Consider the following 57,671-nt stretch of genomic DNA (forward strand, 5'->3'; position numbering starts at 1 on the left):
CAAAAAAAGTTTTGGTATTCTCTATTGTACGGATAAAACGTCTAAAAGTATTCAAAAAATTCCAAATCTAATAAAAATAAATGCGTGTCCCTCAAAATTCCTTTTCGTCGATGACCTGAAAATAGTCTTGCATTAAGCTGGTGTTTTTTCTTTTGATTGGTTCTATAGTTACTATCGACGTTAAAATGAATTCCTTTATATAACTTTTAACCTAAATTTCTGTAATTCAAATTAACTATATATGGATAATGTGTTCTTCTTTGTTTGATATATACCCTATTTTGAGGAATTGAACACAAAAAACCCAAATTACGGAGCATTTGGGCGGGAATTTGGAATGGATGCCTGATTTGAGGGGAGTCCGGGGATGGGTCAGAAAAAGCGTTTGAACATTCTTCTTATTTTTTTAAATGGGTTTGATCGTTTTGTTTGCATTTTGAGCGGGCGCGAAATCATCCATTTTTTGAACAGGCTTTTTGCGGCAATTGTATTCTTCATCTTTGCATTTCCTCCTCATCCGTTGATAGTCTTTTTACGGACAGAGCTTTTAAAATGTTTCATTTTCACGCAAAAAACCAGTCCTTTTTCGGACTGGTTTTTCAGCTTACGCCTGTTCTTCAAACAGCTTTGCAATTTCAACGATAACGTTTACGGCTTTGACCATGTTGTCGGCAGAGATGTATTCAAATTTGCCATGGAAGTTTTCCCCGCCGGTAAAGATGTTCGGCGTCGGGAGTCCCATGTAAGAAAGCTGCGAGCCGTCCGTGCCGCCGCGGATTGGAGAGATTTTCGGTTCGATGCCGAGGTTTTCCATTGCTTGTTTGGCAATGTGGACGATTTCGATGACAGGCTCAATTTTTTCTCTCATGTTGTAGTATTGATCGTTCATATCAAGCTGTATGCGGTTTTGTCCGTATTCGTTTTGGAGCTCTTCAACAATGCGCTGCATGGTTTCTTTTCTGTTTTGGAAGATGTCTTTGTCAAAGTCTCTGATAATGTAGTTGAGCCTGGTCTCTTCTACGTCTCCCTGAATGGACAGCAGGTGGTAGAAGCCTTCGTAGCCCTCTGTATATTCAGGTGCCTCATCTGCCGGCAGCATGCTGTTCAGCTTCATTGCGATTTTTGCAGAGTTGATCATTTTGCCTTTTGCCGTGCCGGGATGTACATTGTTGCCTTTAATTGTGATTTTCGCCGCGGCAGCATTGAAGCTTTCATATTCAAGCTCACCGAGCGGGCCGCCATCAACGGTATAGGCAAAGGAGGCATTGAATCGCTCAACATCAAATTTGTGCGGGCCCCTGCCGATTTCTTCATCAGGTGTAAATGCAACTCTAATGGTGCCGTGCTTGATTTCAGGGTGTTTGATGAGATAATCCATGGCAGTCATGATTTCAGCGATACCAGCCTTATTGTCAGCGCCAAGAAGGGTTGTGCCGTCTGTGGTGATCAGAGTGTGTCCTTTGTAGCCCGACAGCTCAGGGAATTGATCAGGCGATAGGATGACCTGAAGCTTTTCATTGAGCGTGATGTCTTTTCCATCGTAGCTTTCAACGATTTGCGGATTGACATTTTTGCCGGTAAAATCTGTGGCGGTATCGACGTGGGCGAGAAAGCCGATTGTCGGCACATCTTTGTCAGTATTGGAAGGAAGAGTCGCCATGACATAGCCGTTTTCATCAATGGCTGCGTCTTCTATGCCGATTGACTTTAATTCCTCAACAAGCATGTTTCCTAACGTCAATTGGCCGGGTGTGGATGGGCAGGTGTCGACTGATTCATCTGACTGCGTGTCGACCTTTACGTATGTAGTAAACCGTTCAATGATGTCTTCTTTCATTTCCAATCATCTCCTTTGTCTTATTCTATCATGCTGTGATGAGAGATTTCTATTTCACAATGCCGTTTCGAATGGCAAAAACGACTGCCTGTGTCCGGTCTTGGGCATTGCATTTTTGCAGAATTCGATGCACGTGGGTTTTGACGGTGCTTTCGCTGATAAAAAGCTTGTCGGCAATATCCTCATTTCTCAAGCCATAGGCCATTTGCTGAAGAACCTCAAGCTCTCTTTTGGTAAATGGCTCTGCCAGCTCTTCAGCATGAGGCTGTTGCTTTGCGCGGAATGTCTCAGTGATGATTTTAGCGGCTGTGACTGTGCGGAAAATCGCTTTGCCTCTGAAGGCAGCCCGAATGGCGTCTATCAGTTCTTCAGGAAGCGTGTCCTTCAGCAGGTAACCGACTGCGCCTGCAGTTTCCCGGGCTTTACAGTTCTTTCCCGGTACATCGATATAATAATAAGAATAAATACAATAAAAATATATGGGCAGTTCTATAAAAAATAAAAGGGCATATTCTCGCTGAAAAATCTACCGAATTAATCGCAAGGGTTTAAGATGAAATATGAAGAAATCATTAATAAACGATTAAACTTCTTGAAAATGGATGTAGAGAGCTTCTGAAAACTTTATAATAATAAGCAATACATTCTTTAGGAGGGTTTACATCATGGCAATACTTGTTACAGGCGGCGCCGGATACATCGGAAGTCACACATGTGTGGAGTTATTGAACAGCGGCTATGAGATTGTCGTACTTGATAATCTGTCCAACAGCTCAGCTGAGGCGCTGAATCGCGTCAAGGAGATTACGGGAAAAGAGTTAACGTTCTATGAAGCGGATCTATTGGATCGGGAAGCGGTAGATTCGGTTTTTGCTGAAAATGAAATTGAAGCTGTGATTCATTTTGCGGGATTAAAAGCAGTCGGTGAATCTGTTGCGATTCCACTCAAATATTATCATAACAACCTCACGGGAACGTTTATATTATGTGAGGTCATGGAGAAATACGGCGTCAAGAAAATCGTGTTCAGTTCATCTGCAACAGTATACGGCGTTCCGGAAACATCACCGATTACGGAGGACTTTCCATTAGGCGCGACAAATCCTTATGGACAGACGAAGCTCATGCTTGAACAAATATTGCGTGACTTGCATACGGCCGACAACGAGTGGAGTGTTGCCCTGCTCCGCTACTTCAATCCGTTCGGCGCACATCCAAGCGGACGAATCGGTGAAGATCCGAATGGCATCCCAAATAACCTCATGCCATATGTGGCGCAGGTAGCCGTCGGCAAGCTGGAGCAATTAAGCGTATTCGGAAATGATTATCCGACAAAAGACGGGACAGGCGTGCGCGATTATATTCACGTCGTCGATCTCGCAGAAGGCCACGTCAAAGCGCTTGAAAAAGTATTGAACTCCACTGGAGCAGATGCATACAACCTCGGAACAGGCACAGGCTACAGTGTGCTTGAAATGGTCAAAGCCTTTGAAAAAGTGTCAGGGAAAGAGGTTCCGTACCGTTTTGCGGACCGCCGTCCTGGAGACATCGCCACCTGCTTCGCAGATCCTGCAAAAGCCAAGCAAGAGCTGGGCTGGGAAGCAAAAAGAGGCCTTGAGGAAATGTGTGCCGATTCTTGGAGATGGCAGTCTTCTAATGTGAATGGGTATAAGAATCAGGAATAAGAATGGAGGCCTTCTCAACAGAGAAGGCCTTTTTTCTAAAAAAGGGTGCCTTCGCAGGCACCCTTTTCAGCTACTATTTGATTTTTACAATAACATCATTACTGAATTTAAGTTTCCAAGTTCCTTTAGAGTAAGCATCCTTGTCCACTTCGAATACTTCAACATTGGTTACTTTAATATTTGGATTTAGATCACTTAAAATTTTTGAATCATCGATTTTAGTTTCTGCCGCATAGTTAGAAGATGCATCTATGTCAGCATCATATGATGTATCAGTGGAATCTACAAGTTTAACAGTAGGAATTGAAAAAGAGCTTATAGGCTTTTTAGACACGTTTTTTACTGTGTATTGTACAGCAACTAAAATACCGCCGTCAGACGCCTTTTTGTTTAGGAACTCGTTACCAACTGAATCTCGTTTTTCTACCTTCGTAACTGTCACTTCAGTTTTCTCAGTCTTAACAGTATCACCGATATTGTATGTTTTTTCAGTTTCTGCTTTGCTGTTGCTTGATGTTTTGGAAGTGGCTTCTGAACCGCCTCCGCCGCCAATGTTAGCAATAATAATGATGACAACAACGGCGAGAATAAACGTAATAATTTTATGTCTCATAAAAAAGTTACGCTGATCCTTACCACAGTTAGGACATTTTTTTACACCTTTTGCAATTTCTTGACCGCAAGCTTTACAAGGGACTAGTTTTCCTGCCATTATATTTCCTCCTATGTCATTAAATACACAAAACATATGTACTATAATGCCTATATTATTTCACTTAGTCAATACAAAATTATGAATTTATTATATTATTTAGCATTCATAGTTATATTTTCTTGTGAAAATACATGCTTATTTTCTTATCGTCTATATCACACATATGTTAATAGCTAATTTGTATTTTCTTGAATTTTCACTTGCAACTAAATCTCCGCAAATACCCCTTGAACCAATTTGCTCAGTCCCTTATAATGCTAATATTGGAAAGTGAAAAAGATATGCTAAAACATTGGTTTTCTAGGGTTCCGCAATGCATATTGGCCTGTGACCGAGAGAAAACACATAACAGCCTGGCTGTTATGACACGGTGGGATAAAAGCCCAGGAGTTTCTGCTCTTTTGCGAGAGCGTACTCCTGGGTTTTTTTGTTGATACGATCTGAAGGAGGAGTTTGTGATGAAAAAGAAAATGCTTGATGTGCTGATGCTTGTGATTGGCGCTTTTTTCTTCGCGCTTGCTGTGAATTTATTCGCGATTCCCAATGACCTTGGGGAAGGCGGCGTTACGGGGATTACGCTGATTTTGTACTATGTGTTTCAATGGTCTCCCGGGGTGACAAACTTTATATTAAACGCTTTTCTGCTATTGATCGGATATAAATTTCTCGACGGGAAAACTACGGTTTATACGATTATCGCCGTGGCAGCAAACTCGCTTTTTCTGCATTTGACACACGGGTGGAGCACACCGTCTGATGAGCTGATCATTAACACGATTTTCGCAGGCGTGTTTGCGGGTGTCGGGATCGGCATGATCATTCGGGTCGGCGGCACAACAGCCGGTTCCGCCATTCTGGCCAGAATCGCCAATAAATATTTAGATTGGAATATCAGTTACGCGCTGCTCTTTTTTGATTTAATTGTCGTCTTCAGCTCTTATTTTATTATTGGTGTGGAAAACATGATGTTTACGATTGTGATGCTGTATATCGGAACGAAAGTGATGGACTTTATTATTGAAGGACTGAATACAAAAAAAGCAATTACTGTCATTTCGGAAAATAAAGGTGAAATTGCCGAGCAGGTCAATACGCTGATGGACCGGGGCGTCACCATTTTATCAGGTAAGGGAAACTATACCGGCCAGTCAAAAGAGATTTTGTACATCGTCATTAACAAACAGGAGCTTTCTATGCTGAAGAAAATCATCAGAAGCTGTGATAAAAAAGCGTTTGTGATTGTCCATGACGTGCGCGATGTGTTTGGTGAAGGGTTTGTGGATATTTCAAAATAAGGGGGTCCCTCTGCGCATCTGCAGAGGGATTTATTTGTTTAGAACGGATATGTGCGGTATTGTTTCTGCATTCGTCTCAGTTCATGCATATCCTCTATTGCCGTTGAAGCAAGGCTGTAAACGAAAGAGGGCCGTCTTATGTGAAAAAGAAGCTGGAGAACATGTGTATTTCGCCTTATACTGAAAATACATATCCTTACATAGGAGAGGAGACCATATGAAGTCGCTGCTGGCTATTTATCCCGGTTCGATTGTGTCTGACAAGCTTTGTACAATGGAAGACTGTCTATGTTTTTTTGATGAAAACAGTCAGAAATATATCTCGATCCCAAAAACGGAGATCAGCCAAAAGGAGACGTTGCTGCTCCAGTCATTTTTAACGCTAGCGGAAGAGGCGGATCACATGTCTCTCAAATCGCCGGAAGAAAACAAGTGGTTTGCGTTTCTATTCTCGAAAGGAGAAGTGCCGCCGAATATCAAGAAGAGGACAAGGTTCATTCATTTTCATTTGATCGGCAAAACTGAACGGGCATCATTTGCGGAAGCGATGCGCCATTTTTGGCCGGTGTCTTTTGTGATCGTTTGGATGCATGAGGACAGAGGCGTGATTGTCGAGCAGGAAAGTGAAGCGGCAGCGGGGAAAGACGAACTGGAGTCGCTCGCCAGGGTTCTTGAAAGTGATTTCTACTTCAGTGTCCGTTTTTACGCCGGAAGGTTTTATGAAACAGATGAGCGCTTACGAAAACATTATGCCCGTGAACAAACGTATTTTCTATTTGCTGAAAAGCGGCTGCCGCAGGTTCAGAGTGTCACGTTTGATATCATGTTCCCTTTTTTATTATTGGAAGAAGAAAAGGGACGGCTGAAATCACTGCTTTGTGAAGAAGCCGAGCTATTATTTGTAAATGAACCTGAGCTGAGAAACACGATCAAGCTGTTTATTGAAAACAACTCAAACGTGACACTAACAGCGAAAAAACTGCATCTGCACCGCAACAGCCTGCAGTACCGGATTGATAAATTTATCGAGCGGTCAGGAATAGATATTAAAACGTATACAGGCGCTCTGCTTGCGTATTTTATCTGCCTGCAAAGCGAAGGTTCAGAATAAACTGGAAATATGCACGAAAACGGCCGTGTGATTTTATGAATGCTGCCCATTTCAGTGTTGGATAAATGCTGATACACTTGATTTAAGAAAGCGTTTACAATACTAAAGGGGGATGTTAGATGGCTGAATTGCGGATGGAGCACATTTATAAATTTTATGATCAGAAGGAAGCGGCGGTAGACGACTTTAATCTTCACATAGCGGATAAGGAATTTATCGTATTTGTCGGCCCGTCCGGCTGCGGTAAATCAACAACACTGCGGATGGTCGCAGGACTTGAGGAAATTTCGAAGGGTGATTTTTATATTGAAGGAAAACGGGTAAATGATGTGGCGCCAAAGGACAGGGATATCGCGATGGTGTTCCAAAACTACGCGCTCTATCCGCATATGACGGTATACGATAATATCGCCTTCGGGCTGAAGCTCCGCAAAATGCCGAAGCCTGAAATTAAAAAAAGAGTGGAGGAAGCCGCTAAAATTCTCGGGCTGGAAGAATATTTGCAACGCAAGCCGAAAGCGCTCTCAGGCGGGCAGAGACAGCGGGTTGCGCTGGGAAGGGCGATCGTGCGGGATGCAAAGGTATTTCTGATGGATGAGCCTTTGTCGAATCTGGATGCAAAGCTTCGGGTGCAAATGAGAGCGGAAATCATTAAACTCCACCAGAGACTGCAAACCACCACGATTTACGTCACGCATGATCAGACAGAAGCATTGACGATGGCGACTCGAATTGTGGTCATGAAGGACGGCAAAATTCAGCAGATCGGGACGCCGAAGGATGTTTACGAATTCCCTGAAAATGTATTCGTGGGCGGTTTTATCGGATCACCAGCCATGAACTTTTTCAAAGGAAAGCTGTCTGACGGCACAATCAAAATCGGTTCCTCCGTGTTGAGCGTGCCGGAGGGGAAAATGAAGGTGCTTCGTGAAAAGGGCTACATTGGCAAAGAAGTCATTTTCGGCATCCGCCCTGAGGATATTCATGATGAACTGATTGTCGTGGAATCGTATAAGAGCTCTTCAATTAAAGCGAAAATCAATGTCGCGGAGCTTCTGGGATCTGAGATTATGATTTATTCGCAAATTGATAACCAAGACTTTATTGCGAGGATCGATGCCCGTCTCGATATTCAGTCAGGTGATGAGCTGACAGTTGCGTTTGATATGAATAAAGGCCATTTCTTTGATAGCGAAACAGAAATCAGAATTCGTTAAGCTGGAGAACCGGACATGGAGAGATGTCCGGTTTTTTGCATGCCCTCTCTCTTTCAAGGTTTACAGCAAAAACCGCGGCGGGTAGTGGTTTGTAGAAAGGAGAGATCGAGATGTGGAATGCGGCGATGTGGGGCGGTATTTCCGGCTCTGCTGTTTTGCTGGGCGCGCTGGCGTCGATGTTTCTTCCGATTCGCAAGCGTATCATCGGTTATATCATGGCTTTTGGCACAGGGGTATTAATCGGCGCTGCCGCCTATGAACTTCTTGAGGACGCGGTGAAGGATGGCGGAATGGTCTCGACAGGCGCCGGATTTATAGCAGGAGCTGTCGTGTTTACCCTTTTTGACTACGCGGTTTCGAAAAGAGGCGCGTCACAAAGAAAAAGGTCGGGACAAGCAGCTGCAGGCGGCGGGGGGATCGCAATTTTTATCGGCACCATCATGGATGCTGTCCCCGAGTCTATTATGATTGGAGCCAGTCTTCTTGAGGAACAATCCGTCAGTTTCCTTTTGGTGGTCGCGATTTTTATCAGCAATATACCTGAAGGGCTGTCCAGCACGGCCGGCATGAAGAACAGCGGATATTCAAAGGCGAAAATCTTGCTGCTTTGGGCGGCGGTACTGATGATTTCTATTTTTGCCTCATGGTCAGGATATTACTTCCTCGATGATGCTCCTGAGGAGATGATGTCGGCAATCGCCGCTTTTGCGGGCGGAGGAATCATCGCAATGATTGCATCCACGATGATGCCCGAGGCATATGAAGACAGCGGTCCGATGACAGGGTTAATGGCTGCTCTTGGTCTTTTAACGTCTTTGATTTTGAATCAGTTTTCCTAATCTGCACCGGACATGGCTACATGTCTGGTTTTTTCACTTGAAAATCCCGCAAATCAACCGATGAAAAGGAGGAAGAAATAGACAGAAAGCAGGAAAACAATGAAACGATTTATCTTAAGCATCTTTCTTTTGGGCAGCTGTTTGTCTCTTGCCGCTTGCGCTGAAAAAGAAGCAAATGCGGAGCAGCAGATGCCAAAAGCGGAACAAAAGAAACCGGAAGAAAAGACAGTACATGTGCAGAAAAAAGAAGATGATACATCCGCATGGATCAAAACAGAGAAACCGGCAAAGCTGCCGATTTTGATGTACCACAGCATCTCTTCGGGCAACAGCCTCCGTGTGCCAAAGAAAGAATTTGAGGCACATATGAAATGGCTGCACGATAACGGCTACCAGACATTAACCCCAAAAGAGGCGTATCTCATGCTGACTCAGGACAAGAAGCCGAGTGAGAAATGTGTGCTGATCACGTTTGATGACGGATACACCGATAATTACAAAGACGCGTATCCGGTATTAAAGAAGTACGGCATGAAGGCGACGATTTTTATGATCGGCAAATCAATTGGACATAAACATCATCTGACAGAGGATCAAATGAAAGAAATGGCGCAGCATGGCATATCGATTGAAAGCCATACGATTGACCACCTTGAGCTGAACGGTTTAACACCAGAACAGCAATATAGCGAAATGGCAGATTCAAAAAAACTGTTTGATAGGATGTTCAATCAGCAAACGGCCATCATCAGCTATCCGGTTGGGCGCTACAACGAAGATACGCTGAAGGCCGCTGAAGAAACCGGTTATCAAATGGGAGTGACGACTGAACCTGGTGCAGCCTCCAGAGATCAGGGGATGTACGCCCTCCATCGCGTACGTGTATCCCCGGGAATGTCAGGGGCGTCATTTGGCGCGTACATCGAGTCGATGAAATAAAAAATGGCGGCGATTAATCGCCGCCGCCCCCTCCGCCGTCACAGCCGGAATCCCCGAAACCTCCGTCACAGCCGCATCCATCATGGCGGGAATCACCATCGGAAAATCCGAAAAAACCGCTGTCCGCCCGCTGGCGTCCTTTGGTTTCTGAATCAGATGATCGAGCCGATTGATAAATGACGATCATTCCGAAGATCAAAGCAATAAGAATAACAATCATATGGCTCCCCCCTTAAACAATGATTTTTCATACGTTTTAAAATCTGAAAAGTTTCACTTGAGGGAGACAGATTCTTTCAGCCGATCTCTCAGCCAGCGCTTGACCATGCCGTGTCCTTTGTTGGAAAGCAATGCGCTGACACGCCAATACATAGGTGGATGAGGAGAAAACTGAAAGTCTATGATTCTGAAAAGCCAGCTGTTATCCCGGATGAGAGAGTTCACCTTAACTTCATCTTCATCTATATCAGAGCTGTAGGTGTTTTGTTTTTGCAGAGCTTCATCCTGACGAACCGCCAGGATCTTTAAGGATTCAGCCATCTGCCTGTATCCGCCCTCCAGCAGTGAAGCGCCAAGGTGATCGGCGCGCACCTCCATCCATTGGGAACAAAATGACTGATAAAGCTGGAATAGAATGATGATTCCCATGATTAGCGCCCAAAGTGCGATTTTGTAAGCGCCGGGATGGGCGATGTAATGCTCAAGTAAAAGAATGATCCCGATGACTGCCCCAAGATAAAGAAAGCGCAACAGCTGCATGGACAGCACATCACGTTTTTTAATATGAACAGCTTCATGGGCAAGAATACCCTCAATGACATGCGGCGGAAGGGTTAATGTAGCGCTTGTCAGAATCACCATTGATCTTCCTACATTCATTCCGACTGCCATGCCGTTATATTCATCACTATCCGTTTCATATATCTCCACATGCGCAATGCCTGCTTTTCTAAACATCTTATCTGCCGCTGCCTGAACGTCTGAATTCAGACAAGGCCTGGCATCCATTGCTGTCCGCAGCACCCGGTCAGATAGATACATATTCAAAGCCCAGTACAACATCACGGCACCAGTCATGACCCAAGGTGAAGCGTGTAAGGCATATAAAGCGAGCACCAATATGGCGTAAGCAGATATCCCTTTTACGCTTGCGGCAAAATAAAGTTTACCTAAAAGCCTTTTCACATTTTTCCGATGATAAAGCGGCAGGACAGCAATAACCGTTTCCTCTTTGTTTTCTGAATCTAGAAATTCCCCGAGGATCGCTTTCCATTTTTCTGGTTCCTTCACGGTCAGATATAGTGTTTCGCCGGGAAGAGAGAGCCTTATGACTTGCTGAAAGCTTGTCGTCATATCGAGCCGGGATGAATACATTGTCAACAGCGGGTGAAGCTTTAATAGATCTGCCGTCGATTCAAGCCGGATGTCTTTCAGGTCTGAAAGCGGGTAGGTGCGGGTTTCATATCGTGAGCTGATATGCCATGTTTCTAAAGATGAAGAATAAAAGACTTTTACACTTAGAAAATGTAATATGCGTTTTACCAGTGCCGCGCCGCCCGAGATGAAACCGAACAGGATCACATATTTTAGAACGCTGGTGTCAGGCCCGTAAATGAAGAAAACAATAGCGCCCGCAAACACAATGACAGTCAGGGCAATATCCGAGAGGAGGCGTGTGTGGTCTCTTGCAAGCTCAATTTCCTGCCAATCGCCTGATGGCTTTTCAACACGGCTGGGGACAGTCAGATCCAATGCGGTCCAGTAGCTGGTGAACATCAATGCCAGAGAGACGATGCCGTCTATGAAAGACTGTTGAGAGAAGATAAAGCTAGCAGCACCGACCCAAAGAACAATATCAATCCAGAGTTCTAATGCCGGAAGAAGCTTTGCTGCAAGGGCTGATATCAGCTGAATGCCCAGCCCGAGAATGATAAAGAAAAAAAGACTGGTTCCCATAGGCATGCTAGAGTCCTTTCTATCATAATCTTTCCAACTACTACTATAGCATGCGGCGGGAATTTGTAAAAACACGGAAATGCAAAAAAGCAAGCTCTTTCGTCATACGAAGAACTTGCTTTCAGCCTATCAATAAAACTGGTGTAACAGCAATAACGTGAGGGACACTGTGATGGCCCCTCCAATTCTAGTGGACACCTGGGCAAAAGGCATCAGCTCAAGCCTTTCTGCGGCGCTTAATATCGCGACGTCACCGGTGCCTCCTTGCCCTGAATGGCACGCATTAATAATAGCTGTTTCAATCGGGTACATGTTCAGCCATTTTCCCGTGAAAAAGCCGACCGTCATCATTGTCACAACGACAGACAGAATCGTAATAATATTACTGAGATTAAAGGCGGCCACAAGCTTGTCCCATGGCGTCATGGACACGCCGATTGCAAAGAGCAGCGGATAGGTGACTGCCGTTGAAAAGAAGCGGGACACGCCAAACGCGCCGTTTTCAATTGAGGCAGGGACCAGTCTGAACAGCTTGATCAAAACAGCTAACAGCAGCATGGCAACAGGAGCAGGAAAACCGAAAAAGTCGTGGGCGAGCATACCGACCAAATACAAGGAGACGGCAAGAATTCCCCCGGACGCAAACAGAGAAAGGTTGAACATGTGCTGGCCGTTTTGCGATTCCTCCAGCGCAGGTGAATCTTCTGAACGGTCAACTTTACCGTTGCCGGTCCATTCCGGTTTTTTCTTGCCGATTCTGTTGAGCAGGCCCGCTAAAATGATTGCACATAGACTGCCGAGCATGATCGATGGAAGAACAAGTGCAAACGCTTCCCCTTGAGACATCGGCATGATATCGGAATAACCGATGGACAGAGGGATGGCGCCTTCTCCGACGCCGCCAGCCATAATAGGAATCACGACGTACAGAAGGGTGTGCTGAAATCCGAGGCCGAGCAATGTACCGACAGCCAGTCCCACAATGGCGGCCGCGACAGAACCGGCGATAAGCGGTATAAAAATTTTCATAAATGCTTTTACAAGTGTTTCTCTTTTCATGCCGAGGATGCTTCCGACAACAATTCCGGCAATAAACAAATAAAGAAAGTTTGAGTTTTCTGTAAACTCTGTGGTGGATTTGACAATATCATTTGGCAGCAGGTGATAGTAGACGACAGCAGATGGAATAAAAGTAGCAAGGATGGCCGGACCGCCGATAGAGCGCACAATCGGTATCGATTTTCCGATTTGGGCAAAGGTAAATCCGAAAAACGCCATGACGGCAATGGATGTCAAGATGTCGCTTTTTACATCGTGATGCAATACAAAAATAGTAATTAATATAAACAGCAGGGCATACACAGGAAGCGGTATAATGCCTATTTTTATATTCATAGCCTTCGCAAACCAATTCTCTTTTCGAACCCCTTCGTGAATTGTATCCGTTTGCATTTGCAATTGAGTTTGAAGCTCTCCCATTAAAAAACCTCCCCCTAATCTTGTTGCCAGTGAAATTGTTCACTATGTTAAGTATACTAAAAAATTGAAATTATTAATATATTAAAAATTTACTATTCAAACTTTTCTTTTTTATGATTCAGATGAAAAGAGACGTTCTGACTAAATTCCGGATGTGCCGGAGTGCCGAGAACCCAGTGCTGATGCCGGTCAAGCATTTTATTCGCAAGGAGCGAAGTGTTGATGTACGATAATAAAGGGTCATTTATCCTAGCGACCGCCATCAATCAGCAACAAAATAGACAATAATCCGTCACATAGCGCAGGACTTTTTAGGTATTTTGGGCTTTATTTTTGAAACAGATCGTTGTAAAGTACTTAATATGAACCATTTAGGGATCGTGCCATTCGTCAGTCTGGCAATCTTGAATCATATTTGACGACTTTTTGATGTATTTGTGAAATGTTGAGCATTATTTTTTTTCGTCTATTTTGTGAAATGCTGATCAAAGTTTTGGTTCTGCTTGTGAAGTAGTGAACAATATAACATTTTCAATCGGAAATGGAGGATAAAGCATGAGTGAATTAGTATTAGCCCGCATTCAATTTGCATCAACAACGTTGTTTCATTTCTTGTTTGTGCCAATGTCAATCGGGCTTGTGTTTATGGTTGCATTGATGGAGACTCTTTATCTTGTGAAGAAAAATGAGCTGTACCTCAAAATGGCGAAGTTTTGGGGACACTTGTTCTTAATAAATTTCGCAGTCGGTGTTGTTACGGGGATTTTGCAAGAATTCCAGTTTGGACTGAACTGGTCTGATTATTCCCGTTTTGTCGGAGATGTATTTGGCGCACCGCTTGCGATTGAAGCATTATTGGCGTTTTTCATGGAATCGATTTTTATCGGATTGTGGATTTTCGGCTGGGACCGCCTCCCTAAAAAAATTCACGCGCTCTGCATTTGGCTCGTGTCATTCGGAACGATTATGTCGTCCTTCTGGATTTTAACAGCGAACTCCTTTATGCAGGAGCCGGTCGGCTTTACGATCAAAAACGGCCGCGCGGAAATGAATGACTTTGGCGCGCTGTTGACAAATCCGCAGCTATGGGTTGAATTCCCGCACGTCATTTTCGGTGCGCTTGCCACCGGGGCCTTCTTTATCGCGGGTGTCAGTGCTTTTAAACTATTAAAGAAAAAAGAAGTGCCATTCTTTAAACAATCTTTCAAACTCGCAATGATTGTGGGTCTTTGTGCAGGCCTTGGCGTCTCCTTAAGCGGACACATGCAGGCTGAACACTTGATGGAATCACAGCCAATGAAAATGGCTGCCAGTGAAGGGCTTTGGGAAGACAGCGGCGACCCTGCTGCTTGGACGGCCTTTGCCACAATTGATACGAAAAATGAAAAGAGCTCAAATGAAATCAAAGTTCCATACGCATTGAGCTACCTGGCTTACCAAAAATTCAGCGGCAGTGTCAAGGGAATGAAAACACTTCAGGCAGAGTACGAAAAAGTGTATGGAAAAGGCGACTATATTCCGCCTGTCAAAACGACGTTCTGGAGCTTCCGTATTATGGTTGGAGCAGGTGTTGTCATGATTCTTGCTGCGTTAGGCGGCCTTTGGCTGAACCGCCGCAAAAAGCTGGAAAACAGCAAATGGTATTTGCGCATCATGATCGCATTGATTTCCTTCCCGTTTATTGCGAACTCCGCTGGCTGGATTATGACAGAAATCGGGCGTCAGCCTTGGACGGTCATGGGTTTGATGACAACGGCTCAATCCGTGTCGCCTAACGTAACGGCGGGCTCCCTGTTATTCTCAATCATCGCATTCGGTGTGATGTATATGATTTTGGGCGCATTGCTCGTCTTCTTGTTCATCCGTGAAATTAAAAAAGGCGCGGAGCATGATGATCATCATGATGTTCCTGTTTCAACAGATCCTTTTAGTCAGGAGGTATACCATGGCATCTCTTCATGATCTTTGGTTTATACTCGTTGCTGTATTGTTTATCGGTTTCTTCTTTTTGGAAGGCTTTGATTTCGGGGTCGGCATGGCGACCCGTTTTCTTGGCCATAATGAATTAGAGCGCAGAGTGCTGATCAACACGATCGGGCCGTTCTGGGACGCGAATGAAGTATGGCTTTTGACTGGTGCGGGTGCTATCTTCGCGGCGTTTCCAAACTGGTATGCAACGATGCTGAGCGGTTATTACATTCCGTTTGTCATTGTGCTGCTTGCATTAATGGGCCGCGGGGTCGCGTTTGAATTCCGCGGCAAGGTTGATCATTTAAAATGGGTAAAGGTTTGGGACTGGGTGGTTTTCTTCGGCAGTCTGATTCCTCCGTTTGTGCTTGGTGTGTTATTTACGACATTATTCCGCGGTATGCCGATTGATGCCGATATGAACATTCACGCGCATTTCTCTGATTATATAAATGTATATTCTGTACTTGGCGGCGTGACCGTAACACTTCTCTGCTTCCTGCATGGATTAATGTTCATCACGCTGCGTACGATTGGTGATTTGCAGCAGCGCGCCCGACAAATGGCGCAAAAGATAATGGGTATTGTTTTTGTGGCAGTGCTTGCTTTCGCGGCTCTTTCTGCTTATGAGACAGACATGTTTACACGCCGCGGCGAGATTACAATACCGCTTGTTGTTTTGATTGTCATCTGCTTTATGCTTGCAGCTTTATTCATCCGTAAGAGTAAAGACGGCTGGACATTTGCGATGACAGGCGCGGGTCTTGCTCTGACCATAGGAATGATTTTCATTTCGCTATTCCCTCGGGTGATGGTCAGCTCGATTCAAAGCGCGTTCGATTTAACAGTAGCTAACGCTTCTTCCGGTGATTATTCGCTTAAAGTCATGTCAATTGCAGCATTAACGCTATTGCCGTTTGTCATCGGCAGTCAGATCTGGAGCTATTATGTCTTCCGGAAGCGCGTCAGTCATAAGGAGCCTATGACTTATTAATGGGAAAAGACCTGTTTCGATATAAAGGAATGAAGCGGATTCTCACCGTGATTACTTGCTTAACGCTGATTCAGACAGCCGCTATTATCATGCAGGCAGAGTGGCTGAGTGAAGCTGTAACCGGACTGTTCAACGGGAAGAGCATTGCCTCCCTGTTTCCGGTGATCGGCTTTTTCCTCATCGCTTTTGTCGCGCGGCACGGGGTGACAGTGGCGCGTCAGAAACTCGTCTATCATTATGCCGCCCAGACGGGAGCTGATTTGAGAAAAAGCTTTCTCGATCAGCTGTTCCGTTTAGGCCCCCGCTTTGCAAAGAAAGAGGGGACGGGACAAATGGTGACGCTGGCGATGGAAGGCATCAGCCAGTTCCGCCGCTATCTTGAACTGTTTTTGCCGAAAATGGTCAGCATGGCGATTGTGCCTGCTGCGGTTGTCATCTACGTGTTTTTTCAGGATCGGACGTCGGCGATTATTTTAGTCGCGGCCCTGCCGATTCTGATTATATTTATGATTCTTCTTGGCCTTGTCGCACAGCGAAAAGCGGATCGCCAGTGGAAATCATATCAGACATTGTCCAACCATTTCGTTGATTCTCTTCGCGGATTGGAGACATTGCGTTTTTTAGGATTGAGCAAATCGCATAGCAAAAACATTTTCCACGTCAGTGAGCGGTATCGCAAAGCGACAATGAGTACACTGCGGGTGGCGTTTTTATCTTCATTTGCTCTCGACTTTTTCACGATGCTGTCTGTAGCGACAGTTGCTGTGTTTTTGGGACTGCGTTTGATTGACGGCGATATTTTGCTTGGCCCTGCATTAACGGCGCTTATCCTGGCACCTGAGTATTTTCTGTCGGTGAGGGAAGTGGGGAACGATTATCACGCAACGCTAAACGGGCAGGAGGCAGGCAAAACCATTCAAGAGATTTTGTCGCAGCCTGGCTTTAAAGAAGAGGCGCCTCTTCAGCTTGGGATGTGGTCCGATCAAGATGAGCTGAAGCTGTCAGGTGTGTCAGTTGGCCGGTCGGTGTCTAATATTGATCTGTCATTCAAAGGCAAGAAAAAAATCGGCATTATCGGTGCAAGCGGTGCCGGAAAATCAACATTAATTGATATCCTCGGCGGGTTTTTGGAGCCGGATAGCGGTGTTATTAATGTGAACGGTTCAAGCCGTTCGCACCTGCAGGACGGGAACTGGCAGAAAAACCTTCTCTATATTCCGCAGCATCCTTATATTTTTGATGATACGCTGGCGAACAATATCCGCTTTTATCACCCAAGCGCTTCTGCTGAAGAAACAGCCCGCGCTGCTGCCTCAGCGGGATTGACGGAGTTTGTAAACACCCTTCATGAAGGGTTGGAGGGACGGATCGGAGAAAGCGGCCGGGCGCTCAGCGGCGGTCAGGCTCAGCGTGTCGCGCTGGCCCGCGCCTTTTTGGGAAACCGGCCGATTCTGCTGCTGGATGAGCCGACCGCCCATCTGGATATCGAAACAGAATATGAAATAAAAGAAACGATGCTGGATTTATTTGATGATAAGCTTGTCTTTCTCGCGACACACCGCCTCCATTGGATGCTTGATATGGATGAAATGATCGTACTGGACGGAGGCAGGGTTGCAGAAATCGGGACTCACGATGAATTGCTGGCGAAAAACGGTGTGTACACCAAACTCGTGAAGGCACAACTGGGGGAAAGAGCATGAAGAAAGAAGAATGGATTCTGCCGTATATCAAGCAAAATGCCCGTCTGTTTGTTCTTGTTGTCTTTTTGGGCGCGGTGACGATTTTTTCCGCTGCTTTTCTCATGTTTACGTCAGGGTTTTTAATTTCAAAAGCGGCGACAAGACCGGAGAACATCCTGCTTATTTATGTCCCGATTGTCGCCGTTCGAACCTTTGGGATTGCCCGGTCTGTGTCACGCTATGTGGAGCGCCTGATCGGCCATCACATCATTTTGAAAATCGTGTCCGACATGCGCGTCCGCCTTTACAACATGCTTGAGCCGGGCGCTTTGATGCTGCGATCCCGTTTTCGCACGGGAGATATGCTCGGCATTTTGTCTGAGGATATTGAGCATTTGCAGGATGCCTTCTTGAAAACCATTTTCCCTGCCATCTCAGCCTTGCTTTTGTATGCTGTTTCAGTGATTGCGCTTGGTTTCTTCTCCTGGCCGTTTGCCATTTTGCTGGCGGTGTATCTGTTTGTTCTGGTTGTGCTGTTTCCGGTCGTGTCTTTGCTTGTGACGCGGGCGAAGAATGCCAAGCTGAAAAGCGGGCGGAATGTGCTGTACAGCCGTCTCACAGATGCCGTGATGGGTGTCAGCGACTGGATGTTCAGCGGACGCCGGCATGCTTTTATTGATTCCTATGAAAAAGAAGAAAATACGTGGTTTGAGCTGGAACGAAAAAAACATCGTTTTACTAGATGGCGGGATTTCGCCGCGCAATGCCTTGTCGCCGGCCTCATTTTGCTGATGCTGTTTTGGACGGCGGGGCAGCATACAAATGGCGAACTCGCCAGAACAATGATTGCAGCCTTTGTGCTTGTTGTGTTTCCGCTGACAGAAGCTTTTCTGCCGCTTTCTGATGCCTTGGGCGAAGTGCCGGGTTATCAGGATTCTATCAAAAGAATGAACAAGGTGGCTCCTCAGCCTGAGTCTTCACAAACAGAGTCTGCGGCTGACAGGCTTAATCTCAAAGATGTCACCTTGGTGTTTCGAGATGTGACGTTTTCTTATGACAACAGCAGCCAAGTATTGAACCATTTTTCCTTTACGCTGCGCCAAGGAGAAAAAATGGCGCTGCTCGGCCGGAGCGGATCAGGAAAATCAACGTCACTCGCATTAATTGAGGGCGCCTTGAAACCTGACTCAGGCTCGGTAACGTTAAACGGAGTGGAAACGGCGTTTTTAAAGGACCAGATTGCTGATGCGGTGGCTGTGTTAAATCAAAAGCCTCACTTGTTTGATACAAGCATTTTGAATAACATCAGGCTTGGAAACGGGAAGGCGAGCGACGAGGATGTGCGCCGCGCCGCAAAGCAGGTGAAGCTGCATGATTACATTGAGTCGCTGCCTGACGGGTATCATACTTCAGTTCAGGAAACCGGAATCCGTTTTTCAGGAGGAGAGCGGCAGCGGATCGCGCTCGCCCGGATTTTGCTGCAGGATACGCCGATCATTATACTTGATGAGCCTACAGTAGGCTTAGACCCTAGCACAGAACGCGAACTGATGGAGACCGTGTTTGAGGTGCTGAAAGGTAAAACGATTCTTTGGATTACACATCACTTGGCGGGAGTGGAAGCAGCCGATAAAATCGTCTTTCTGGAAAACGGAAAAACAGAAATGGAAGGAACGCACGAGGAACTGCTGGCGACGAACGAACGATATCGCCGTCTTTATCACCTCGACGTTCCTGTAAAATAGAAGACAGCCTTTGGGGCTGTCTTTTTTGTTTGAAAAGGAAGAAGTGCAGGAAAAATAAGAAGAGATAATAAGAGGAGGTATGGATATGAATGTTCCGATTTGGACGGAAGAGCATGTGAGGGCTGCGCTCCCTGAAAGAGATGCATCGAGCCATAAAGGTACGTACGGTACGGCTTTGCTGCTGGCGGGAAGCGATGACATGCCGGGCGCTGCGATTTTGGCCGGGCTTGGTGCCATGCGGAGCGGTCTCGGCAAGCTTGTTATCGGCACGTCTGAAAGCGTGATCCCGCTGATCGTTCCGGTTCTGCCGGAGGCCACGTATTGGCGTGACGGCTGGGAAAAAGCGGCGTGCTCACGGCTTGAAGAGACGTACCGGGCGATTGCGATCGGTTCGGGGCTTCCGCAAACAGAGAGAGTGCAGCAGGCCGTTGATCATGTACTTGAGAAGGACTGCCCTGTTATTTTGGATGCCGGAGCGCTGACAAAGCGCACGTATCCGAAACGGGAGGCACCCGTCATCCTCACGCCGCATCCAGGTGAGTTTTCCCGAATGACAGGGGTTCCGGTGAAAGACTTACAAAACAAAAGAGCGGAATATGCCAAGGAGTGGGCGGTTCAACTGCAAACGGTGATCGTGTTAAAAGGAAATCAAACCATCATCGCGTTTCCCGATGGTGACTGCTGGAGCAATCCGACCGGAAATGGGGCACTCGCCAAAGGAGGAACCGGCGACACGCTGACGGGAATGATATTGGGCATGCTTTGCTGCCACAAAGACCCGAAACATGCCGTATTAAATGCCGTATACTTGCACGGTGCATGCGCCGAGCTTTGGACTGACGAACACTCTGCTCATACGCTGCTCGCCCACGAGCTCTCTGACATGTTGCCTCGTGTATGGAAACGATTTGAATGAAAAAAGCTGTCTTCATAGGGAAGACAGCTTTTCTTGATAGCCCGCTCGTTTTTTCAGGCGCGGTTTCATGAGTACATAATATAGAACAGAAGGCACGGCTAAGCCGATAATCCATGCGATATCCCCGCCGCCAAACATTTTTGCCAATGGCCCGATGTAAAAGGATGTATTGATAAACGGAATTTCTAACAAGATGGATAGAATGAAAGCAATCGTTGTGATCCAATTGACTCTTCCATATGGCCCGTTGACATCAAACATCGCTTTGACCTCATAGTTCCCGTGGCGGACGAAGTAGTAATCCACTAAATTGATCGCCGTCCATGGAATTAAGAAATAACTGATAAAAAAGATGAAATTCAAAAACAGCTCCATAAAATTACTTTGCCCCAGAAGGCTTAGGACTGTTCCGACGATTGTGACGCCAAGAATCATGATGATTCTAATTTTCGGTGTGACTTTTAATTTCAGAAACGGCTCAAGCGTAGTCGTCGTGGACATAAAAGCTCCATACAAGTTAAAGACATTAATCGCCATCTGGCCAAATAAAACAATGATCAGCATAATGAACGAGAAGGGGCCGAACAATTGCACAATCTGGGTCCCTGAGTTTGTCGTAAAATCAGGAAGTGCTGTGGTCAGCAGCGCGCCGAGCAGCATCATCCAGATGGAGCTGACAGATGTTCCTGCGTAGCTGTACCAAAACGTTTTGGACGCCGGTGTTTTAATGGGCAGATATCTAGAATAATCGGCGACATAAGGCGCATAGGCAAGCTGCCAAGTCGCTACTGCGCTGACTGCCACCAAGAAAACGGGCAAGTCGACCGTTCCGGGCACCCAGCTGCCTGCCGGAATCGGTAATTGGAAAATGAGTATCGTTGCAGCAAAAAATACGGCAAAAGAGGTCCAAGAAAGGATTTTTTGCATTTTATGAATCAAATCATGACCGAAAATGGTGAGTAAAAAACATGCGGCGCTTAAGCCTATAATGCTCCATGATCCCGGGATGGGAACAAAGCTGCTTAAGGTCCCGGCCGCCAGAATCGTACTGCTTGCGAAGAAACCAAGGTAGATAAACATGACTAAGAAGAGGGGAAGAATCGCTCCGATTACGCCGAATTGGGCACGGCTTTGAATCATTTGCGGGATGCCGAGCTGAGGTCCTTGCGCGGAATGAGAAGCCATAAATATGGCACCAATTAAGGTTCCGCAAATAATAGCGGCAACACTCCAAAACAGATTAAGTCCCATTGCAACGGGAAGGGTACCGGTTACTAACGTGGTGATATGCATATTGGCCCCGAACCATACGGGAAATAAATCTTTCGCTTTACCATGTCTTTCTTCATTTGGAATATATTCAATCGTTCGCCTTTCTACTTTCAATGCATCGTCCTCCATATATAATGAAATTTTGATATAGACATAAAAACATAGCTTAACAGACTGTACTTTGCTTTACAAATTTTGATGCTCACAAAAACCAATGAGAAGCCAGTGAAGTCAATAGATCAAAAGAATTATAAAAAAAATTGAACGCTTTGGAATCCGGTGTCGTCTCATAAGGCAAGATAACAAAAAAAGGGGGGATCGCGTGCATTGGATACAAATGAAGAAAAGCAATTGATTCAGCAGGCGAAAGAGGGAAGCGACGAGGCGTTTACAGCTCTTTTTCAGCATTATTATTCTTTTCTATACAAATACTTGTTAAAGCTTTCCCTTCACCCTGACATCAGCGAGGATCTGGTTCAGGAAACCTTTCTGAAAGGGTACGTCCATCTAGGGAGTTTTCAAGGCCGATCCAAATTCTCTACTTGGCTGATCTCTATTGCGTCAAGACTCTACCTTGATCACCAGAAAAAGAGAAAGAGAGAATGGAAACGAAATCAGGCTGTTACAGAGGAAACGATACGCAAGATCAAATGGGACGTGTCAATGAAAGGCTCCGAGTGGAGCGAGACGCTTGATCTCTTTTCTCAGCTTGACCCGAAGCTGCGCACGCCCGTTTTATTAAGGCACTATTACGGCTATACCTATGCGGATATCGGGGTGATGCTGCATATCAAAGAAGGCACGGTAAAGTCCAGAGTCCATAAAGGGCTCCAACAAATCAGAAAGGAGTGGACTGATGAATAAAGAAAAGGGATCTGTTCATTTAAAATCGGAATTGCAGAAAATTGACCAATGCGCCAACCCGAATATACCGAGTCAAAAAGAATTGCTTGATCAGCTGTCACAAATGAAAGCCGAACGAAGAAAAAGCGTGCTGAAAGAAGTTATCTTATTTGTGTTCTCTGCACTGATGGTGGTAAGCGCGGCGATTCTGGCATTTACTCAAGTTCCCGCTGCTTTTGTCGTGCTTCAGGTCTGTGCGCTGGCTGTCCTGCCGATTTTGATTGCAGCTGAGAAAAAACGATACCTTGGCGAACGTGAGGTGAAACACTGATGTCCCAAACAGAATTGACGATTTTTGTGTTTGCTTATCTGATTGTATTGGCACAGGGCATCTTTTTATTCATTGATGCGAAAAAACGGGATCGTCTGGCATGGGTGTGGGGAATTGTCGGACTGATTCAAGCGCCGATGCCTCTGATTTGCTATTACTTTTTTGTGATAAGGCCGGACCGAAAAAATAGGAGGATCAGCTAATGAATATTTCTTGGGAAATGATTGTACCGCTGATTGTATTACAGGCCGTGCTGGCAATGTTTGCCCTGATCAGCTGTGTGAAAGAAGAGCGGACAAACGGGCCGAAATGGATGTGGGCAGCAGTGATTATATGCATCAATATTATTGGGCCGATTTTATTTTTTACCGTCGGCAGAAAGCAAAGGTGAGCGAGCATGCTATCTATTGAGTCATTATGCAAATCATATCGGCATCATCAAGCTGTACGGGATGTCAGTTTTCAAGTCAAGGAGAACGAGTGTGTCGCTCTATTAGGACCGAATGGGGCTGGTAAGACCACAACGCTTCAAATGCTGTCCGGACTGCTGTCACCTACCTCCGGAACGATCAAGCTGTACGGGGAGCAAAAGGCAGATCGCAGTATGATTGGCTATCTTCCGCAGTACCCGGCTTTTTATTCCTGGATGACGGCTAATGAATTTTTAACCTTTGCCGGGAGACTGTCTGGCCTTTCAAAGAAAAAAAGCCTTGAGAAAATAGGCGAAATGCTGGAGTTTGTCGGTTTGCAGGACGCGGCAAACAAAAAAATCGGCGGTTATTCTGGCGGCATGAAACAAAGGCTCGGCCTGGCTCAGGCTCTGCTTCATAAACCGAAGCTTTTGATTTTGGATGAACCGGTATCTGCCCTGGACCCTTCTGGGCGTATCGAGGTGCTGGATATGATGCGGGAGCTGAAAAAACATATGGCTGTTTTGTTTTCTACTCACGTTTTGCACGATGCGGAGCAGGTGTGTGATCAAGTCGTGATCATGCAAAATGGTGAGATTTCATGGAAAGGCGCTTTACAGCAGCTTAAAGAACAGCATCAAACGAATGTTTTCACTCTTACTGTAAAAGAGAAACTGAAGGGGTGGCTTGAAGAGAGGCCTTATATATCCGATGTTGTCTATAAGAATCCGTCTCAAGCTGTTTTTGAGCTAAGCGATACAGGCTCTGGCAGGACATTGCTGAGTGATTGTATCCAAATGGGATTGACAATCACCTGTTTTGAACAAAAAACCGAGTCTCTCGAAGACGTCTATCTTAAGGTGGTGCACGCATGAATGTCATGATGACGCTATTACAAAAGGAATGGCTGGAAGGCTGGAGAAGCGGCAAGCTGATCTGGCTGCCCATCGCGATGATGATCGTGGGGCTGACGCAGCCGCTGACCATTTATTACATGCCGGAAATCATTGCGCATGGGGGGAGCCTTCCAGACGGTATGAAAATCAGTTTTACCATGCCTTCCGGATCTGAGGTGATGGTGAGCACGCTTTCCCAATTCAACACGCTTGGCATGGCGCTGATCATCTTCAGTGTCATGGGCAGTGTGGCGAATGAAAGAAATCAAGGTGTAACAGCGCTGATCATGTCACGGCCTGTGACGGCAGCCCAGTATATATTGAACAAATGGATCACCCAAAGCATGATCGGAATCGCCTCGTTTGCAGCTGGGTACGGACTTGCTTATTATTACGTCCGGATCTTGTTTGAGCACGCATCGTTCAGCCGCTTTGCAGCAAGCCTCGGCCTCTACTCTCTTTGGATGATGTTTATTGTTACTGCAGGGCTAGCCGGAAGCGTGATGTTTCGGTCTCTCGGAGCAGCCGCGGCAGCCGGAATTGGGCTGACTGCTGCCGTTTCCTTTGCTGTCTCACTTTTTCCTGATGGTGCGAAATGGCTGCCGGCTGAGCTTTGCAAGCAGGCGGAGCATATTCTGCTTCATGGAGAGCGGGCGGACTTTTTCGGGTGGTCGCTCACATTCTCCATTCTGTGCATCATGCTTCTGGCCATTTTTTCTGTGTGGCGCTTCCGGCAGTATGAAAGCTATTAACCGATCATTTTTCGCTTTGTGGCCAGCATCATCAACAAAGCGGAAAATGCCATCAATCCCGCTCCATAAAATACCTCTGCCAAACCGAAAACCTGTGCGATTTTTCCGGCGAGAAGGGGGCCGATAAAGATGCCCAGCGCATAAAACGATTGATAAAATCCCATGGCTGACATTTTTAAACGAGCTGAGCTGATATCGACGACCCGGCTTAACAATAGGGGAAACACAAAGCCAAGCGCCAGACCGATGAAAGCATGGGTCATGCAAACCGTGGACAATGAAACTGAAAAAGGGACGAACATCAAACAGACTCCAATGACAGCAAAACAGATCAGCATGGTGCCATAGGCGATTCTTCCGGTAAAACGCAAAAACAAAAAGCTCAGGGTAGCCGCTGCATGAGGGAGAAAAAAGGCGCTCATCACCCAAAGCAGTTCGATGTCCCCCATTCCGAGCTGATTTGTATAAAGCGGCGTAAAACCAAACACCGTCATAAATAGCACGGCATGAGCTGTCATAGATAGAATCGTGAAAAGCTTCAGCTTCGGCAGCCGCAATGTTTCTTTGATGTATTGCGTTATACGGAGAGCCTTACGTTGCCCAGGAGAAACGGACGGATCTTTAATAAAGCAGCATATCACAAGGCCGATGCACGAGGCAGCCAGTGCCATCCAAAACGGAACCTGCCTGCCTAAATGCGCTGCTGCAAGCCCGCAGAACACAATGCTGACAAACTGAGGCATGACGGTGAAAAACTGCATAATGCCCATTGCTTTTGACGCACTGCCATCTTTGAAATAATGAGCGTATAGAATCGTTGCCATCACCCACATGGATGCTGTTAACCCCGCGAGAAGCCGGGCGGTCAGGACGAAGAAAAAAGAATCAAACGCAAGAAAAAGCACGCTGCTGAGAATGGAACATCCAAAGCCGGCAATTAACAATGGCTTACGCAGAGAAAAAAGAATTTCTGACAGAACCCCAAGCGGGAACCGCAGCAGGATTTGGGTCACCCCGTAGCTTCCAAGAATCATGCCGATCGCTCCGTATGAAAAGTGCAGATCTTCCAAATACAGGCTGAAAACAGGAACGTAAATATAGCCCGAAAACCAAAAACAAAATACCATGCATAAGAAAACGGCGTGATCTAAAGTGCCGATTGTTTTTTGCTGAGGAATCAGCGGCTGCTGAATTTCCATGCTCTCACCACCTCTTTCCTTCCAGTACAACACAATTTGTGGAAACGTTTCAATAGAGAATTGAAAAAACAGGACTTCAAAAAAGTCCTGTTTTTGGTGTTAATACGGATCAGACGGATGGCTTTCCTGTTCGGCCTGCTCGACGGCTTGAGCCGTTTCTGTCGTGCCAACAGGTCCGTTGCTGTTACTTTCTGAAGCCTTTTTCAGCCCTTCTGCCACGCGTTTTCCGTAGTCCGGATCGGCTTTTGTGAAATTCTCAATCATTTGCTCCTGAATTTCTTTTCTGCAGGTTGAAAGCGTATTGACCAGATTTGTGATGAGTTCAGTACGCTCAAACTCAGTAAATCTCCGGTACGTTTCACCGGCTTGTCCGAAATTGTTCGTTCTGTCAATCGCTTCCCGCTTCAGGTCGCCTTCGACATGTGGGGTATGGTCTTTTGCCTGCTGGTTTGCTTCCTTTAGTCCGCCCATAATAGACGGTTCATAGTTGACGTGCGGATTTTGACCTTCGCCGATATCCACGCGGTATTGCATTTGACCCCCCTGCTGGTTGGTCGCGACGTGTTTTTTCGGTGAGTTGATTGGCAACTGCAGGTAGTTTGCGCCAACTCTGTACCGCTGCGTATCGGAATAGGCAAACGTCCGGCCTTGAAGCAATTTGTCATCAGAAAAATCAAGTCCGTCGACAAGGACCCCTGTACCGAATGAAGCCTGTTCTACTTCAGAATGGTAATTCTCAGGGTTTTTGTTTAACACTAATTTGCCGATCGGCTTCCACGGGAAATCATCCTTATACCACAGCTTAGTCGGATCAAGCGGATCAAAGTCGAGCTCCGGATGCTCGTCATCACTCATGATTTGGGCATAAACCTCCCACTCCGGATAATCGCCGTTTTCAATCGCTTCATACAAATCCTGTGTCGCGTGGTTGAAGTTTTTCCCCTGAATCTCTTCCGCTTCCTTCTGTGTCAGGTTGCGGATGCCCTGTTTCGGTTCAAAATGGTATTTTACAAGAACGGCCTTGCCTTCCTCATTCACCCATTTGTAGGCGTGAACGCCTGAACCCTGCATTTGCCGGTAGTTGGCAGGAATGCCCCAAGGTGAAAACAAGAATGTGATCATATGTGTCGCTTCAGGAGATTGAGAAATGAAGTCGAAAATACGTTCACCATCTTGGATATTGGTCACCGGGTCAGGCTGAAACGCGTGTACAAGGTCCGGGAACTTCAGCGGATCTCGAATAAAAAAGATTTTCAGGTTGTTCCCGACCAAATCCCAGTTTCCGTCTTCGGTATAAAGCTTAACGGCAAAACCGCGGGGGTCCCGTAAGGTTTCAGGTGAATGTTTTCCGTGATTGACCGTAGAAAAACGGACAAATGCCGGCGTTTTCTTGCCTTTTTCCTGGAAGAGCTTCGCTCGCGTGTACTTTGAAATCGGCTCGTCTCCAAAACTTCCGTAGGCTTCAAAATAACCGTGTGCGCCCGCGCCCCTGGCATGTACAACACGTTCAGGGATGCGTTCCCGGTCAAAGTGGCTGATCTTTTCGAGAAAATCGTAATTCTCCAGCGTTGTCGGGCCTCTGTTCCCGACCGTTCTCACATTCTGGTTGTCAGTGACGGGATGCCCCTGTCTGTTCGTTAAGGTATCCTCTGACTCGTTTTTCCCGGATGTCTTATGAGAAAGCGCATCCTCACTGCCTTCGACATTTGTGCCGTGATACTCTTTTTGATGATCATCTTTCATTGATGGATCCTCCTTTTTGAACAGTAACAATATTCCCTTGATGGAAGAATTTTAAAACTGAAGTTTTTTTTTAGCTGCTTCGGGAATGGTACAATTACCAAAACGAAAAAAGGAGAGTACGACATCCGTGACCAGAAAAAGAAATCCGCTGCCCATCACGTTTTATCAAAAAACGGCCCTAGAACTGGCTCCCTCTCTTCTCGGCTGTCTTTTGGTAAAAGAAACGGATGAAGGGACAGCTTCAGGTTATATCGTGGAAACAGAGGCCTATATGGGAGCCGGGGACAGAGCAGCCCACAGCTTTAACAACCGCCGGACGAAACGGACTGAGATTATGTTTGCTGAAGCTGGCCGTGTGTATACGTATGTGATGCACACCCATACATTGCTGAACGTCGTTGCCGCCGAAGAGGATGTTCCGCAAGCGGTATTAATCAGGGCAATTGAGCCTCAGGAAGGCCAGCTGTTAATGGAGGAAAGAAGGCCAGGCCGGCGTCCGAGGGAATGGACAAATGGTCCCGGAAAGTTGACGAAAGCGCTTGGCGTCACGATGAATGACTACGGACGCTGGATCACGGAACAGCCGCTTTACATTGAAAGTGGGTACACACCGGAAGAAATATCAACCGGCCCGCGGATCGGCATTGACAACAGCGGAGAGGCGCGCGATTATCCGTGGCGTTTCTGGGTGACGGGAAACAGGTACGTATCGCGTTAGCATGTTTAAGCAAAGGGGAATCTGGGGAATAGTTGAGAAAAAAAGAAGGGAGAATCGGAGTCTTGAAAAAAATGGTCAAAACCGTTATCAAATGGGCGCCGGTCATTTACCCGATTGTTCGAAAAATCATGAAGGACCGCAAGGCGTCTAAACAAAAGAACATGTCCGCATCCCGAACAGCCGGCTGATTCCGGCTGTTTTTTTTATGGGTCTGTTTTCCCTCTTGTCCTCCCGATGTTCATTGACTTGCATTTCTCCCCATTATAGAATTTATATACATTTCGCTTTCCCTTCACCACATCCTTTCTGCCTACTTATGTAATTCCTGCATCTATCATGATAGGAGGTTTTTCTCATGCTGCATGGGCGACTTCGTGAAATTCTGCGCTTATTGATGGCGGCAGAAGCTCCGGTGACAAGCTCGGTATTTGCCGCACATTTACATGTGACGACGCGGACGGTCCGCAATGATATAAAGGAACTCCAAGATGTGATAAGCGCCCATGGCGCTTTGGTTCAATCGGTAAGAGGCTCGGGATACAAGCTGCGCATTCATGATGACCAGACCTTTAGAATGCTGCTGCAAGACGAGTTTCATCAGAAAAAAGGACTGCCGGTAATTCCCGAGGAGAGGATTACATATCTCATGAAACGGCTGCTGCTGGCGGATCATTATCTCAAGCTGGATGAGCTGGCTGAAGAACTATTTATCTCAAAATCTACACTTCAAACCGATTTAAAGGAAGTGAAGAAACGGCTGCTCCCTTACCGCGTTGTCATGGAAACACGCCCGAATTACGGCTTCAAGCTGCGCGGAGATGAGGTGCAGATGAGGTATTGTATGGCGGAGTACATTGTCGATGAAAGAGAAACAGAGATCGATTTACTGAATGAAAAGGCTGATATATTGCCGAAGGAACAAATCGATATCATCCATTCTATTATTATGAAAAAGGTCAAAAACGATCGGATTCCTCTGTCTAACCTTGGATTGAATAACCTCATCATTCATATCGCCATCGCCTGTAAGCGGATCAGAACGGAACACTATGTGTCTCTTTTCCCGGAAGATATGGAACACATTCTGCATCAAAAAGAATACCAGACTGCAGAAGCCATTGTGAAAGAACTGGAGTCAGCCCTTGACGTCACGTTTCCGGAAAAAGAAACAGCTTATATCGCCATGCATCTTCTCGGCACGAAACGAATGACACAGCCGCAGTGCGGGGACGGCGAATTTTCAATTGATGAAGAAACAGATCGGCTGACTGCCGCCATGATCGAAGCGGTCGATCGAGAATTAAAGCTCGACATCCTGCATGATCAAGAGCTGAAAATCGGCTTGGCACTGCATGTAAAACCCGCGGTCACCCGCAACCGGTATGGTATGAATCTAAGAAATCCGATGCTGGCAGCGATCAAAGAAAATTATCCTCTCGCCTTTGAGGCCGGAATCATCGCCGGAATCGTCATAAAAGAGAAAACGGGCATTGATATCCATGAAAATGAAGTCGGTTATTTAGCTTTGCACTTCGGCGCCGCAATTGAACGGAAGAAAACAGAAAGCCCGCCGAAGCGCTGCATCATCGTTTGTGCATCAGGTGCGGGAAGCGCCCAGCTTCTGAGGGAAAAACTTCGCTCCCATTTCGGCAAACGGATTGATATTCTCGGCACGGCTGAATATTACAGTCTTGACCAGATGTCTTACGAATCGATTGATTTTGTCGTCAGCACCATTCCGATCAAAAAAGAACTCCCTGTGCCTGTACTGAAGGTAAACACCATCTTAGGCGGAACCGATTTTACAAAAATAGAATCCATCCTCAATGATGAGAAAGAAAAAGCGATCAGCTATCTCAAAGAAGATCTCGTTTTTTTCCAGAAGGATCTGCGTTCAAAAGAAGAAGTGATTCAATTTTTAGGTCAGAAAGCAGTGGAAGGCGGCTATGCGAATAAGGAAATCATAGATTCTATATTTGAAAGAGAAGAGATGTCGCCAACGTGCTTTGGCAACCTCGTGGCCATTCCGCACCCGCTCGTCCCGCAGACGCAAACGACATTTTGGGCCGTCTGCACGCTCAAAAAACCGATAGACTGGGAGAATAAACGGGTTCAATTTGTCTGCCTGCTTTGTGTCGAAAAGGAAAACAAGGCGGATTTGCAAAGCATGTATAAACTGCTCGGCAGCATTTTGGATGACCCGGCCGCGGTAAGCCAGCTTTTAAAAAGCCGCACATACCAAGAGCTCTCCGATGTGTTTGACAAAAAACGATAAACTGACAGCCTGGATATACCTTTTTTCCGTTTCCTGCGGAAAAACCTTGAGTGTTTATGAAAGCGATTTCATAATATGATGTTATCAACAGCAGGACATACAAATTCTATCAAACTCTTAGGGGGTCTCTTACATGAATATATTACTCGTTTGTGCAGCAGGCATGTCAACAAGCTTACTCGTCAGCAAGATGGAAAAAAGCGCGCAGGAACAAGGAAAAGACTATACCATTTGGGCAGTATCAGGTGATTCTGTACAAAATCATATCGATAAAGCGGATGTATTGCTCCTCGGCCCGCAAGTCCGTTACTTGCTTCCTCAGCTGAAAAAACTAGGTGAATCAAAGGGTGTTCCGGTAGACGTCATTAACACAGTCCATTATGGGACGTGCAACGGAGCGGAAGTGCTGAAATCGGCTGAACAGCTTGGAAACGCGTCATAGAGAGGGGCGGGCTATGTGAATAAAGTCAATCAGTTGTTAGAAGAGAAGGTCATGCCTATAGCAGGTAGAATTGCGGGACAGCGTCATTTGCAGGCGCTCCGTGACGGTATCATTTTAACAATGCCGCTTATTATCATCGGCTCCTTTTTCCTCATCATCGGCAACCTCCCGATTCCCGGATATGCCGATTTTATGGCAAAAACGTTTGGAAGCGCTTGGTCAGAGAAGCTCGCTTACCCGGTTGACGCCACCTTTGAAATTATGGGGCTTGTCGCCGCATTCGGCATCGCCTACAGGCTGGCGGAGAAATACGGGGTTGATGCCTTGTCGGCAGGTGCCATCTCTCTTGCGGCTTTCCTCTTAGCGACACCGTATCAAGTGCCGTTTACACCGGATGGCTCGACAAAAGAGATGATGGTCAGCGGCGGTATTCCGCTATCGCTGATGGGAAGTAAAGGCCTGTTTGTCGCCATGATTATCGCAATGGTGTCAACAGAGATTTACCGTCTCATTATTCAACGCAATATGGTTTTTAAGATGCCGGATGGCGTTCCGCCAGCGGTCAGCAAGTCATTTGTCGCTTTAATCCCCGGCTTTGCCGTCATCTTCCTGATTTGGGGAGCCCGACTGATTGTGGAAGCGACGCCTTTTGAAAGCCTTCATAATGTTGTAAGCGTTTTACTGGGAACGCCGCTCTCCATACTTGGCGGAAGCCTCGGGGGAAGCCTTATCGCAGAAGCTGTCAAAATGCTTTTATGGGCCTGCGGTCTTCATGGCGCTAACATTGTCGGCGGCGTCATGGCACCGATTTGGTACGGCGCCATGGATGCCAACCGGATCGCCTTCCAAGCCGGTGAGGAACTGCCTAAGATTTTTACCCAGCAATTTTTTGATATCTGGATTAATATCGGCGGAAGCGGTGCCACTCTTGCACTGGTTGTCACGATGTTCCTTCGCGCCCGAAGCAAACAAATGAAGCAGCTCGGAAAGCTTGCGATCGGCCCGGCGGTCTTCAATATTAACGAACCAATTATTTTTGGAATGCCGATCGTCATGAACCCGATGCTCTTAATTCCGTTTATCGTCACGCCGCTCATCACACTGACACTCACATACATCGGAATGAGCACCGGACTTGTCGCCAAACCGGCGGGTATCGCAGTCCCTTGGACCATGCCGCCGATCTTTTCAGGCTATTTGGCGACAGGAGGCAAAATATCAGGCGCGGTCATGCAAGCCATTAATATCACCGTTTCCTTTGTTGTCTACTACCCGTTCTTCAGAATGTGGGATAAACAGAAGCTGAAAGAAGAAAACGAATTAGAGCTCGTTCAAACGCCTGCTGTTTCAGGCGACAAAGAGGCAGCTTTGTAAAGAAAGGAGTGAATCGCGTGAATGAGAAAATGGAGCAAATTATTTTTCAAATCATACTTCACGGAGGAAACGGAAGGAGCTCCGCAATGGAAGCGATCGCCGCCGCGAAAAAAGGCGACAGTGAAGAGGCGCGGAATAAGCTTCAAGACGCTGCGGATGAATTGTCAAAAGCCCATCATTATCAGACAGAACTGATCCAAAGTGAAGCAGGCGGAGAAAAAACAGAAATGACACTGCTGATGGTCCACGCGCAGGATCATTTAATGAATGCCATGACAGTCAAGGATTTGGCGGCTGAATTCATTGAGCTATATGAAAAAATCACCGTACAAGGGGGAGCAAGCATATGACAAAAGGATTGAAAATTGTAACAATTGGCGGAGGTTCAAGCTACACACCGGAGCTCGTGGAAGGTTTAATCAAACGGTACGAAGAGCTGCCCGTACGTGAATTATGGCTCGTTGATATTCCTGAAGGCGAGGAAAAGCTGAACATTGTCGGCACGCTCGCCAAGCGGATGGTTGAAAAAGCTGGTGTCCCGATTGACATTCACCTCACTTTGGACAGAAGGGAAGCGCTGAAAGATGCAGACTTTGTGACGACTCAATTTCGGGTCGGATTGCTGCAAGCGAGAGCCAAGGATGAGCGCATTCCATTAAATTACGGCGTCATCGGCCAAGAAACAAACGGCCCGGGAGGACTCTTTAAAGGATTGCGCACCATCCCGGTCATCTTAGAGATTGCCAAGGACATCGAGGAGCTTTGTCCGAATGCATGGCTCGTTAATTTTACAAACCCTGCAGGTATGGTGACAGAAGCCTTGCTTCGCTACTCCAACCTGAAGAAAGTTGTTGGTCTCTGCAATGTTCCAATCGGCATGAAAATGGGCGTAGCGAAAGCGCTCGATGTAGATGTTGACCGGGTAGAGGTTCAATTTGCCGGATTGAATCATATGGTGTTCGGAATGGACGTCTTCTTAGACGGCGTCAGTGTGAAGGATCAAGTCATCGAAGCGATGGGGGATCCGAAAAACGCGATGACAATGAAAAACATCTCCGGCGCTGAGTGGGAGCCAGAATTCTTAAAGGCACTCAACATGATCCCTTGCGGCTACCACCGCTACTATTTCAAAACAAAAGAAATGTTCGAGCATGAGCTTGAAGCATCACAAACGGAAGGCACCCGTGCTGAAGTGGTGCAAAAGGTAGAGCAAGAGCTGTTCGAGCTTTATAAAGATCCAAATTTGGCGATCAAGCCGCCGCAGCTTGAGAAACGCGGAGGGGCATACTACAGTGACGCAGCGTGTAATCTCATCAGCTCCATTTACAATGATAAACACGACATTCAGCCGGTGAACACGATCAATAACGGTGCGATTGCAAGCATTCCAGATGATTCCGCTGTTGAAGTGAACTGCGTGATGACGAAAAACGGACCTAAGCCAATCGCCGTAGGCGACCTGCCAGTATCTGTCCGCGGCCTTGTCCAGCAAATCAAATCATTTGAGCGTGTTGCGGCAGAAGCGGCTGTCACAGGCGACTACGAAACAGCGCTGCTCGCCATGACGATTAACCCTCTCGTACCATCCGACACAGTGGCCAAACAGATCTTAGATGAAATGCTGGAGGCGCATAAAACCCATCTGCCGCAGTTCTTTAACAAAATTGAAGCATAAAAAAACGGCCCGTTTCGGGCCGTTTTTTGTTTATTTGCTTTCAGTGAGCGCTGCGACTTCAGTCGTCCATCCAAATTCATCAGGAACTGTACCCTTCTGAATGCCTGTAATCGTGTCATACAGCTTTTTGGAGATTTCTCCTGTTTCTCCGTTATTGATCATCAGTGTTTCGTCATTCCAGATCAGCTCGCCGACTGGAGAAATAACAGCTGCTGTACCCGTTCCGAAGGCTTCTTCAAGAACACCGTCTTTATGGGCTTGGATGACTTCATCAATGGCGATTCTTCGTTCTGATACCGGAAGCCCCCAATGCTTAAGCAAGGTAATGACGGAATTGCGCGTGATGCCTTCCAGAATGCTGCCGTTCAGCATCGGTGTCACAATTTCACCGTTGATTTTAAAGAAAATGTTCATGCTGCCGACTTCTTCGATGTATTTTTTCTCAATGCCGTCCAGCCAGAGAACCTGAGAAAATCCTTTCTCTTCTGCTACCTGCTGCGCTTTTAAGCTTGACGCGTAGTTTCCTGCGGTTTTCGCATCTCCCGTTCCGCCTTTCACCGCACGGACAAATTCACTTTCCACAGCAATTTTGACAGGTTTAATGCCTTCTTTGTAATATGAGCCGACCGGAGAAAGGATGATAAGAAGCTTATACGTATGAGATGCCGCGACACCAAGGAAAGGTTCGGTTGCGATAATGAATGGACGGATGTAAAGGGACGTGCCCTCCGCATTCGGAATCCAGTCTTTATCAATAGCGATCAGCTGTTTTAAACCTTCAAGAACCTGTTCTTCATCAATTTGCGGAATACAGATGCGGTCATTTGATTTATTCAGGCGCTCCATGTTCTTTTCCGGTCTGAAAAGCAGAACATGGTCATCCTCTGTGACATAAGCCTTCAAGCCCTCAAACACCGTTTGGCCATAGTGATAAACCATTGCGGCCGGGTCCATTGAAACGGGTTGATAAGGAATGATTCTCGGATCGTACCAGCCTTTATCAGATGCATAGTCCATTACAAACATGTGGTCTGTAAACACTCTTCCGAAAGAAAGCTGATTTGGATCTGGTTTTGGTTTTTTGGCTGATGTTAATTCAACTCGAATCGTTTGTTTAGTCATGGTCAATCTCCCTGTTGTTAAATTGTTTATATTATCAAACTTATTTGAAAATATTTTATATTCTATTGTATACCTTCACCAAATAATCGCAATAGGTTTGCTCAAATTTGTAAAAAATTTATAAGAAAAAGCAGGAGAATTTAATTCTCCTGCGCATTCATTTGTTCAAATACTCTGTCGTAATCGGCACGGACTGCATTCCGCAGACCTTCGACACGTTCATTTGTAATCTCTTGTTTGCCTTCTTTTAAGCCGTCTAAGAAATATTGAACATATTCTTCAGGTGTAATGCCGCGGTACGTCAGACCTTGCTTATCGCGTGATTTTTGATTTAATCCCGTGTCAACCATAGGGGGCGCCATCTCTATCACTTCAACGCTTGTATCGCGAAGCTGGTGTCTGAGCGTGAGTGAGAAGGAGTGGAGCGCCGCTTTTGTTGCACAGTACACCGGATAAACAGCTAACGGGTTAAACGCGAGCCCGGATGTTACCTGAACAATTGCCGCTTCCTGCTGATTCATCAAGTGGGGCGTAAAAAGAGCTGATAAATGGACGGGCGCTTGGAAATTCAGCTCAATTTCATCCCCGTCCACAAAAAGCTCCTCAGTCCCTTTTTTAAAGTCGATTTCCTTTTGAATGCCCGCATTGTTAACGAGAACGTTCAGTGTTGGGAATTCCTTCTGGACCCATTCAAACAATGACTGACGCTGTGTGCGGTCTGAGACATCGCATTGTTTTGTATGGAGGGCTGGGAGCTGTTTTTTTGCTTCTGCAAGACGCGTTTCGCTGCGTCCGCAAATGATCACTTCATTCTCGAGCTCAAGCAGCCGTTTGGCCAGTTCAAGCCCGATGCCTGCTGAACCGCCTGTGATCAAAACCGTATTGCCTGTCATCTTCATTGATGTAACACCTCTTATCAAGCTGGCTGTGATTTCTTTACTATTTCAAATCTTAGCAGGAAATATACAGCCGCGTCCTAATAGATGCTCACGATGAAGTAACCTTTCCGGTTTTATAGAATTCATCAATTGCCTTATCCACATACACCCAGCCTTTCCAGCCGATGTGGATGGTATCTTTCATAAAATAAGGGTCATATTCATGACCTGAAAAATCAGCGACTTGGAAGCCCTTCGCTTTAATCTGTTTATTGACCTTTTCATAATAGTCAGTGCGACCTTTTTTCGGGAAGCCTGTGTAGTCATACCATTTTCCGTTAACAGGGATGGTGACAAACATAGGCTCTGCGCCCGCGTCTTTCAGGATATGAAGCATCAGCTCAAAATCACCGTATTCCGGTGACTTCGCATACGATCTGCCTTTGTTCTTCCCTTTCAGCTTAGGAACTTTCGGCTTCAGCTTCTTATAAACAGGATTGTCGATGTGAAAATCGTTAGACCCGGAGTGGCGTTTGCCTGATTCATCGGCCAGTTTATTTAATTCCGACCATGACTTATCCTTCACGGATTGTGAGATATAACGCTTTGGTCCTGTGGTTTCCGTCGTTGAATAATAAAGGTCTTTCTTTTCGAGCATCTTGTAATATACTTTTGCCGCCGGCTTCAGCGCGTTCACTTTCCATGTCTGGCCGTTCACCATCGCCTTATAAAGCTCGGAAAGTACAGCATCGTTTTGAACAGCTTTGAAGCGCAGCATACGCTTCATCATTTTCTTTTTCACGTCAGGATCGATCTGCTCGTTAAATGCCAGATCCAGCCCTTGAAGCGCGGAATAGTTCGGCGCAAAATGCTGTTCATCAGACCCGCGCTTAATAAACCACTGCGGAGAAACGATGAAAACAATTTTTTTGCCCTTCAGCTGATCCATATGGGCAGCGAAGTTTAAAGAATGTATCAATGACTGGGACCCGCCTTTGCCGACAAGGTAAGGCGTAAATCCCTCATTGTTTACTTGAAAATAATTAGATGGGTGGAACTCGTCCAGCCGGGAAAGCTCAGAAGACCCGTAAATCGGAAGATACTTCGGATCATTGAGCATCTGATTTTGTAAATAAAGCCCCTGAAACATACTCGGGTTTAAGGTTGTTGCTGACTCTTCAACCCGTTTATCGGTAATAAAACGAGTCAGCCATGAAGATGGAACTGCGATGGCGCCTGCGAATAGAATAAACGCCAAAATAATTGGACCGAAAAAACGCTTTTTCATTATTTCAACTCAGACAGCTGGTTTACAATGTTATTAGGCGTATTCCATACATCCCGGTCGAATTCAGTGATAGGCACCAGAATATCAAAACGGTTTTCAATCGCAAGCAGCAATTCTACTGTTCCAAAAGAATCAAGCAAACCTTCTTCAAAAATTTCAATATCAGGGTTTTCCTTTACGATGTCATCCTGGCAAACCTCTGCTAAAACGTCTAATACCTCTTGTTTAAAATCCATAGTTTTCTAATCTCCTTTAATGATGGTGATGAAATGGTTTTCCTGAGAAAATATAAAACCCAAAGCAAACAAAATGGAACGTGATCACAATGGCGAGAATCGTTGTCCAGCGGTTGGACGGCAGCCATTTATATTTCTTATTCCACTTCTCGAAAAAGTTGTAACACGTCATCAGGACGGCGTGATAGAGGCCGTAGATGATATATTGCGGCGCAAGGCCGTGCCAAACCCCCATCAGCATAAACAGCAGGAAATACCCGATATTTGAGACGGCCATACGGTTTTTGATCCACTTTTTCTTTGTCATCCAAAATACAAATCTCATAAATACATAGTCTCTGAACCAAAATGACAGAGACATGTGCCAGCGGTTCCAGAAATCTTTAATATTTTTGCTGATAAACGGTTTATTAAAGTTTTCCGGCGATTTAATCCCCATAATATAGCTGACCCCGACGGCAAACATCGTGTAGCCGGCAAAATCAAAGAATAAATACATGCTGTAGCCGTACATGTACAGCAGATTCCCGAGGATCTTATTGTGCGTGATCGCGGGAAGGTTCATGATGAAATATGTGTTGATCGCATAGCCGATAATGAACTTGTAAAGGAATCCAATGAAAATCTTGTGAATTCCCGTATACAGCAGATCGGCATATTCCTCTTTTGTCCAGGCCTTCTGCTCATCCTTGACGAATCTGCGGTACCTGTCAATCGGACCGGAAGAAATCGTCGGGAAAAACAGGATGAAATACAGCAGGCGGTGAAGAGGCAGCTGTTCCTTCAGCAGCCCGTCTCTCGCTTCCATAATCAGCTGAACGCCTTTAAAGGTTAAATACGAAATCCCTAAAAAGCTGATCAGGTTATGCGCCGGATGATGCGGCTGCGGATGAGAAAGAAACGGCCATATTTTTGACAAGAATAAAGGCAGAATAGACGCGATAACAGCCGAGCAAAAGACAAAGCCGCTGTTCGCTTTCTGCCGGTACGCCAGGTAGCCGCTGATCAGGAGCACCTGCCATATGGTAAACAGACACAGGGCGATGACGCCGTGTAAGTCATGCGAGAAAATCAGAGCCAAAATAAGAATGGATATAAACATGTTGTATGCCTGGAATCTTTTCCCGTTCAGGCCGAGAATAATGGTCGGCAGAAGAAGAATGCCAAGCAATATAAAGAATAGAAACGAGCTGTAAGGCGTCATACAAGAACCTCTTCGCGGATGCGTTTCCTGTCAATTTTGCCGTTAGCCGTCATTTGAATGTGATCCTGATAAATGAACTTTCTCGGAATCATATAAGCCGGCAGGGAAGCGGCAAGCTCTTTTTTAATCGCACTTGTCAGCTGGAACTCCTTCTGGAATTCATGCTCCTCAGGCACAATTGCAGCTATCAGATATTCAACTGTTCCGTTTGGCTGATACGGAATCACAACAGCTGAGCGCACGTACTGAGACTGTCTCACATGAAACTCAATTTCCTCCAGCTCCATTCGGTACCCGTGAAGTTTAATCTGGAAATCCAAGCGGCCTTGGCAGAAAATCTGACCATCTTGTGTATAACCAGCATCGCCAGTTCGGTATGCCCATTGGCCTTCATAAGAGAAGAACGCTTTATCGGTCAGCTCAGGCTCACCGAGATAGCCGCGGCTTACACTCGGACCTGCAATGACGATTTCGCCTTTTTCTCCATCCGGGAGCTGATTTCCCTGTTCATCCATAATCAAAATGTTCATATCCGGTTTGGCGAAGCCGACTGGCAGAGATTCGTGCCGGCTGATGATGTCACTTGTAATTTCAACGGACGTAACAGCGACTGTCGCCTCAGTCGGACCGTACGTATTAAAGATTCTTGCTTTCGGGAAACGCTCAAGCAGCGCTTCGGCTACAGAAACCGGGAGAACCTCTCCGCAAAACATAAATGTGTCCGCCTCAGGAAGCAGATCTTGTGAAAATCCAGGGTCCATCAGGCACATTTGCACAAAGGATGGCGTCGAAGTCCATATATTCAGCCCGGACTTTTTAAGCTCTTCGAATAAGATCTTCGGCTTATTCACGGCGTCCTTTGTCACACAGTGTAAAGTACCGCCTGACTGAAGGCACGGATAAAGATCCATGACGGATAAATCAAATGAAAACGGCGCTTGGTTTAAAAACGTTTTGCCTCCGTTGATCGGGAAGTCCGCGCAAATCCAGTCTGTGAAGCTTTGAAGGTTCGCGGCTGAAATCTGCACGCCTTTCGGATTGCCCGTGCTTCCGGAAGTGTAAATAATATAATACGTTTCGTGTCCCGTCACCCATTGATCACGGCTGACAGTGCCTTCGTGTTCCAGCAGTTCTTCCGCTGAAACTGTCTGAATCAGCCCGCTGTCAATATCAACAGGAAGACCAGATACATGAATCAGCAATTCGGCGCCCGAGCTTTCAATAATTTTCGCAATCCGCTCGGAAGGAATGGACAAGTCAACCGGGATATAAGGGTGTCCCGCCTTGACGCTTCCTAAAAAGGAGACAATCATGTGCGGCTCCATATGTCCGTACACCAGAACAGGAGAACCCTTTTCTCCGGAAACACGTTTTTTGATTGCGGCAGCCGCGCGGTCAGACAGTGCCCAAAGTTCCTGATATGTGAGCGACTGGCCTTGAGAGCGGAAGGCTTCGGTTTGCGGATAAGTTTCCGCATGTGTTTGAATAGCATCTAAAAGTTTCATTGTTATTCTCTCTCCAATTAGAAATCGTTATAAATATAAGAACCGGTATTCGCGGTGTGAAAACCATACATAAAAAACAAAACAAGCAGTATCAACAAATAAAAGCCTGTATGACAAGTCCACTTGACAGCGGGTTTTTCATACAGCTGTTTCATCAATTGCAGCATATCTAAATTCCCTTCCCGTTTTTTCGATAATTACATGAGTATATGACGAGCGGATGCGCAAAAAGTTTCATATTTTCCCTAATCTCCCTCAAATTTATATATCGGCTTCTGCCTTCAGAAGTGAATTTTTATCTCAGAGAGAGAGTATGAATGAAGCTTCTCTGACTGATTCATTATAAAGGAAAGATCAAATGTAATGAAGAGAACTTTTTAACTTTTAAAAAGCGAAAATGTATTTAAAAAAATTTTTCCGCTCCTGTTTGTAAAGGCACAGGCAGAACCCTAATGAAATCAGGGCAGAAAGGGTATAATAAGAAGGAAAACGCCCGCTCAAGGTATCTTGTGAAATGGTGGAGAAGTCATTATGATAGATAAGGAAGCAAAACGCAAGTTTCATCAAGTGGCCGGCTGAAATAAAGTAAGCCTTTTAATAGAAAGGAAGAGGAAGATGAACCAAACAAATAAGGGTGAGGGTCAGACAGCGCCGGAAAAAGAAAGTATGGGGCAGATTCTTTGGCAATTAACGCGCCCGCATACATTAACGGCGTCGTTTGTTCCCGTGCTTCTAGGAACAGTTTTGGCGATGTTTTATGTGAAGGTTGATTTGCTGCTGTTTCTGGCTATGCTGTTTTCTTGCTTATGGATCCAGATCGCGACGAACTTATTCAATGAATACTACGATTTTAAACGCGGGTTAGATACAGCTGAATCTGTCGGAATCGGCGGCGCAATTGTCAGACATGGTATGAAGCCCAAAACGATACTGCAATTAGCTCTCGCTTCATACGGCATTGCCATTTTGCTCGGTGTGTATATTTGCATGAGCAGCAGCTGGTGGCTGGCTGTCATCGGCCTCGTGGGAATGGCGATCGGTTACCTGTATACAGGCGGGCCTCTGCCAATTGCATATACACCGTTCGGTGAGTTATTCTCAGGCATTTGCATGGGTTCGGTATTTGTGCTGATTTCATTTTTTATTCAGACAGATAAGATCAATATGCAAAGCATTTTGATTTCGATTCCGATTGCGATTCTTGTCGGCGCGATTAACCTGTCGAACAACATTCGCGATATCGAAGAGGATAAAAAAGGCGGACGCAAAACATTGGCAATCCTGATGGGGCATAAAGGAGCTGTCACTCTGTTGGCTGCATCTTTTGCTGTGGCGTATATTTGGGTTGTCGGCTTGGTCATTACAGGAGCTGCAAGCCCATGGCTGTTTGTCGTCTTTTTGAGCGTACCTAAACCAGTTCAGGCGGTGAAAGGCTTCGTCAAAAAAGAATTGCCAATGAATATGATTGTGGCGATGAAATCTACAGCGCAAACCAATACATTTTTCGGATTCCTGCTGTCAATTGGATTATTGATCAGTTATTTCCGGTAAGAAAGAAGACCGCTTTTTCATGCGGTCTTTTTTTGTTACATTCGACAGGATTTTGTAAAAAAATTCATAGAACCTAGCAGCAGGCAGGCACGTCTAGTACATGGACAGCGGATAAAGATCCGTTAAAGGAGATGACGAAAATGGATTTATCTGTAACACATATGGACGATTTAAAAACTGTCATGGAAGACTGGAAAAACGAACTGTTGGTTTATAAATTCGCACTTGATGCACTTGATACAAAGTTTTCGATTATCAGTCAGGAATACAATTTAATTCATGGCCACAATCCGATTGAGCATACAAAATCGCGTGTGAAAAGCTTTGAAAGCATCGTAAATAAACTCATGAGAAAGGGCTGCGAGATTACGACACAGGAAATGAAGGAACATATCAACGATATTGCCGGTGTGCGTATCATTTGTTCCTTTATTTCTGATATTTATAATGTCGTGAACGTCCTGAAGCAGCATGAGGATTTGCGGATCGTGAAGGTAAAGGATTATATTCAGTATCCGAAACCGAACGGCTACCGAAGCCTGCATTTGATTATTGAAATGCCTGTGAACTTAACGAACAGAGTGGAATACGTCAAAGCAGAAATTCAAATCCGCACCATCGCCATGGATTTCTGGGCGAGCTTGGAGCATAAAATCTACTATAAATTGAACAACGACGTTCCTAAACATTTAACCGATGAACTGAAGGAAGCGGCGGAGATCGCCCATTATTTAGATGAGAAAATGCTGGGGATTAAGAAAGAAGTGGATTAAAAAAAGACGGCAGCGATGTGCCGTCTTTTTTTATTTCATATCTTCATAAATGTCAGAGGCTTTAGCCTTCATTTGTTTCTTATTGGCTTTCGGTTTTTTCTCTTTTTTCACAGCTTCATAGACAGAGGCTGTCACAAGGTCGCCGGCCTGCTGAAGGCGTTCTTTGCTGATATGCTCGATCGAGTCTTCAGGGGTATGATACCAAGGCTCAACCTCTTCGGTTTCCGGATCTCCCCAAATAAAGTTAGCGGAATCTATACCGGCTTCATGGAACGGCACGTGATCGGATGAGCCTCCTTGTGTCAGAGACAGGCTGTCGAATCCAATTTTTTCAGCGGCCGTGTGGCTGGATTCCCAAACATAGTTAGATTGTCCATCCAATGTGTTGACATACAGCTCAGACGCATTCTCCCAGCTTGTACCCACCATGTCTAAGTTGAAGTTCACTTCGCTTCGTTTCAACTCTTTTTCTGATAGATGATCTACATAATGAGAGGAGCCGAGCAGGCCGAGCTCTTCAGCGCCAAAAGCGATAAAGCGGATTTCCTTGTCAGAAGGAATGCTTTTCAAGACGCGTGCCATTTCCAGCATGACAGAGGTTCCTGATCCATTATCATTTGCGCCGGGTGAGAAAGGAACACTGTCATAATGTGCTGTGACATACACAATATCAGGATTTTTGATGTTCTTTGGTTTTTTGACACCGATGATGTTCTGGGAGGTTTGATTTGAGAGCGCGTTTATTTGTAAGGTTGCTTCTTTTTGCTGGATAAGGGTTTCACCGTCTTCTTTCTTAATTCCGACGACAGGGATGCTGACTGTATTTCCTGATAGATTTGGGGTGACAGGCACAAGGCTTTCTTTGTTGTTATAAATGATGACAGCCTTCGCCCCGGCGTCTTCGGCGTTCTTGGCTTTCTCGTAAAATGTCAGGTCTCCTCTTGAAATCAAGGCGATTTTGCCCTTGGCATCAGCGGTGAAGTCCTTTGGATAGCCTAAGCCTGCATTGTAAAGCGGAGCCGTCAGCCCTTTTTCCTCAGTCGGTGCTGAGCCGGATGCCGCCCGGAGAAGAATGTCGCGTCCTTCTGAAGACAGCGTTCCCTCAAGCTGGTCAGGAATGCCGAATCGTTGAACTTTCACATCAAGCTTTAATTTTCTCAAGGTTGAGGCGATCCATAAGGCACTCTTTTTTTCAGCGGCAGTTCCGGCTATTCTGGGGCCAATTGTTTCACTAAGCTGAGAAATGGTGGAATACGCACGCTTTGCTTTGAATGGAAGCTCCCGCTGGCTTTCTGATACTTGGACAGCGTGCGCAGCAGGGGTGACACTCTGTGCCGGCAAGAGAACCGTGCCGGCCGTTAAAACGGCCATCGTCATTACAGTTAAAAGCTTTTTCATAAACATGAACCTCCCCTAATGTTTGGATGGGGAATATTTCGGGATGCTAAAGGGTTTTCCTGCAACCTGAAGCGCATTTTTGAAAGACAGTGCTTTATACCTGCAAAAAAACGCTTATGAAAGCCGATTTCATAAGCGTCAGGACATCAAATTATTGGATTTTTAAAAACTTGCGTTTGCCGACCTGGATGATCATATTCTCTTTTATCTCTGCATCGGCGTGAATGTCTGTTATTTTCTCTCCGTTAATCCGGACACCTCCGTTTTGAATCATGCGGCGCGCTTCGCTTTTCGAAGAGAGAAGATCTAGAGTGACGAGCAGATCGATCATCGCTATTGTTTTCTCGCCTTTCCAGTTCACAGCCGGAATATCCTCAGGCAGGCTGTTTTCCTGAAAGACTGTTTTGAAAGATTGTTCGGCTGCTTCAGCGGCTTCCAATCCGTGGTACATTCGGACAAGCGTTTTGGCTAAAAGCATTTTGGCATCCCTTGGATGAACGGCGCCGGTTTCTAAGTCCTTTACGAGCTGTTTTTTTTCTTCAAGCTCAAGGTCCGTTGCCAAATGGATGTATTTTTTCATCAGGCTGTCGGGCAGTGACATCGTTTTCCCGTACATGTCGTTTGGATGGTCGTCAATGCCGATGTAGTTGTTTTTTGATTTCGACATTTTCTCAACACCGTCCAAGCCTTCCAAAAGCGGCATCAGGATGACGACTTGTTTTTCTTTGTTGTATCGTTCTTGGAAATGCCGTCCCATCAGCACATTGAAATGCTGGTCTGTTCCGCCTAATTCAATATCGCTTTCCAGAATGACGGAATCGTATCCCTGCATCAACGGGTAAAAGAACTCATGCAGGGAGATCGGTTTTTGCATGGCGATGCGTTCTTCAAAGTCATCGCGTTCCATTAGGCGTGCTACTGTTATTTTGCCTGCCAAGTCAATGACATCCTCCAGGTGCAATGTTTTCAGCCATTTCGAGTTGTAGTGCAGCTCGACTTTTTCTGGATCAAGCACTTTCCCGAATTGCTGGAAGTATGTTTTGGCGTTGTGCTTGACTTCTTCATCGGTCAGCTGTTTTCTGGCCGCGGACTTGCCTGTCGGATCACCGATTTTTCCTGTGAAATCTCCAATCAAGAGCTGCACAATGTGGCCGTTTTCTTGAAATTGGCGAAGCTTGTTTAAAACGACCGTATGTCCCAGATGAACATCCGGTGCAGAAGGGTCTAATCCGAGTTTGATTTTTAGTGGTGTGCCTGTCGCAATCGATTTGACAAGCTTAGCCTTTAATTCCTCCGGCGGTATGACATCTTGGGCGCCTGTCATATATAAATCAAGCTGTCTTTCGACTTCTTTTTGCTGTGCTGCTGTGAGCTGATCAAATGTTCTCATCGTTCTTCCTCCTTTTTTAGAAACACAAAAAGAGCCGCATCCCGATAAGGGACGTGGCTCAATGCACGCGGTACCACCCTGGTTGAAGACATCGTCTTCCGCTCATTCGAATAACGGTTTTCCGTCCTTTGCTACTAACGTTCACAAAGAAAGCTCGGGGAGGTAATTCGCGTGTGCCTGTGTGCCGGCTCGCACCTTCCGCCGGCTCTCTGAAACAGGGAGACAAACCGCTACTGGATTCCCGTCAAAGCTTATGATGTATGAAGATTGTCCGCTACTTTTCTAAGCAGTCCTGTCAGGGTTTTCTGCTCCTCTTTTGTCATGCCCGTAATCAATTCCGTTTCCCCTTTGTGAAACTCGGGGTAGAGTTCTTCGATCGCTTGTTTGCCGGTTTCAGTAATTGTGACAAAAACAAGTCGACGATCTCTGGTATCGATGCTTTTGGAGCAAAAGCCCTTTTTTTCGAGCGTTTTGATCACGTTGCTTGCTGTAGCTGTTGAAATGCCTGACAGCTCAGCGATTTTTCTCGTTTCGAGTTTGCCCCATACCCATAGATCGTAAAGAATGGAGAAAGCGGTCCAAGATAATTTGTAAGAAGAAAGAACCTCAGTCTCCATTTTGACACGGAGCCTTTGCGCAGACCGATACAGATTTGTCGCGATCGAAATGGCTTCCAAGTTGAGTGACTCAACGGGCATTTGTCTAAGCTTGCTGAGTGTGTCATGCTCTTCTTTGCGAAGCTGCTGCTGTGTATTGAAACGTTCCATTTATCAGGCCTGCCTTAAATTATCAGAATCATTAGCTATGAAATGAATTGTAGCAGAGACGATGGTGAACTTCAAGCCTATATTTTTCAGTTGAATAAAAAAAGCCAAAAGAACACCACAATAAAGAAAAATCCGCTAACGAGGGGTGCAGTTGTGCAAAAATATGTTCAAGGTGTGTATAGACACGATCCGTTTCATCTGTTTTCGACAGAGCATGCAGTGACATTAGGCTTGATCGGCGTGCTTGCCATCCTATTGTTTCTGTTCCGCCGGTCAGTGAAGCAGCCTGCATTCAGTCAATTTCTGCGCTATTTATTTGTGTTTCTTTTGCTTGCTTCACAAATTGGTTACCAAATATGGATGATCGCCACGGGCAGGTGGTCGGTGCGAACTTCTCTGCCTCTTCAGTTGAGTGACCTGTCTGTGTATTTATCAGCGATTATGCTGGTGACAAAGAGCAGAAAGCTGTTTGTGTTTTTGTATTTTGTCGGTATAGGAAGCTCGCTTCAGGCGCTTCTGACCCCAGATCTTGGTATGTTTTCATTTCCGCATGTACGATATATTCTCTTTTTTATTTCGCACGGGTCCGTATTTCTATCCTGTTTGCTTATGGCAGTAATTGGCGCGTACAGACTCAGACAGCGCTCTTTATGGGTGACTGTTTTGATTGTCAATCTGTACGGAGGGATCATTTATCTGGTTGACCGCTGGCTGAATGCGAATTATATGTATTTAACGAAAAAGCCGGGCGGCTCTTCACTTTTGGATGTTCTCGGGCCTTGGCCATGGTATATCGCCTCAGCTGAAGCGATTGCAATCGCGAGCTTTTTCATCCTTTATTGGCTTTATCGCATGTTCAAAAAATAATAGCCTTTTTGTTGTCTAGCACATTCTATTAGAAAAAATATTGGAGAATGGTGTTTAATTTTCTGAAAAAGGGAATGTAACTTGTACAACACAAAGGGAGATGAATACCATTGAAGAAAGATGAATTTATGCATATCGTATCATGCGCAGATGATAATTATGCTCGTCATTTAGGTGGGATGTTCGTTTCTTTATTGACAAACATGGACCAGAATAGAAAAGTGAAGCTATATGTGATTGATGGAGGAATTGAGCCTGATAACAAAAAAAGGCTGGAAGAAACAACATTGAAGTTCGGCGTGCCGATTGAGTTCTTAGAAGTGGATGCCAACCAGTATGAACATGCGGTGGAAAGCAGCCACATTACAAAAGCGGCGTATTACCGCATTTCGATTCCTGACTTAATTAAGGATGAGAGCATCAAACGTATGATATATGTCGACTGTGATGCACTTGTCCTTGAGGATATTTCGAAACTATGGGACTTGGACATCTCTCCATACACCGTTGCTGCTGTGGAAGATGCGGGGCAGCATGAACGTTTGAAAGAAATGAATATCACGGACACAGGAAAGTATTTTAACTCAGGTATTATGATTATTGATATGGAACCTTGGAGAAAGCAAAACATCACAGAAAAAGTTCTCAACTTTATCAATGAAAACGGTTCTGAAGATTTTCTTGTGTTACATGACCAAGATGCGCTGAACGCGATCTTATATGATAAGTGGTATGAGCTTCATCCGCGCTGGAACGCTCAAACATACATCATGTTAAAACTGAAAACACCACCGACACTGTTAGGACGGAAGCAATATAATGAAACGAGAGAAGACCCGGCAATCGTCCACTTCTGCGGCGGAGAAAAGCCTTGGAACTCCAATACAAAGCATCCGTACCGCGATGAGTATTTCCATTACATGTCCTATACGAAGTGGAATACGATCGGGAGCCCGGCCATCAACCAATAATCTATATATGAAAAAAACGCTTTTGAGATGATCAAAAGCGTTTTTTTTGTTTGTCAGCGCGCCACTGACCGATGATAAAACCGCTCAATATGCATGGCGATGTAGCACAATTCTTTTTCAGGAAACTCAAAGCCATATTCCTTTTTTACAAAAGTGCCGATGCTTTTGGCGCATAGGAAAGCATCCTTGAATCTTTCTTTAATGATGGTAATCATTTCTGAATCCAGCTCGTAAATGGTTTCGCCTGCTTTGATATGCTGAATGGCAAAGCGCAAATGGGTTACGAGCCTTTCATAAGAAATGGTATCCTCCACAATGTTGATCGACAGCTGGGTTTCAATAATGTTGATAATGTCACGGATCATCGTTGTTATATCAAGTGTCTGTGTCATGTCGCCGGCGTTGTTTCTGGCTGTGTGAATGTGCATGGCGATATTGCCGATTTCATCCTCAGGAATCTCAATGCCCAGCTTCTCTTTAATCAGCGCTCTAGCCCACATGCCGATTTGGAATTCCTTCGGATAAAGAACTTTGATCTCATTCAGCAGCGGATTTTTGATGACCATTCCGTTGCTCAGGCGTTCAATCGCAAATGAGAGGTGGTCTGAAAACGCGACGTGAATCCGTTCATTGATTTTGATGTTCAGTTCTTGTTCAGCATGGGAAATAATTTGCTCGGAGATTTGAATATGGTCTTCCGGCAACGTTTCTAAAATCTCTTCGAATTGTTTATAGTCAGGTGTATCTTTTCTGACGAATGTTTTTTCTATTTTAGACGGATCGACAATATCATTTTTCCTTTTATCGAACGCAATTCCTGCACCCAAGAGAATCTTCTCTTCATTTTGATCCTTTACGACGATTGCATTATGATTTAAGATTCTTTTAATTTTCATAGCTTTTTTCCTTTCATCCCCCGTTTTATGAATGAAATCGAATAAATCCAGTTATTCTGTCTCTTCTTTAAACCCGAGAAACAATGTAGCTATAAAAGCAGAGACGGCCGCGATCAAAAAACCGATCATATAATGAACAAAATTCGCAACGCCAAATGGCAGCACGATTGAAATCATCGGGATGCCGGTCAGTCCGTAGGAATTCGAGACGACGTGTGCCCCAACTACATACGCTCCGCCGAGAGCACCGCCAATAGCGGCTCCGATAAAGGGGCGGATCAGCTTCACATTTACCCCGAACACAATCGGCTCCACAATGCCTAAAAACGCGGTAAGGGAAGCGGGGAGCGCGATTTTCTTCAGGCTGGACTGCTTCGTTTTGAAGAAAACCGCCAGTCCCGCTCCGCCTTGCGCCACATTCGCCATTGACCATATCGGCACCAAAAAGTTTACACCCACATGAGGGTCGGCAAGCAAAGTCGCTTCAATCGCATAAAAGCTATGATGCAAGCCTGATAGAACGATAGTGGAATAGATGCCCCCGAAAAGTGCTCCGGCAGCAATGCCTGCGTGGTGATAAATGTATTCAATCGATTGCGATATGACCTGGCCGATAATAACTGCGGCGGGGTTCATCACAATCAGCGCGAGACACCCTGTCACCATCACAGTGATAAAGGGAATGATCACGACATCAAGTGACTTGGGCACAATCGTTTTTAAAAGCTTCTCAATTTTGCTCATGATATAAACGGAGAGAAGAATCGGTATAATGGCGCCCTGATAGCCCATCAATGGAATATGCAGCCCCCATATGTCCAAGGAAGCGGGGGTTTTGCTGCCAAGCATGGATGGATCAAGCAAATCAGGATGAGTCAGAAGCCCTCCTATCAATGCCCCTAAAAATGGGTTGCTGCCAAATTGTCTGGCGGCACTAAAGCCAACCAAAATCGGCAGCAGAATAAATGCGGTGCTGGATACGAGATCCAGCATTTTGATCCACGGGCTGTCGGCAGAGAACCAGTGAAAGACCTGAATCATGCCGATCAGCCCCATGAGCAACCCGTTTGCTGTTATCGCCGGGATAATCGGCATGAAAATATCGGACAGCGTTTTAGCAAATGTTGTGACGGGGTTCAGTTTGCGGCTGGCATGTTTCTCTTGAACAGCCTCTTCAGAAGGCGATGCCTCCCACACACAAACGACTTCTTTATAAATTTTGTTGACGACACCCGCCCCAAAAATAATTTGGAACAGGCCATATCTGAAAAAGGTGCCCTGCACACCTTGCAGATTTTCAATAGCACGTATGTCGATTTTCGTTTCATCCTTTACTTCAAAACGAAGACGAGTTGTACAGTGGCTGATGCTGTTAATGTTGTTTTTTCCTCCTGCGAGGAGCAATAATTCTTTCGCAATCTCTTTTTGCAAACAATAAAAACCTCCTCTGCTGAAGAAAAGTCGGCTTGTTCATCGTATCAAATGAAAAGTTGACAATCAAAATGAAAAAAGTGAGAAAAACTATAAATCATGCAGAGCAATAAAAAATGCCCTCGTCGGGTGACGGGGCATTACGAAACATATAAAGCAGAAATGTCCATGGCGCCGTTACGAGCCCAACACGAAAAGAAGAGTTAAAATACCTTTCTTTTTCTAGGCACTAATACTCCCTTTGCATCGTTGGGTCTTGCCTGCTTGCCAGTCACAATCCCGCATTATGCAGTTGATATCTGTAATAACGTTCATTTTATGCTGTTCACAGCAGGATAGCAATAGTATGAAAAGCCTGTGAAACAAATGGGAAAAAGGTTGCGTACACCACTTAACAGATGAAAAAAACCTTTAAGACGAGCATTACGCCTTAAAGGTTTTTCAATTATTTCTTCGGCTTAACGGCGTTCAGCCGTTTTTGCAGCTTTGTTTTTTCATGGGATGCTTTTAATTGATTTACTGCGGACTGAGCGGCTGTTTTTGATTTTTTTGTCTTGTCTTTTTCCGCTTTTTTCACTTTGGCTTTGGCCGTTTCGACTTTTTTGGCTTCAGCTGCCGCCACTTTTTTCTTCACTTTATCTAACCGTTTTTGCAATGACGTTTTGTCTTTTCCGGACTGAAGTTCATTGACAGCCTTTTGGGCTCTCGCCGCATTTGCGTCAGTTGATTTCTTTTCTGCTGCGGCGACTGATTGCTGCGCCGTTTTTACATTGATGCTTTTCACTTTGTTGAGACGCTTCTGCAGGGACGTTTTTTCTGAGCTTGCCGGAAGCTTGCTGACTGCCGATTGAGCGCTTTCGATATCTGTTTTCTTTTTGCTTTTTTCCGCTTTGGCGACTTTGTCCTTCGCTTGCTTTGATGCGATATAGCGCTTGACCTGATCTAAGCGTTTTTGCAGGTTCTTTTTATCCGTACCGTTCGGCAGTTTGTTGATTGCGGCTTGTGCTGTATCAACGGTTTGCTTGGTTTTATACTTTTCTGCCTTTGCCACTTTGTCCTTCGCGTCTTTTACATTTCTGTATGCCTGAACCTTATCCAGTCTTTTTTGCAAAGCTTTTTTTGCGTTGGAGTCTGGCAGCTGGCTGACGAGCTTTCTCGCTTTGTCAATATCGGCTTGTGCCTTTGTCTGTTCAGCTTTTTTGACCGCTTGCTCAGCCGCCGCGTACGCTTTATCTGCCTGCTGGGCTTTATACTGGATCAGGCCATAGCCGAATTGCTGATCGCGCCCCGTCATTCCGAGATCAACGATGTTTTTCTGCATGAGGGCGCGAAGCTGCACGTTCGTGTTACCAGGATCACGCTGTTTTAATAAAGCAAACATGGCAGCGGCGTGCGGTGTCGCTTGGGATGTGCCGCTTCCCGTCGCGTAATATTGATGTAAATACGTGCTCGTGATGTCTGTTCCCGGTGCTGAAAATTCAACTTCATTTCCTGTTGTCGAAAAGGCTGCGAGCTGATTGCGTTGATCTGTCGCTGACACTGCAACGACACTGCTGTATGCCGCAGGGTAATTTACTGGCTTTCCGTTTCCGTCATTTCCGCTTGCGGCAACGAGCAGTACGCCTTTTTCATATGCTTTGTCCATGGCGTCATGAAGAATCTGGCTGTCTGAAGACGTGCCAAGGCTCATATTGACGATATCCATCCCATTCGCTATCGACCAGTCGATCCCTTTGAGAAGGCCTTGAAGATCTCCCGAGCCGTTCTGATCAAGCGCTTTAACCGCATATATTTGTGCTTCCGGTGCGACGCCGTCAATTCCGTAGCCGTTATGCTTAGCGCCGATAATCCCGGCGACATGCGTTCCGTGGCCGTTATCGTCTTTGTAAGAAGAGGTGTAACTGACAGCTGAGTACCCGCCGGAAATCGACAGGTCGTCGTGGGGGGAGATCCCGCTGTCGATGACAGCGATTTTGACGTTTTTTCCTGTCAGCCCTTCCTTCCAAGCTTGTTTGACCTGAATCGGTTCAAGGTTCCATTGTTCGAAGTTGTCAGAGGTGTCGGCGTCCTCTGACAGTATTTTGAGGTCTGTATTGTCCGCTGCGGTGAACGTGACATTGTTTTCGACATACAAAATATCAGGGTCCTGTTTGAATTCTTTTACTGTCTTTTGATCTGCTTTGACCGCTACCGCCGGAAGATGCTTATACTGCTGCTCAACCTCAGCATCACTGTCTAGTACAGTTTCCTTGCCGTCTTTGTTTTTATAGACCACAATGATTTCATTCCCGCTGCTGTTTTCTGCATGTGCAAGGGGCCCTAGGGCGAGAAAACTGAAAAACAGAGTGGCTGATACAACAAGTTTGCAAAACGTGTTTTTCATAGTTCTTCTCCTTTTTCTATGATGTTTGATATATATATCGGAGGATAATGTGATTTTGATAGTAAGAAGGAAAAATTTTTTCATTGATAGGATGGCTCAGAAGAATTCAGATTTTTTCCGCAGGAAGAGGAAATTTTCCGCATGAATTTGTAAGCGTTTTCAAAATAAGATAAAGAAAACATTGCAAAGGTTGTTCACAAAGCAATGAGAAAAGGGGGCTTTTCAGATGAGCGCGTTCACTCGGGTGATGGAAGAAAAAATCATGCCTGTCGCTGGGAAAATTGCCGGTCAGCGGCATCTCAGCGCATTGCGTGACGGAATTGTTTTGACCATGCCGCTGATTATTATCGGTTCAGTCTTTTTGATTTTAACCAGCCTGCCGATTCCCGGTTATGCTGATTTTATGGCAAGTGTGTTTGGAGAACAGTGGGCGGATAAGCTCGGCTATCCTGTCAATGCTTCATTCGATATTATGGCAATGATTGCGGCTTTCGGGATCGCCTATCGTCTGGCGGAAAGCTACGGTGTTGATGCGCTGTCGGCCGGAGCGATTTCAATTGCAGCCTTCTTATTGGCAACGCCGTTTGAGGTGCCTTTTACGCCGGATGGCTCAACAGAATCAATCATGGTCGGAGGCGGAATTCCCATCACATTGCTCGGCAGCAAGGGACTGTTTGTCGCCATGATCATCGCCTTGTTTTCAACTGAAGTCTATCGGTACATCATTCAAAAAAATATTGTGTTTAACATGCCTGACGGCGTGCCGCCGGCAGTAAGCAAATCATTTGTCGCGCTGATTCCCGGCTTTATCATCGTATTTCTTATATGGCTGGCGCGTCTTTTGGTTGAAATGACACCTTTTGAAAGCCTGCACAATGTTGTCGGAGACCTGCTCGGCACACCGCTTTCCATCCTTGGCGGCAGCCTCGGCGGGAGTCTGATCGCCGAATTCGTGCAAATGCTGCTTTGGTCGTGCGGCATTCACGGCGCTTCGATCATCGGCGGTATTATGGCGCCGATTTGGTATGGCGCCATGGATGCAAACCGTCTCGCGTTTCAAGCGGGCGAGGCGCTGCCGAGCATTTTTACGACTCAGTTTTTTCAAATTTGGATTAATGTCGGCGGAAGCGGGGCAACGCTGGCACTTGTACTCACTATGCTTGTGCGGTCCCGGAGCAAACAGATGAAGCAGCTCGGCCGCTTAGGCATCGGGCCCGCGCTCTTTAACATCAACGAGCCGATCATTTTCGGCATGCCGATTGTGATGAACCCGCTCCTTATCGTTCCGTTCATTATAGCCCCGCTCCTCACCATTACCGCCACTTATATTGGCATGAGCACCGGACTGGTGGCAAGGCCCGCCGGGATTGCCGTGCCATGGACCATGCCGCCGATCATTTCAGGGTACCTGGCGACAGGCGGAAAAGTATCGGGCGCCGTCATGCAGCTGGTGAACCTGCTCATTACATGTGCTATCTACTATCCGTTTTTCAGAATTTGGGATCATCAAAAATGGAAGGAAGAGAGTGCGGTTGAATCCGGGGATAAAAATATGTCTTGATGTAATGTTATAGATCATCAGCTGCTAAAGGGCTGATGATCTTCTTTCAACTATAGGTGAATGTTAGAATATGTAAAGGAGGTGCGCATGCTAGAATACATATGGTTAGATGACGAATCACCAATCTTGAAACAACTACCAGTTGAATATACATCAGCTGCTATTTTATTTTCTCCTTTTATTCAAATGCCTGAAGGGTGGGAAAAAGCTAAGAGAAAAAATGAGTATGAGCAAATTTATCCAAATGATCAAGAAGTAAGGGAAAAAGGAAAAGCAGTTACATGGAAAGAAATCATGTCTTCATGCGGATTCCAAACACATGCAGAGCTGGGGCTGGCTTTGAAGACATCGATATTTGCTTTAAGGGATGAGTACGCGAGAGAGGATTTAGCTGAACGTTTACATACGAACTTAAAAGGAGATCTCTTTTATCCTAGTGAGGACCATATTTCAAATTTTCATATTCCCGGTTTGGTAAAAGTGCTTCGTTACAACGGGTCCAATCGGTTTTATTACTCAGAACCAATTGTGGAAAACAGCGGCTTTTTGGACACAACTGAGGCTAACTTGCGGATGGTTCTTGATGAAGCCGCCGCAGAGCTCATGTTGACTGATGAGAAAATGGATTTTGTGTTTATGAGTGTATACGACTCATTCATAAATGTTTTTCTTGCGAAAGATGAAAAGATTCATGACATGGTTCAGGGTATGGGCTGGGAAGCCATGTTTTGCGATGAATCAACGTATATCAGTTGGTATAGATAAACAAAGAACGTACATGAAAAATGTACGTTCTTTGATTTTTACCGCTGAAAGAACTCAATCCACTCGCCGTCAGGGCCTTCGATATAAAAATAACGATACCCGTTTGGAAGTGTTGTAATCTCTTCGTCGATAAATTTCGCATTCATTCTTTCCGCTTTTGTATATTCGGCCGCGATGTCATCAGTCAGCAGGGCAATGTGATGCACTTTACCTTCGGCGGGAAGCTCGCTGCTGTAGCCTTGAATCAGTTCGATTTCTGTTTCCGGACCATCTTCAAAGCCAAGAAAAGCAAGCTCGATAATACCGTTCGTATGAGTGATGCGGTCTTTCAATTTCATGCCGAGAACCTCTTCATAAAATGAAATAGACGCGTTAATATCTCTTACCATAATGCCTGTATGGTCAATTCGTTTTGCCATGCTGTTCCTCCTAGAAACTCTTTTTGTCTATCGTAGAAAAACCTTTCCTTTCTGTCAATGCAGACATCTTGGCGTTTTGTGGTACGATAAGAAAAAGCAAACAGAAAGAGGACGAACATATATGAAGCTACTCACCCTAAAGAAAGCACACGCTGCAAAAATCAAAAAAGGCTATCCGCTGATCGAAAAGGAAGCCCTCACCGGCAGTGCGGGGCACGTCAAAGAAGGCGACCTCATTGATGTCGTGTCTGAAAGCGGCGAGTTTCTCGCAAGGGGCTATTACGGCCTGCAAAACAAAGGGGTCGGCTGGACGCTCACACGCAATAAAAATGAACATATCGACCAAACATTTTTCCTCAGCAAATTAACAAAAGCGGTACAAGCGCGTGCAAGTCTTTTCGCGGCGCCTGATACAACGGCTTTCCGACTCTTCAACGGGGAGGGCGACGGCATCGGCGGCGTCACTGTTGATTATTATGACGGGTACCTGCTGCTCCAATGGTACAGCAAAGGCATTTACACCTTTAAAGAAACGCTGATTGCCGCTCTGGATGAACTGGATATTGAATATAAAGCGATTTACGAAAAGAAACGCTTCGATACGGCTGGACAATATGTCGAGGATGATGACTTCGTGAAGGGAGAAAGAGGCGAGTTCCCGATCATCATTCAAGAAAACGGGATACAATACGCGGTTGATTTAAACGAAGGCGCTATGACAGGCATCTTTTTAGATCAAAGACATGTGCGCAAAGCGATCAGAGACCGCTATGCCAGTGGAAAAAACGTCTTAAACACGTTTTCTTATACAGGTGCGTTCTCAGTGGCGGCAGCGCTTGGCGGAGCGGAGAAAACAACAAGCGTGGACGTGGCAAATCGAAGCCTGGCCAAAACGATCGAGCAATTCAGCGTGAACAAGCTGGATTACGCGGCGCACGATATTAAAGTGATGGATGTTTTTAAATACTTCTCATATGCGGCGAAAAAGGATCTGCGCTTTGATCTGATTGTTCTCGACCCGCCATCCTTTGCCCGCACAAAAAAACGCACCTTCAGCGCGGCCAAGGATTATAAAAATCTGCTGAAGGAAACGATTGCCATTACAGCCGACAAGGGCATCATTGTCGCCTCTACAAACAGCAGCGCCTTCGGAATGAAGAAATTCAAAGGCTTTATCGATGCCGCGTTCAAAGAAACAAATGAAAGCTATACGATTATAGAGGAATTTACATTGCCGGAGGACTTCAAAACGATATCGGCATATCCAGAAGGCAATTACTTAAAAGTTGTCTTTCTGCAGAAAAAATAAAAAGAGAAAAGCTGCCCGGTTCAGGGGCAGCTTTTTATGTAGAAATGATCTGCTGGACGCGTCCGATACGGCCATCTTCAAGACGGACTTTAATGCCGTGCGGATGATAGCTAGATTTCGTTAAAATATCCTTCACTGTGCCTCGCGTCAGTTTTCCTGTTTTTTGATCCGCTTTCAATACAATATCTACCTGCAATCCTTTAGAAATGCTGCTCCGTTCTTGCCCGTTCATAGCACACTTCCTTCCTTTTTATTCATTATAGTCGTTATGGTTTAAAAGTAACAGCCGTCTGATGAAGCGAATGTTTATTTTTTTCTGCTTTTATTAAATATAATGTCAGCCCTGCGCCTGCTATGCTAAGAATGGCGAAGAGCAGATAGACTGCGAAAATGGAAACGTAGTCAAAAATGTATCCGCCAACAAACGTACAGAACCAGTTGCCGAATCCGTTGCCGATGGCGGCGTACATGGTTAGCGCTGTCGCCTCCACGTGGCTTGGGGTAATTTTTTTGACGTATTGCAGCGCCGCCGGAATAAATAAACCAATGGAAACGCCTTGGAGACATACCGTCGCATAAATAATCCATAACGAAGGCTCTGTGAAGTAAAGCATCCACCTGAATAATGAAACGCCGCCTGACAGCATAA

Annotated in this window: 56 protein-coding genes, 3 pseudogenes, 1 riboswitch and 1 other annotated feature (2 of these 61 running past the window's edge); of the genes and pseudogenes, 31 read left to right on the top strand and 28 right to left on the bottom strand. The window is 45.7% G+C overall.

Going from position 1 to position 57,671, the window contains the following annotated elements; all coding sequences use genetic code 11:
• The 5 genes and pseudogenes from NST16_RS19255 to NST16_RS20905 form a co-directional block, all read right to left on the bottom strand.
• A pseudogene (locus NST16_RS19255) lies at positions 1-95 on the bottom strand (hypothetical protein) (it extends 184 nt beyond the left edge of the window).
• A 277-nt stretch (positions 96-372) separates the two neighbouring features.
• Complete coding sequence (locus tag NST16_RS19260) at positions 373-498, bottom strand: hypothetical protein (protein ID WP_010332428.1); 126 nt, start codon at positions 496-498, stop codon at positions 373-375.
• Between the two features lie 106 nt (positions 499-604).
• Positions 605-1,837 (bottom strand): peptidase T, encoded by a 1,233-nt coding sequence (gene pepT / locus NST16_RS19265; protein WP_326334153.1) that lies wholly within the window; start codon positions 1,835-1,837, stop codon positions 605-607.
• A gap of 49 nt (positions 1,838-1,886) precedes the next feature.
• Positions 1,887-2,246 (bottom strand): annotated as a pseudogene (locus tag NST16_RS19270) (response regulator transcription factor); the annotation flags it as partial.
• A pseudogene (locus NST16_RS20905) lies at positions 2,246-2,314 on the bottom strand (DUF1453 domain-containing protein); the annotation flags it as partial. The pseudogenes NST16_RS20905 and NST16_RS19270, both read right to left, overlap by 1 nt.
• 188 nt (positions 2,315-2,502) lie before the next feature.
• Here NST16_RS20905 and galE point away from each other — a divergent pair.
• Positions 2,503-3,522 (top strand): UDP-glucose 4-epimerase GalE, encoded by a 1,020-nt coding sequence (gene galE, locus NST16_RS19275; RefSeq protein WP_010332424.1) that lies wholly within the window; start codon positions 2,503-2,505, stop codon positions 3,520-3,522.
• A 73-nt stretch (positions 3,523-3,595) separates the two neighbouring features.
• Here the strand turns inward: galE and NST16_RS19280 are convergent, their stop codons facing one another.
• Positions 3,596-4,135 carry a DUF4352 domain-containing protein gene (locus tag NST16_RS19280; protein ID WP_128568461.1) on the bottom strand — a complete coding sequence of 180 codons (540 nt, stop codon included), beginning with the start codon at positions 4,133-4,135 and terminating at the stop codon, positions 3,596-3,598.
• 391 nt (positions 4,136-4,526) lie between these two features.
• Positions 4,527-4,629, top strand: a riboswitch (guanidine-I (ykkC/yxkD leader).
• Between the two features lie 66 nt (positions 4,630-4,695).
• Here NST16_RS19280 and NST16_RS19285 point away from each other — a divergent pair.
• The 5 genes from NST16_RS19285 (at position 4,696) to NST16_RS19305 (ending at position 9,638) form a co-directional block, all read left to right on the top strand.
• Positions 4,696-5,532, top strand: coding sequence for a YitT family protein (locus NST16_RS19285; RefSeq protein WP_168749119.1), 837 nt, complete (start codon positions 4,696-4,698; stop codon positions 5,530-5,532).
• 217 nt (positions 5,533-5,749) lie between these two features.
• Positions 5,750-6,643 carry a PucR family transcriptional regulator gene (locus NST16_RS19290; protein WP_340888103.1) on the top strand — a complete coding sequence of 298 codons (894 nt, stop codon included), beginning with the start codon at positions 5,750-5,752 and terminating at the stop codon, positions 6,641-6,643.
• 119 nt (positions 6,644-6,762) lie between these two features.
• Positions 6,763-7,860 (top strand): maltodextrin ABC transporter ATP-binding protein MsmX, encoded by a 1,098-nt coding sequence (gene msmX, locus NST16_RS19295; protein WP_340888105.1) that lies wholly within the window; start codon positions 6,763-6,765, stop codon positions 7,858-7,860.
• Positions 7,861-7,970: 110 nt separating this feature from the next.
• A complete protein-coding gene (locus tag NST16_RS19300) occupies positions 7,971-8,699 on the top strand; it encodes a ZIP family metal transporter (RefSeq protein ID WP_150224117.1) in 729 nt (242 codons plus the stop codon).
• A gap of 99 nt (positions 8,700-8,798) precedes the next feature.
• Positions 8,799-9,638: a polysaccharide deacetylase family protein gene (locus tag NST16_RS19305; protein ID WP_010332418.1), complete on the top strand. Its 840-nt coding sequence runs from the start codon at positions 8,799-8,801 to the stop codon at positions 9,636-9,638.
• A 13-nt stretch (positions 9,639-9,651) separates the two neighbouring features.
• Here the strand turns inward: NST16_RS19305 and NST16_RS19310 are convergent, their stop codons facing one another.
• The 3 genes from NST16_RS19310 to cimH all read right to left on the bottom strand — a co-directional run bounded on the left by NST16_RS19310 (position 9,652) and on the right by cimH (position 13,073).
• Entirely contained in the window at positions 9,652-9,855 is a 204-nt protein-coding gene (locus NST16_RS19310) for a hypothetical protein (RefSeq protein ID WP_340888436.1), read from the bottom strand.
• Between the two features lie 56 nt (positions 9,856-9,911).
• Positions 9,912-11,600: a M56 family metallopeptidase gene (locus tag NST16_RS19315; RefSeq protein WP_340888109.1), complete on the bottom strand. Its 1,689-nt coding sequence runs from the start codon at positions 11,598-11,600 to the stop codon at positions 9,912-9,914.
• Positions 11,601-11,723: 123 nt separating this feature from the next.
• On the bottom strand, positions 11,724-13,073 hold the full coding sequence (gene cimH, locus NST16_RS19320) for a citrate/malate transporter CimH (protein ID WP_340888110.1): 1,350 nt from the start codon (positions 13,071-13,073) through the stop codon (positions 11,724-11,726).
• Positions 13,074-13,628: 555 nt separating this feature from the next.
• Between cimH and cydA the strand changes: the two genes are divergently transcribed.
• From cydA to NST16_RS19345, 5 genes are all read left to right on the top strand, one after another.
• The gene (gene cydA, locus NST16_RS19325; protein WP_229148465.1) at positions 13,629-15,035 is read left to right on the top strand and encodes a cytochrome ubiquinol oxidase subunit I; all 1,407 of its coding nucleotides are present in this window, start codon (positions 13,629-13,631) and stop codon (positions 15,033-15,035) included.
• A complete protein-coding gene (gene cydB / locus NST16_RS19330; RefSeq protein ID WP_010332412.1) occupies positions 15,019-16,035 on the top strand; it encodes a cytochrome d ubiquinol oxidase subunit II in 1,017 nt (338 codons plus the stop codon). Before cydA ends, cydB begins: the two co-directional genes overlap by 17 nt.
• The gene (gene cydD / locus NST16_RS19335) at positions 16,035-17,738 is read left to right on the top strand and encodes a thiol reductant ABC exporter subunit CydD (protein ID WP_340888112.1); all 1,704 of its coding nucleotides are present in this window, start codon (positions 16,035-16,037) and stop codon (positions 17,736-17,738) included. The genes cydB and cydD overlap by 1 nt, the downstream gene beginning before the upstream one ends.
• Positions 17,735-19,462, top strand: coding sequence for a thiol reductant ABC exporter subunit CydC (gene cydC / locus NST16_RS19340; RefSeq protein ID WP_340888113.1), 1,728 nt, complete (start codon positions 17,735-17,737; stop codon positions 19,460-19,462). The genes cydD and cydC overlap by 4 nt, the downstream gene beginning before the upstream one ends.
• An 85-nt stretch (positions 19,463-19,547) precedes the next feature.
• The gene (locus tag NST16_RS19345) at positions 19,548-20,378 is read left to right on the top strand and encodes an NAD(P)H-hydrate dehydratase (RefSeq protein ID WP_340888114.1); all 831 of its coding nucleotides are present in this window, start codon (positions 19,548-19,550) and stop codon (positions 20,376-20,378) included.
• 12 nt (positions 20,379-20,390) lie between these two features.
• On the opposite strand, the gene NST16_RS19350 is transcribed toward NST16_RS19345, so the two are convergent.
• On the bottom strand, positions 20,391-21,764 hold the full coding sequence (locus NST16_RS19350; RefSeq protein WP_010332408.1) for a purine-cytosine permease family protein: 1,374 nt from the start codon (positions 21,762-21,764) through the stop codon (positions 20,391-20,393).
• A gap of 213 nt (positions 21,765-21,977) precedes the next feature.
• Here NST16_RS19350 and sigY point away from each other — a divergent pair, with 213 nt between their 5' ends.
• Genes sigY through NST16_RS19380 form a run of 6 tightly spaced genes read left to right on the top strand, consistent with a single transcriptional unit; the run spans position 21,978 to position 24,882 of the window.
• Positions 21,978-22,514, top strand: coding sequence for an RNA polymerase sigma factor SigY (sigY, locus tag NST16_RS19355; protein ID WP_229148472.1), 537 nt, complete (start codon positions 21,978-21,980; stop codon positions 22,512-22,514).
• Positions 22,507-22,824, top strand: a complete 318-nt coding sequence (locus NST16_RS19360; RefSeq protein ID WP_168749099.1) for a YxlC family protein — start codon at positions 22,507-22,509, stop codon at positions 22,822-22,824. The genes sigY and NST16_RS19360 overlap by 8 nt, the downstream gene beginning before the upstream one ends.
• Positions 22,824-23,027, top strand: coding sequence for a sigma Y negative regulator YxlD (gene yxlD, locus NST16_RS19365; RefSeq protein WP_010332405.1), 204 nt, complete (start codon positions 22,824-22,826; stop codon positions 23,025-23,027). The genes NST16_RS19360 and yxlD overlap by 1 nt, the downstream gene beginning before the upstream one ends.
• The gene (locus NST16_RS19370; RefSeq protein ID WP_340888115.1) at positions 23,027-23,215 is read left to right on the top strand and encodes a PLDc N-terminal domain-containing protein; all 189 of its coding nucleotides are present in this window, start codon (positions 23,027-23,029) and stop codon (positions 23,213-23,215) included. The genes yxlD and NST16_RS19370 overlap by 1 nt, the downstream gene beginning before the upstream one ends.
• 6 nt (positions 23,216-23,221) lie before the next feature.
• Positions 23,222-24,109 (top strand): ABC transporter ATP-binding protein, encoded by an 888-nt coding sequence (locus NST16_RS19375; RefSeq protein ID WP_326218614.1) that lies wholly within the window; start codon positions 23,222-23,224, stop codon positions 24,107-24,109.
• Positions 24,106-24,882 carry an ABC transporter permease gene (locus NST16_RS19380; RefSeq protein ID WP_010332402.1) on the top strand — a complete coding sequence of 259 codons (777 nt, stop codon included), beginning with the start codon at positions 24,106-24,108 and terminating at the stop codon, positions 24,880-24,882. The genes NST16_RS19375 and NST16_RS19380 overlap by 4 nt, the downstream gene beginning before the upstream one ends.
• Here NST16_RS19380 and NST16_RS19385 read toward each other — a convergent pair.
• Both NST16_RS19385 and katX read right to left on the bottom strand, forming a co-directional pair.
• Positions 24,879-26,081, bottom strand: a complete 1,203-nt coding sequence (locus NST16_RS19385; RefSeq protein WP_340888117.1) for an MFS transporter — start codon at positions 26,079-26,081, stop codon at positions 24,879-24,881. The two genes, NST16_RS19380 and NST16_RS19385, sit on opposite strands and share 4 nt — an antisense overlap.
• Before the next feature lie 99 nt (positions 26,082-26,180).
• On the bottom strand, positions 26,181-27,824 hold the full coding sequence (katX, locus tag NST16_RS19390; protein WP_326331858.1) for a catalase KatX: 1,644 nt from the start codon (positions 27,822-27,824) through the stop codon (positions 26,181-26,183).
• A 127-nt stretch (positions 27,825-27,951) separates the two neighbouring features.
• Here katX and NST16_RS19395 point away from each other — a divergent pair, with 127 nt between their 5' ends.
• From NST16_RS19395 to licH, 7 genes are all read left to right on the top strand, one after another.
• Positions 27,952-28,542 (top strand): DNA-3-methyladenine glycosylase, encoded by a 591-nt coding sequence (locus tag NST16_RS19395; RefSeq protein ID WP_010332399.1) that lies wholly within the window; start codon positions 27,952-27,954, stop codon positions 28,540-28,542.
• A 71-nt stretch (positions 28,543-28,613) separates the two neighbouring features.
• Positions 28,614-28,730: a hypothetical protein gene (locus NST16_RS19400; protein WP_128568460.1), complete on the top strand. Its 117-nt coding sequence runs from the start codon at positions 28,614-28,616 to the stop codon at positions 28,728-28,730.
• Positions 28,731-28,897: 167 nt separating this feature from the next.
• Complete coding sequence (licR, locus tag NST16_RS19405; RefSeq protein ID WP_340888120.1) at positions 28,898-30,817, top strand: transcriptional regulator LicR; 1,920 nt, start codon at positions 28,898-28,900, stop codon at positions 30,815-30,817.
• A gap of 133 nt (positions 30,818-30,950) precedes the next feature.
• Complete coding sequence (gene licB, locus NST16_RS19410) at positions 30,951-31,259, top strand: PTS lichenan transporter subunit IIB (protein ID WP_010332396.1); 309 nt, start codon at positions 30,951-30,953, stop codon at positions 31,257-31,259.
• A 15-nt stretch (positions 31,260-31,274) separates the two neighbouring features.
• A complete protein-coding gene (gene licC / locus NST16_RS19415) occupies positions 31,275-32,633 on the top strand; it encodes a PTS lichenan transporter subunit IIC (RefSeq protein WP_168749091.1) in 1,359 nt (452 codons plus the stop codon).
• A gap of 17 nt (positions 32,634-32,650) precedes the next feature.
• Positions 32,651-32,983 (top strand): PTS lichenan transporter subunit IIA, encoded by a 333-nt coding sequence (gene licA / locus NST16_RS19420; protein WP_010332394.1) that lies wholly within the window; start codon positions 32,651-32,653, stop codon positions 32,981-32,983.
• Entirely contained in the window at positions 32,980-34,308 is a 1,329-nt protein-coding gene (licH, locus tag NST16_RS19425; protein WP_340888126.1) for a 6-phospho-beta-glucosidase LicH, read from the top strand. Before licA ends, licH begins: the two co-directional genes overlap by 4 nt.
• A gap of 30 nt (positions 34,309-34,338) precedes the next feature.
• Here the strand turns inward: licH and NST16_RS19430 are convergent, their stop codons facing one another.
• From NST16_RS19430 to NST16_RS19460, 7 genes are all read right to left on the bottom strand, one after another.
• Entirely contained in the window at positions 34,339-35,430 is a 1,092-nt protein-coding gene (locus NST16_RS19430; RefSeq protein WP_010332392.1) for a branched-chain amino acid aminotransferase, read from the bottom strand.
• 140 nt (positions 35,431-35,570) lie between these two features.
• Complete coding sequence (locus tag NST16_RS19435; RefSeq protein WP_340888128.1) at positions 35,571-36,329, bottom strand: SDR family oxidoreductase; 759 nt, start codon at positions 36,327-36,329, stop codon at positions 35,571-35,573.
• Between the two features lie 88 nt (positions 36,330-36,417).
• On the bottom strand, positions 36,418-37,596 hold the full coding sequence (gene dltD / locus NST16_RS19440) for a D-alanyl-lipoteichoic acid biosynthesis protein DltD (RefSeq protein WP_010332390.1): 1,179 nt from the start codon (positions 37,594-37,596) through the stop codon (positions 36,418-36,420).
• The gene (dltC, locus tag NST16_RS19445) at positions 37,596-37,832 is read right to left on the bottom strand and encodes a D-alanine--poly(phosphoribitol) ligase subunit DltC (RefSeq protein ID WP_003227325.1); all 237 of its coding nucleotides are present in this window, start codon (positions 37,830-37,832) and stop codon (positions 37,596-37,598) included. The genes dltD and dltC overlap by 1 nt, the downstream gene beginning before the upstream one ends.
• A gap of 16 nt (positions 37,833-37,848) precedes the next feature.
• Positions 37,849-39,036 (bottom strand): D-alanyl-lipoteichoic acid biosynthesis protein DltB, encoded by a 1,188-nt coding sequence (dltB, locus tag NST16_RS19450; RefSeq protein WP_229148499.1) that lies wholly within the window; start codon positions 39,034-39,036, stop codon positions 37,849-37,851.
• Positions 39,033-40,541 (bottom strand): D-alanine--poly(phosphoribitol) ligase subunit DltA, encoded by a 1,509-nt coding sequence (dltA, locus tag NST16_RS19455; protein ID WP_010332388.1) that lies wholly within the window; start codon positions 40,539-40,541, stop codon positions 39,033-39,035. Before dltA ends, dltB begins: the two co-directional genes overlap by 4 nt.
• A 17-nt stretch (positions 40,542-40,558) precedes the next feature.
• Entirely contained in the window at positions 40,559-40,708 is a 150-nt protein-coding gene (locus tag NST16_RS19460) for a teichoic acid D-Ala incorporation-associated protein DltX (RefSeq protein WP_010332387.1), read from the bottom strand.
• Between the two features lie 448 nt (positions 40,709-41,156).
• Here NST16_RS19460 and NST16_RS19465 point away from each other — a divergent pair, with 448 nt between their 5' ends.
• Positions 41,157-42,092 (top strand): 1,4-dihydroxy-2-naphthoate polyprenyltransferase, encoded by a 936-nt coding sequence (locus NST16_RS19465; protein WP_010332386.1) that lies wholly within the window; start codon positions 41,157-41,159, stop codon positions 42,090-42,092.
• Positions 42,093-42,232: 140 nt separating this feature from the next.
• Positions 42,233-42,865, top strand: a complete 633-nt coding sequence (ywaC, locus tag NST16_RS19470) for a GTP pyrophosphokinase YwaC (protein WP_326329008.1) — start codon at positions 42,233-42,235, stop codon at positions 42,863-42,865.
• A gap of 30 nt (positions 42,866-42,895) precedes the next feature.
• Here the strand turns inward: ywaC and NST16_RS19475 are convergent, their stop codons facing one another.
• From NST16_RS19475 to NST16_RS19485, 3 genes are all read right to left on the bottom strand, one after another.
• Positions 42,896-44,263, bottom strand: coding sequence for a M28 family metallopeptidase (locus NST16_RS19475; protein ID WP_340888133.1), 1,368 nt, complete (start codon positions 44,261-44,263; stop codon positions 42,896-42,898).
• 151 nt (positions 44,264-44,414) lie between these two features.
• Positions 44,415-45,653, bottom strand: a complete 1,239-nt coding sequence (tyrS, locus tag NST16_RS19480; protein WP_340888135.1) for a tyrosine--tRNA ligase — start codon at positions 45,651-45,653, stop codon at positions 44,415-44,417.
• A gap of 44 nt (positions 45,654-45,697) precedes the next feature.
• Positions 45,698-45,910: a binding site (T-box leader), on the bottom strand.
• Positions 45,905-46,420, bottom strand: a complete 516-nt coding sequence (locus NST16_RS19485; protein WP_326226119.1) for a MarR family transcriptional regulator — start codon at positions 46,418-46,420, stop codon at positions 45,905-45,907. Its footprint overlaps the feature before it by 6 nt.
• A gap of 153 nt (positions 46,421-46,573) precedes the next feature.
• Here NST16_RS19485 and NST16_RS19490 point away from each other — a divergent pair, with 153 nt between their 5' ends.
• Positions 46,574-47,287 carry a YwaF family protein gene (locus NST16_RS19490; protein ID WP_229148507.1) on the top strand — a complete coding sequence of 238 codons (714 nt, stop codon included), beginning with the start codon at positions 46,574-46,576 and terminating at the stop codon, positions 47,285-47,287.
• A gap of 110 nt (positions 47,288-47,397) precedes the next feature.
• Complete coding sequence (locus tag NST16_RS19495) at positions 47,398-48,258, top strand: glycosyltransferase family 8 protein (protein ID WP_010332380.1); 861 nt, start codon at positions 47,398-47,400, stop codon at positions 48,256-48,258.
• A gap of 53 nt (positions 48,259-48,311) precedes the next feature.
• Here the strand turns inward: NST16_RS19495 and NST16_RS19500 are convergent, their stop codons facing one another.
• The 3 genes from NST16_RS19500 to NST16_RS19510 form a co-directional block, all read right to left on the bottom strand.
• Entirely contained in the window at positions 48,312-49,154 is an 843-nt protein-coding gene (locus NST16_RS19500; RefSeq protein ID WP_340888139.1) for a PRD domain-containing protein, read from the bottom strand.
• 51 nt (positions 49,155-49,205) lie between these two features.
• Positions 49,206-50,585, bottom strand: coding sequence for a sucrose-specific PTS transporter subunit IIBC (locus NST16_RS19505; RefSeq protein WP_010332378.1), 1,380 nt, complete (start codon positions 50,583-50,585; stop codon positions 49,206-49,208).
• A 445-nt stretch (positions 50,586-51,030) separates the two neighbouring features.
• The gene (locus NST16_RS19510; RefSeq protein WP_340888141.1) at positions 51,031-52,968 is read right to left on the bottom strand and encodes a S8 family peptidase; all 1,938 of its coding nucleotides are present in this window, start codon (positions 52,966-52,968) and stop codon (positions 51,031-51,033) included.
• 226 nt (positions 52,969-53,194) lie between these two features.
• Between NST16_RS19510 and celB the strand changes: the two genes are divergently transcribed.
• Positions 53,195-54,529: a PTS cellobiose transporter subunit IIC gene (gene celB, locus NST16_RS19515; protein ID WP_168749073.1), complete on the top strand. Its 1,335-nt coding sequence runs from the start codon at positions 53,195-53,197 to the stop codon at positions 54,527-54,529.
• A gap of 87 nt (positions 54,530-54,616) precedes the next feature.
• Positions 54,617-55,294: a DUF2711 family protein gene (locus tag NST16_RS19520; protein ID WP_340888142.1), complete on the top strand. Its 678-nt coding sequence runs from the start codon at positions 54,617-54,619 to the stop codon at positions 55,292-55,294.
• Positions 55,295-55,332: 38 nt separating this feature from the next.
• Here NST16_RS19520 and glxA read toward each other — a convergent pair whose 3' ends face one another.
• Positions 55,333-55,713: a glyoxalase GlxA gene (gene glxA / locus NST16_RS19525; RefSeq protein WP_010332375.1), complete on the bottom strand. Its 381-nt coding sequence runs from the start codon at positions 55,711-55,713 to the stop codon at positions 55,333-55,335.
• 121 nt (positions 55,714-55,834) lie between these two features.
• Here glxA and NST16_RS19530 point away from each other — a divergent pair, with 121 nt between their 5' ends.
• Positions 55,835-57,022 carry a class I SAM-dependent rRNA methyltransferase gene (locus tag NST16_RS19530; protein WP_268448007.1) on the top strand — a complete coding sequence of 396 codons (1,188 nt, stop codon included), beginning with the start codon at positions 55,835-55,837 and terminating at the stop codon, positions 57,020-57,022.
• 34 nt (positions 57,023-57,056) lie between these two features.
• Here NST16_RS19530 and NST16_RS19535 read toward each other — a convergent pair whose 3' ends face one another.
• Together NST16_RS19535 and NST16_RS19540 are read right to left on the bottom strand one after the other, a co-directional pair.
• Positions 57,057-57,254: a YwbE family protein gene (locus tag NST16_RS19535; RefSeq protein ID WP_010332373.1), complete on the bottom strand. Its 198-nt coding sequence runs from the start codon at positions 57,252-57,254 to the stop codon at positions 57,057-57,059.
• Between the two features lie 34 nt (positions 57,255-57,288).
• Positions 57,289-57,671: the 3' end of an MFS transporter gene (locus NST16_RS19540; RefSeq protein ID WP_340888145.1), read on the bottom strand. Its footprint extends 820 nt past the window's final position; 383 of the gene's 1,203 nt are visible here — the last part of the coding sequence; the start codon falls outside the window, past its right edge; it ends in the stop codon at positions 57,289-57,291.

This window comes from Bacillus sp. FSL K6-1005 (genome assembly GCF_038000225.1).
In the GTDB taxonomy this organism is placed as follows: domain Bacteria; phylum Bacillota; class Bacilli; order Bacillales; family Bacillaceae; genus Bacillus; species Bacillus mojavensis.

Excerpts from the sequence above, each read along its gene's own strand:
- NST16_RS19260 (WP_010332428.1), bottom strand. The coding sequence starts at position 498 with ATGAAGAATACAATTGCCGCAAAAAGCCTGTTCAAAAAATGGATGATT.
- pepT (WP_326334153.1), bottom strand. The coding sequence starts at position 1,837 with ATGAAAGAAGACATCATTGAACGGTTTACTACATACGTAAAGGTCGAC.
- galE (WP_010332424.1), top strand. The coding sequence starts at position 2,503 with ATGGCAATACTTGTTACAGGCGGCGCCGGATACATCGGAAGTCACACA.
- NST16_RS19280 (WP_128568461.1), bottom strand. The coding sequence starts at position 4,135 with ATGAGACATAAAATTATTACGTTTATTCTCGCCGTTGTTGTCATCATT.
- NST16_RS19285 (WP_168749119.1), top strand. The coding sequence starts at position 4,696 with ATGAAAAAGAAAATGCTTGATGTGCTGATGCTTGTGATTGGCGCTTTT.
- NST16_RS19290 (WP_340888103.1), top strand. The coding sequence starts at position 5,750 with ATGAAGTCGCTGCTGGCTATTTATCCCGGTTCGATTGTGTCTGACAAG.
- msmX (WP_340888105.1), top strand. The coding sequence starts at position 6,763 with ATGGCTGAATTGCGGATGGAGCACATTTATAAATTTTATGATCAGAAG.
- NST16_RS19300 (WP_150224117.1), top strand. The coding sequence starts at position 7,971 with ATGTGGAATGCGGCGATGTGGGGCGGTATTTCCGGCTCTGCTGTTTTG.
- NST16_RS19305 (WP_010332418.1), top strand. The coding sequence starts at position 8,799 with ATGAAACGATTTATCTTAAGCATCTTTCTTTTGGGCAGCTGTTTGTCT.
- NST16_RS19315 (WP_340888109.1), bottom strand. The coding sequence starts at position 11,600 with ATGCCTATGGGAACCAGTCTTTTTTTCTTTATCATTCTCGGGCTGGGC.
- cimH (WP_340888110.1), bottom strand. The coding sequence starts at position 13,073 with ATGGGAGAGCTTCAAACTCAATTGCAAATGCAAACGGATACAATTCAC.
- cydA (WP_229148465.1), top strand. The coding sequence starts at position 13,629 with ATGAGTGAATTAGTATTAGCCCGCATTCAATTTGCATCAACAACGTTG.
- cydB (WP_010332412.1), top strand. The coding sequence starts at position 15,019 with ATGGCATCTCTTCATGATCTTTGGTTTATACTCGTTGCTGTATTGTTT.
- cydD (WP_340888112.1), top strand. The coding sequence starts at position 16,035 with ATGGGAAAAGACCTGTTTCGATATAAAGGAATGAAGCGGATTCTCACC.
- cydC (WP_340888113.1), top strand. The coding sequence starts at position 17,735 with ATGAAGAAAGAAGAATGGATTCTGCCGTATATCAAGCAAAATGCCCGT.
- NST16_RS19345 (WP_340888114.1), top strand. The coding sequence starts at position 19,548 with ATGAATGTTCCGATTTGGACGGAAGAGCATGTGAGGGCTGCGCTCCCT.
- NST16_RS19360 (WP_168749099.1), top strand. The coding sequence starts at position 22,507 with ATGAATAAAGAAAAGGGATCTGTTCATTTAAAATCGGAATTGCAGAAA.
- yxlD (WP_010332405.1), top strand. The coding sequence starts at position 22,824 with ATGTCCCAAACAGAATTGACGATTTTTGTGTTTGCTTATCTGATTGTA.
- NST16_RS19370 (WP_340888115.1), top strand. The coding sequence starts at position 23,027 with ATGAATATTTCTTGGGAAATGATTGTACCGCTGATTGTATTACAGGCC.
- NST16_RS19375 (WP_326218614.1), top strand. The coding sequence starts at position 23,222 with ATGCTATCTATTGAGTCATTATGCAAATCATATCGGCATCATCAAGCT.
- NST16_RS19380 (WP_010332402.1), top strand. The coding sequence starts at position 24,106 with ATGAATGTCATGATGACGCTATTACAAAAGGAATGGCTGGAAGGCTGG.
- NST16_RS19385 (WP_340888117.1), bottom strand. The coding sequence starts at position 26,081 with ATGGAAATTCAGCAGCCGCTGATTCCTCAGCAAAAAACAATCGGCACT.
- katX (WP_326331858.1), bottom strand. The coding sequence starts at position 27,824 with ATGAAAGATGATCATCAAAAAGAGTATCACGGCACAAATGTCGAAGGC.
- NST16_RS19400 (WP_128568460.1), top strand. The coding sequence starts at position 28,614 with ATGGTCAAAACCGTTATCAAATGGGCGCCGGTCATTTACCCGATTGTT.
- licR (WP_340888120.1), top strand. The coding sequence starts at position 28,898 with ATGCTGCATGGGCGACTTCGTGAAATTCTGCGCTTATTGATGGCGGCA.
- licB (WP_010332396.1), top strand. The coding sequence starts at position 30,951 with ATGAATATATTACTCGTTTGTGCAGCAGGCATGTCAACAAGCTTACTC.
- licH (WP_340888126.1), top strand. The coding sequence starts at position 32,980 with ATGACAAAAGGATTGAAAATTGTAACAATTGGCGGAGGTTCAAGCTAC.
- NST16_RS19430 (WP_010332392.1), bottom strand. The coding sequence starts at position 35,430 with ATGACTAAACAAACGATTCGAGTTGAATTAACATCAGCCAAAAAACCA.
- NST16_RS19435 (WP_340888128.1), bottom strand. The coding sequence starts at position 36,329 with ATGAAGATGACAGGCAATACGGTTTTGATCACAGGCGGTTCAGCAGGC.
- dltD (WP_010332390.1), bottom strand. The coding sequence starts at position 37,596 with ATGAAAAAGCGTTTTTTCGGTCCAATTATTTTGGCGTTTATTCTATTC.
- dltC (WP_003227325.1), bottom strand. The coding sequence starts at position 37,832 with ATGGATTTTAAACAAGAGGTATTAGACGTTTTAGCAGAGGTTTGCCAG.
- dltB (WP_229148499.1), bottom strand. The coding sequence starts at position 39,036 with ATGACGCCTTACAGCTCGTTTCTATTCTTTATATTGCTTGGCATTCTT.
- dltA (WP_010332388.1), bottom strand. The coding sequence starts at position 40,541 with ATGAAACTTTTAGATGCTATTCAAACACATGCGGAAACTTATCCGCAA.
- NST16_RS19460 (WP_010332387.1), bottom strand. The coding sequence starts at position 40,708 with ATGCTGCAATTGATGAAACAGCTGTATGAAAAACCCGCTGTCAAGTGG.
- NST16_RS19465 (WP_010332386.1), top strand. The coding sequence starts at position 41,157 with ATGAACCAAACAAATAAGGGTGAGGGTCAGACAGCGCCGGAAAAAGAA.
- ywaC (WP_326329008.1), top strand. The coding sequence starts at position 42,233 with ATGGATTTATCTGTAACACATATGGACGATTTAAAAACTGTCATGGAA.
- NST16_RS19475 (WP_340888133.1), bottom strand. The coding sequence starts at position 44,263 with ATGAAAAAGCTTTTAACTGTAATGACGATGGCCGTTTTAACGGCCGGC.
- tyrS (WP_340888135.1), bottom strand. The coding sequence starts at position 45,653 with ATGAGAACATTTGATCAGCTCACAGCAGCACAGCAAAAAGAAGTCGAA.
- NST16_RS19485 (WP_326226119.1), bottom strand. The coding sequence starts at position 46,420 with ATGGAACGTTTCAATACACAGCAGCAGCTTCGCAAAGAAGAGCATGAC.
- NST16_RS19500 (WP_340888139.1), bottom strand. The coding sequence starts at position 49,154 with ATGAAAATTAAAAGAATCTTAAATCATAATGCAATCGTCGTAAAGGAT.
- NST16_RS19510 (WP_340888141.1), bottom strand. The coding sequence starts at position 52,968 with ATGAAAAACACGTTTTGCAAACTTGTTGTATCAGCCACTCTGTTTTTC.
- celB (WP_168749073.1), top strand. The coding sequence starts at position 53,195 with ATGAGCGCGTTCACTCGGGTGATGGAAGAAAAAATCATGCCTGTCGCT.
- NST16_RS19520 (WP_340888142.1), top strand. The coding sequence starts at position 54,617 with ATGCTAGAATACATATGGTTAGATGACGAATCACCAATCTTGAAACAA.
- glxA (WP_010332375.1), bottom strand. The coding sequence starts at position 55,713 with ATGGCAAAACGAATTGACCATACAGGCATTATGGTAAGAGATATTAAC.
- NST16_RS19530 (WP_268448007.1), top strand. The coding sequence starts at position 55,835 with ATGAAGCTACTCACCCTAAAGAAAGCACACGCTGCAAAAATCAAAAAA.
- NST16_RS19535 (WP_010332373.1), bottom strand. The coding sequence starts at position 57,254 with ATGAACGGGCAAGAACGGAGCAGCATTTCTAAAGGATTGCAGGTAGAT.